Here is a 57,671-nt window from a genome sequence, read left to right as displayed (position 1 = left end):
TAATTTTTTCTCTTGTCTTCTGGAATTAATAAATCCCGTAACAAAAGGAAATAAAATGGCTGATGTGATCACTATTGTCTGTATAATAAGTTCTTTGTTCATAATTTTTATAACGCCTTTGAATTTAAAATGTTCGGGTAAAATACATTTTATAAATTTAAAACTCAATCTTCAAATTATGGAGTCTGTCATATAGCTCTACTTTTCCTCCCTTAATTTTATTTCCATCATAAATTATGGTCTTGGCTTCAGGGAAGTCAAAAATTATTTTCCAGTTATGTAACTGAGAAATACGGAATTCCAATATATTACCTACTCTTTTGGCTGATATATCTAGCTTGTTATTACCTATTTTTATATTTTCAAGGCTTATGTCTGTCCATTCGGTAGGTAAATTTGGCCTTATTAAAATCTCATTTTTCCAAGCTTTAGGTTGAATGCCAAAAAACTCTTCTACCACTGGAACAGCCACAGCATAAATATTCCAAGCTTGTGTCATCATGCCAAAATCAGGGCTTACCTCATACATAGAGCCAGGTAGAGCGTAACTAAATGAGTTTTGTAATTTTTTTAAATAGGCCAGTGCTTTATCCGGATTACCATATTTTGCCTCCGCCAAGGCCTGCACCCCCGTTGGCAGTGTCATAACAGCGCCCACATAGCTAAAAGATTTCCATTTAGAGGCTTTTTCTTGTTGTTCGTCCCGGTCTATACCTGTAACAAACATCCCAAATCTATTTTGGTACTTTTCTGCGGTTAATAAGGCTTTTGCTGCTTTATCTTGATCTGCTGCCCCAACTTCCATAGGTGTATTGACAATCCAATTATGATGGACTACAAAAGGGGCTGTCCCCTTTATTTCTTGTGATCTAATAGTGTCTAAAGTGTTGTTTAATTCAGTCACAGACCAAGGCTTTTCAATGCTGTCAGCTCTTATGATGGCATCTTCGGTCAATTTTAAGGCTTGTGATTTAGGAGATCGAAAATCTGCATAGGAATTGAATTCTTCCACCCACCAATCACTATTGATTTTCATTTTAAGATTTTCGGCTTTTTTATGGTATTCATCGGCCAAAACCTTATCACCTTTTACTTTTGCAAAGTTTTCAGCTGCCAAATACATTTCATATTGATAAACTACTACATCTATCATTTCACTATCAAGCCCATGGATTTCCATCATGCCAGCCCCATCAGGATATCCATTCCCATCTTTATCTTGAGATTCAATCCAATCAACTGATTTATGAACCAAATCATAATAGTCCAATAGTTTTTGATCTCCTGTCCAGGCATAAGCCTTCCAAAGCATGCTTATAAATTTTGGAGTAGTATTTAAATTTCCAGGGTTAAAAACTACACCATTTGTGGAGGCTTCGTGCATTATTCTTCCATTCTTTCCATTCGCTTTTTCAGATAAATCAACTACCAAATCAATCGTTTTTAATGCCTGCTCATGCATGCCCGCAACCAACAAACCTTGAAGTGCATAGCTATTATCAGTTCCGAACCACCAAGGATAATCTGGACTTCCCGCAGTTAGGCCTGTTCCTATTCCAGGAACTTCTTGCATTAACCATTCTGAATTATATTTCAACCACCTGAACATTTGGTCGAAATTTTTGTCTCGGGTTTTTAAACTATTGGTTTCGCTTATTTTTTGGTATGCTTTGATTTTTTCACGTAGTAATATATCGTGGTTTTTGGATAAATACTGTGCGGTATTGATGGCTTCTTTTTCACTTTCTGAAGAGCCACTAATGATAAAATAAATAGTCCTTTTTTCATTTGCTTTTAGATTTATCGTCTGTCCTAACGCTTGGTCAAAACCCATTCCTTTTCTTTTGGTCTTGCAAGAATTCTCAGCATTAGATGGTTTGAAATTTTTTCCACTAATAGCCGTAAACCAGTTGTTTTTAGTATCCTTTGCCAAAAAAATATTATTTCTTTTATTCCATTGACCTTCGTCTTTACCGTCACTAATATCCATAGAATCAGCCAGCCAAACGGGGCGTAAGTCTATTGCTGTGTTAAAAGTAAAGTTAAATTGATTTTCTGAAGGGAGTGTGTTTTCTAATTGATAGGCTACAATTAATCCGTTTTCATTTTCGGGTACAAAATGGAATTGGGAAACTTTTAAGCCTAAATCGTTGAAATCAAAAATTTGCTCAGCCCCTATGGGGTAATTAATAAATTGATTGGCTTCTGTTAAGCATAAATGGTCTTTATTTTTTTTGATTTCAGCATGATATCCATCCAACAATTTAATAGGATGAAGCCATACTCCTCCCATTTCACCCTCAACATGCCAGCCCAAATCTGGGAAAGTACCGTTTTGGTGACCCACTACATAAAGCCTTTTTCCTGCACTTAAGAACGGGCTTTCTTTATAATCTGAGTTTCCTTTTATTTTTTCTAAATTGTTAACCTGAGTAAAAAAATCTAACGACTTATCATTTTGACAACTTATTAAAAAAATGGTCAGGAGTAATGTGATATATCTCATAATATGTATATTGACTTAAATTCTGAATAGTTTAAATGTAATTCTTTGTAACAGGAAAAATTAAGATTATTGTAAAATTAAAAGATAAAAAGTGGTTTTAAACGAAATAATTGTCTTTAGATGTAAGGTTTTTTCATAAATGTTTAACTTTTTTATGTGATTTTCATCTAAATAATTAACTTTCCTTTGAATTGAATTAAAATTGGTGAATAAATAAGAATATGGCGAAACTTAAGAATATAATCATGCAACTTTCAGACGCGGATTTTCTTGCGGTTCATGAGAGTTTATCAACAGGTGGTGCAGAAAAATCTGCTTATTTGCTAAAATCCATGCGTGAGAGTTCTTCTAGTGATCATGCCATCATGGAAGAGCTAGAGGTGAATACCAATGCATATTATACTTTAAGGTCAAGGCTAAATCAAAAAATAGAAGAATACCTTTTACAACAAATGGAAAATCCGAGAACGGATATTCTAAAGAAAGTGGCCAACATCAATGAAATAATTTTTACCAAGAAGAAAGCCATTGCCATTGCCACATTAAAAAAGCTTGAGAAAGAATTAATTGATTATGACCTCTCCAACGAACTCACCATCGTTTATAAGGCGCTAAAAAAATTACACCAGAACACGGAGGAATATTTTGGTTATAGCCAATTATATAACCGTCATGTTGCCTATATGTTGGCGGTTGATAAGGCAGAAGATTTACTGAGCAGTTATTTCATTAAGTTCGGTAATTATTCCCTTACTGGTGATGAAACTAATAAATTGGAATTGGTACTCTTAAACAAGGAGATGCTAAACACATGCCAAATATATGATTCACACCGACTTTTTATTTATAAAAACTGCTTAAATATCTTTCATAGGCTGTTTGTGGAAGAGGATGAAAATAATGTTGACTTAGATCCTATTGAAGATGTATTGGCAAAAGCGGATGGGATTTTTGAGTTGTATAGTTTGGATTCAATATATTTCCATTTAAAATTGGTATATGAATTTTTAAAACTAGAATATTATAATCATTATAGGTTATATAGAAAGGCTGAAAATTATTTTGAGGAAGTAAACGAATCTTGTGCCGCATTTCTATCTAATTTCAACTTATTTACTTATCCGGCTCAATTTTTAATTACAAAACTCCAAAGGGCGAAAAGAATGCCGGAAAAGATTATGTTGTCTGAAGAAAATGTAGCCTTATTTCAGGATTTTGAGCCGGACAAGGATGATGTTCCTCAATATATCACTTATGCAACTTATCGCTCATTGAGTTGTCACTTTGACCAAAAGCACGAAGAGGCGGCTAAGTGGTTAAATAATTTATTAAATGATGTTAGCCTGAAGAAATATCAAAATGCCCAGTTGGAAATAAAGACATTATTGGCACTTGAATATTGCTTAATGAAAGACTATGAATTGTTTAATCAGCTAATCAATAGTATTCAAAGGCAAATACGGATTATCGGAAAGGAGAATTGCATGAATATTCAAGTTTTGAATAAAATCATGAAAATTTCCTTAAGTGAATCGAAAAGAAATAAAGAGGAAAAAATAAAAGAGTTGGTTAAGAAATTCAAATCATTAGAACCCATACAACATTTCGCGCCAAGCTTATTACTTGAATTTGATGACGAGCTTATCAAAAAATTGGTGGTTTGAAATTAAAAAAAGGTCAAAAAAAAAGCCCATTTGATAAATTTTCAAATGGGCTTTTTTTTATTTAATTTTTTTTTAAATGGATAACTCTGTTAAGCTCTCTTGGGAAAGCGGTTTGTTAAGGTATTTTTTAACAGCATCATATTTCTTTGATTTGCTTACATCTTGAGGATTGATGGAAGAAGTCAACATAACAATTTTGCATTTCTCTTTGGTGCTATCTTTTAACTTATTGAATTCCTCCAAAAATTGGAACCCATCCATTAAAGGCATATCAATATCTAAGAAAATAATATCAGGCAAGACACTGGAAACTATGTCATTTTCTAATTGCTCAATATTTTTTAAAAACTCTATAGCACTTTTCGCACCTGTATGTGTATAGATATACTTTGACAAGCCTGCAGCTTCAACCATTTTCTGGTTTATCAAATTATCGATTTCGTTATCATCGATTAGCATGACGGATTGATACTTACTCATATTGAACAATTTTTAATTTGGGAACAAGTTAATAAAATCAATATTGTTTAAAAACAATTCAATATAGAAAATGCACACGAATAATCGTGTGCATTTCATCGAAAATATTAAATATCAAACTTAATTCCTTGTGCTAAAGGTAAAGAATTTCCATAATTCAAAGTATTGGTCTGCCTTCTCATATAAGCTTTCCAAGCATCAGAGCCAGATTCTCTTCCCCCACCAGTTTCCTTTTCACCACCAAATGCTCCTCCAATTTCAGCACCGGATGTTCCAATATTAACATTGGCAATACCACAATCTGATCCTCTAGAGGATAAGAATCTATGAGCCTCTTGCATATTATTGGTCATAATAGCAGAAGACAAGCCTTGCTTTACCCCATTCTGAAGTGCAATGGCATTTTCAATATCGCCACTATATTTCATGACATATAAAATAGGCGCAAATGTTTCTTCTTGGACTATTTCAAAATCATTTTGAGCTTCAATGATTACAGGTTTTACATAACACCCACTTTCATATCCTTCTCCTTCCAATACTCCACCTTCAACAATTACTTTTCCGCCTTCAGCCTTAGCTTTTTCTATAGCTTTCAAATAATTATTGACTGAATCTTTATCGATTACCGGGCCAACATGGTTTTTTTCGTCCAATGGATTCCCAATGCTTAGTTGCGCATAAGCATCTTTCATTTTACCGATCAAATCATCATAAATGTCTTCGTGAATAATTAACCTACGAGTTGAAGTACATCGCTGTCCTGCGGTACCCACAGCCCCAAAAACAGCTCCTATTAAGGTCATTTTTAAATCTGCCTCTTTTGAGATGATCATAGCATTGTTTCCGCCTAATTCTAGGATGGATTTCCCTAATCTTGACGCCACTTCCTGCCCCACAATTTTACCCATCCTGATCGAGCCTGTAGCAGATACTAAAGGAACTCTTGCGTCCTTAGTCATCATTTCACCTACTTTGTAATCTCCATTGATTAAGCAAGAAATACCTTCTGGCATGTCATTTTCTTTCAATACTTCTGCTATGATATTTTGGCAAGCAACGCCTGTTAAAGGAGCTTTTTCCGATGGCTTCCAAACGGTAACATTACCACAAACCCAAGCTAATGCTGTATTCCAACTCCAAACGGCCACTGGGAAATTAAAAGCTGAAATGATGCCCGTAATTCCTAAAGGGTGCCATTGTTCTTGCATTGAATGATCAGGTCGCTCAGACTTTATGGTTAATCCGTATAATTGGCGAGATAATCCAACACCAAAATCACAGATATCAATCATCTCCTGAACTTCACCCCAACCTTCTTGCAAGGATTTTCCCATTTCATAAGAAACTAATCTACCTAATGGATCTTTCAGTTCTCTTAATCTGTTTCCGAATTGGCGAACAATTTCCCCTCTTGCCGGAGCCGGCATATTACTCCAAGTTTTGAAAGCATCTTCAGCAGTTTGGATAGTTTTCTCAAAATCCTCAGCTGTTGTTACTCCTACTGAAGCGATTTCTTTTCCATCTACTGGAGAAATAGAACTGATTTTTCCACTTCCTTCCATCCAGTTACTTCCTGTTGAAGTCCCTCCGTTGTGATTTTTTACTCCTAATTTTTGTAAGGCCTCTTCTAAGCCATAAGTTTTCTTAATATCCATAGTATTCAATTAATTACAAAAAATATGATTTTATAGGTTTAAATAGTTTAAAGTATGTTTTTAGCTGATACCCAATTAATTCAGCTGATATAGTTGATTTTTAATGGCACAAAATTGGCTTTTTTTGAATGATAACAAAAGAAAAAGGCACCCGTATTTGAGTGCCTTTGAAAATTAATTACTAAAGTTAGGGTTTATTGCCAACCCATTCCATAGTATGCTTTTGTACCGTCAGGATATACACCTTCTATCAAAACTCCGCCTCTTTTGCCTTCTAATGTAGCAATTAAGTCTTCAGTGTCTTCAATTGCTCCTTTATCAACTGCCGTAATTATAAAGCCTTCTTTAATTCCAATATCCTTCCATTTTCCATCTTGAAGTTCCGCTACTTTTGAACCACCAGAGATGTTTAATGCTTCCATTTCATCTTCGCTTATATCTTCAAAAATAGCTCCTCCCAGCATTCTTGATGTACTTGCTTTTACTATTTCAGTAGTATTTTCTAAACTCTTGAGTTCAACTTTGGTGCTCTTTTCTTTTCCGTCTCTCAAATAAGTTACTTTGACTTCCTCGCCAGGACTATATCTTGCGATTTGCTCCTGCAATTCAGCCACATTTTTGACATCTTTATCATCAATTTTTATAATGATGTCATCTTTTTTCATGCCTGCTTCTTCTGCAGCGCTGCCGGGTGTAGTGCCATCAACATAGACTCCTGCCGTAGTAGGAAAATTCTTATCATCTAACGTTGGAGCATTTAAATCAGCTATTTGAACTCCAAGTACGGCTCTTTGTACCACGCCATACTCTTTCAAATCATTCACTACTTTTTGAACCAATATAGAAGGAACCGCAAATGAATAGCCTGCATAACTTCCAGTTGGTGTTGCTATAGCGGTGTTGACTCCAATTAATTTTCCAGATAAGTTGACTAATGCACCTCCGCTGTTTCCAGGGTTTACCGCAGCATCAGTTTGGATAAATGACTCGATACCGTATCTGTTTTGTCTATTTAATATGTTGATATTTCTAGCTTTAGCACTAACGATTCCAGCTGTTACAGTAGAGGTTAAATTAAATGGATTTCCCACTGCCAATACCCACTCACCAATTTTTGCATTATCGGAATTACCGAATTCTACAAAGTTTAAGTCTTTTTCATCAATTTTTAAAAGAGCAATATCTGTATTGGGGTCAGTGCCAATTACCTTGGCTTGGTAACTTCTGTTATCGTGCAATACCACTTCTAATTTCGAAGCATTTTCAACCACATGATTATTAGTAACAATATAACCATCGGGTGAGATGATCACGCCCGAACCAGATGATTGTCCTTTTCTCGGTTGTGGACTCTTATCACCGTAATAATCTCTAAAGAATTCTTCAAAAGGAGACCTACCCCTTGGAATATCTCTTTCAACCTCAGCTTTAATGTGAACTACCCCTTTGGTTACTTGTTCGGCAGCATAGATAAAATTAATGCCTTCTGGGACGTTGTATTCTGTTTCATCCAAAAAACTAGAAAAGCGCGTGTTATTGGATTGAATTTCTTCAAAACTTTTGTTGTCCGTTGCCGATGGGCTAGGATTGAAATAAATATAGCCCCCCACTGAAATCAATGCACTCAAGATTGAGGCAAAAATAATTCCTAAAAAAAACTGTCTCTTTTCCATCTCTTACTATTTTTTAAATCTACATTACAAACGCAGAATTAACGTTTCTGTTCTTTTACATATTGTCGAAAATCAAAAAAGGGGACAAAAGCCCCCTTTTTGATTTTAAAAGGACAGATTACTTGATTTGAATTGTTCTTTTCAATTCTTTTTGCTCATCCTTAGGAATCACGATATTCAATATTCCATCTTGATAAGAAGCCTCTATTTTATCTTCTTTTATGTTATCTGGCAAATGGAATGTTCTTGAAAAAGAACCATATTGTGTTTCCACAGAATGAAAATTCTTCTCCTCTTTTTTCTCCTCAAATTTTCTTTCACCGGAAATAGTGATTGATTCATCGCTCATGTCGATGTTGAAATCAGATTTTTTCATGCCCGGTGCCGCTACTGAAATTTCGAATGCTTTTTTGCTTTCGGCAATATCAACTTGAGGGGCAAAGTGTTGCATCTCTTTACCGATTCCATTGAAGGACTCGTTAAAGAATCTGTCTAATAAACTTGAAAAACTTCTGTTTTCAGTATTAGGTAAACTTGGATTATACTTTATAAGTGTCATAGCTTTTATTGTTTTTAAGGTTTAACATCTAACTTGTTAATACCATAGAAAAATCTATACCAATTGATTTTGGTTCAAAAAATAAGCCATATTGGCATATAGTTGTAATTCAGCATTAATTAAACATGTCAATATGGCTGTTTGTTAAAAAAAGACGTATTAAAAACTGCCAGAATTCTTATTGAAAAATAATTTTCAATTTTTTAAAAGAAGTATTTGGAAATAATAAAAGAGCCATGCATATTTGCATTCCCAAAAGGGAAAATTCCTCTTTAGCTCAGCTGGTTAGAGCATTTGACTGTTAATCAAAGGGTCCTTGGTTCGAGTCCAAGAAGAGGAGCAAAGCCTTGCAGAGATGCAGGGCTTTTTTTATGCCTTTTTCACAACAAATTCAAAATATACTTCTTTTTCAGGATGTTGATATAGTGGATGACTTATTAAAGATAATAAGGAGGGAATAAAAACAGGCTTACTATAAAAAACAGGCAGGCCCGCACTAGTTAATGCTCACAAAAGTTTAAGTTTTGTTGAGATCTGTTTTAGAAATTCCCTACTAGCACTACTTTTCAACCATTTTTCATGATCTCTTGCATTCTTTCTATTGGAAAATTCCTTTGTGTAAATAATCTTAAAGGGCCTGTAATGAGCTGTGGTTTTTTCTCTTCCTTCATTATGTCTTTTAAATCTATCTTTAAGATTTGATGTAAACCCCTTATAGATGTAGTTTTTATGAATACTTTGAAGAGCATAAGCCGTAAACATAAAAGCAAAATAATGGATGCCTGCTAAAAAACAAAAAGCTTCCCATTACTGAGAAGCTTTTGTGCCAGGAGCGGGACTTGAACCCGCACGAGCTAATGCTCACAAGATTTTAAGTCTTGCGTGTCTACCAATTTCACCATCCCGGCTAAGAAGGTGGTATGTGCCAAAAAAATAAGTGAGCCTTATGCTCACTTATCAATGATTTGAGCGGGAGACGAGGTTCGAACTCGCGACCTCAACCTTGGCAAGGTTGCGCTCTACCAGCTGAGCTACTCTCGCTTTTCCCCCAATGGGATTGCAAATTTAATAGGCTGTTTTTAAAATACAATAGCAATTCATAAAATTTTTTAATTTTTTATGCTACTTGTTTTTTAAACTGTTCTTTCAACTCTTTTGCCTCTTGTTTATTTCTTGATTTTTTGATGTGTTTTGGAACTGGTTTCAGATCCCAGATCAATCCTAACATTGACATAAATTTCAAGCCATAATAGGTAAAATCAATCTCCCACCAGAAAAATCCTTGTCTAGCAGAGGTTTCATAATAATGATGATTGTTGTGCCATCCTTCTCCTAAGGTTAATAATGCTAACCAAACGCTATTTTTGGACTCATCCCCAGTTTCATAACGTTGCTTTCCAAACTTGTGCATGATGCTGTTAATAGAAAAAGTAGCATGATACAGAATAATAGTACTTAAAAAGAAGCCTATAAATAAAGTAGAAAAACCTGCAGATGTAAACATGGCCATAATACTTCCACCATTGACTATTCCGCCTAATGCCATTACAGTTATAGCTAAAATAAAAGGAGGTACTAAATAATTCTTATTGAGCCATCTTAACTCAGGATATTTACTGTAATCAGAAATCACCTTGAAATCAGTATGTTTAAAATCAGAACCAATAATCCAACCTACATGTGAATACCAAAATCCAAAATGCAACATGCTATGCGGATCTTTTAATGTATCGCTGTTTCTGTGATGATGACGGTGATGCGATGCCCACCATAATGCCCCTTTTTGGGCTGAGGTTTGCGCAAAAAAAGCAATCAAAAATTGAAACCAACGCGAAGTATTATAACTCCTGTGGGCAAAATATCTATGGTAGCCACCAGTGACCCAAAACATTCGCCAAACATATAAGAAAGCACAGACAGTCCAATCGAACCAAGTGGCACCAGTCCAAATTGCGCCTAATGGCAATAAATGGACGATGGCAAAACTAACTTCCTTTTTCCAAGTGCCTTTTTTTCTAATTTTTAGGTTTTCTTTTACTGCAACTGCCATTTTAAATAATGTGTAATTAAATATATGTTGATACAAAGATAGGACTATTCCTTTTTTAATCTTGAAAATTGACAACGATTTGATTTAAAAAATAGTTCTGGATCAACAGAAAGTAATTGAATTTTATTCTTTATTATCATTTAGGGGAACTATACGCCAATAAAAATTAAGAGAAAAGAATGTGTTTTGCTGCTTCATGGTGTTACCAAACCCTAAATAGGCTTCCGACATGAGGTCTTTATTAAAATAGTAGCCAACCCCAATATTTCCATAATTATTCCATGTTAATTCTCCGTATTGCCCATAAAACTCTAAAATAATATCTAATGGGTATGGAATCGTAAACGTTAGCCCAGATAAGTACATGAGGTTAGCTTGTGGTTGGCCACTGTTCCAATTTAGTCCCAAATTGTTTTCCCAGCCTAAAAAACTATCAATGGTATGTTCTGATATTGCGAATATTTGCGCGCCTCCTTCTAACTCCCCAAATTCATTTTTCGAAAAACCAATATTTGATTTTAATGAGTAGTTTTTGCTCAATTTATTCTTAATTCCAACAGCTAAGTTAGTTAAGCCATTGGACCGCCTCAGTTGGTCAGAAACAAAGATTTTCACCTTTGCATAGTTATAACTGATGGAGAAATCTGTATTATCATTAATCCCATATTTTATTAGCGCATATTGTGAGATTTGTTGGTTAGTGCGGCTAATATTCAATTTTTGCCTTTCAAAATTAAGCCCATACTCTACTTGCGTTACATCTTCCCCCACAAAATTCTTTCCTCCCGAAAAAACCAAGGCCGGAATTTCCTGCGCTTTTAATGGAGCCACAAGAAAGCAAAGAAGAATAATTGTTAAACTGGATTTTTTCATCCTTTCCCATTCGGGCTTTAATTTTCTGACCTAAAACCGGTGATAATCCTGTAGGAAACCCCTGCCGTAATAAAATAGCTTTTATAAGGATAGTTTTTCCCCCAACCAGCATTTAGGTCAATCAACAAATCTTTATTGATATTATAGCCTAAACCAACATCGAAATAATTATTGATTTTAGACCGCACAAAGTCTCCATAACTTTCAGCAACAAGAGATAAGTCTTTGGTGAGCGCATAGGAAAAACTAAACACATAAAATCCTGTAGGCTTACTATCATTTCCGTTCCAGAAGCCCCCGATATTTGTCGTTAGGTTCGCATTTTTACCAAGTGAGGTATTGTACATTAATCTAAATCTTGGTGCGAAATAACGAATTTGATAATCCTTGCCTCTCAACTTAGTGCGGATACCGACTTGAAAAGCCATGTTCTTATTTATTTTAGCTCTTGCTCTTAGCAAGCTAGTATTGACACCATTCCGATAGATCTTAGCAGTATCTTCGTTAATAAATTCTGTCGAGTTTATATGGTTTATTACTGCACTCACCTCAAGTCGTTCTTGAATTCCAAAGCGGACAACAAGGTTTTCAGAAATATTATTGATATGCCATTGCGATGAATCTCTTGTGTCTTGAACATTATCAAATTGAATCCCGCTTTGAAATTGCAAAATTCCTTTTCCTACAGTTCCTGCTCCATTGGCAACGCCCGGACGAGCTGTGGCTATTGTTTCGCTGTATTGGCCATAAGCAGAGAGACTAAAGCCTCCTAAAAGGATAATAATTATAATTTTTTTCATTGCAAAGATTGCTTCTTTAACGTATTGCTATTTTATAGAAATTGTAAAGTTCTTATGCTATTCTGAACTGAATAAGTCATGTAATCAATTTCCTTCGAACCGTATTCTTCCCAAAAAGTTCATTTAATAACCATCAAATATATCAAATTATTTTTACTGCTTTTTAAATTCACATGCTTATTCCAAAAATTAAGAAACGCAGATGTTCAACCATCAGAACGTCCGATTATTTGAAAGCTGGGAAAGTCTACAAAGTAAAAATATTACTTCAATTTACTTTTTAGCTCATTCAGTTTTAGCAAGGCTTCTACTGGTGACATGGAGTTGATATCTAGTTTATCCAGTAGTTCTTTTATTTCTGATAACACAGGATACGCTTCGAACATATTGAGTTGATAATTATTTTTAGGAGTCTCATGCTTTTTGAGGTTGACCTTGTCCCGGATTTTATCTTTTTCCAGATGATGCATGATTTCATTTGCTCTCATCACCACTGGATTGGGCATTCCAGCTAAATGTGCTACATGAATACCAAAACTATGCTCGCTTCCTCCGAACACATAATTCGGATCTTATCTAATTTTTGAGCATAAATTTGAATTGAACACAGTAATAGTAGGGGGAGTAAAAATATGTTTTTTATTTTTAAATTTGTTTTTTTAGGCAGATTTGTTAGTATCTGCATTAGTTAAATAAGTATTTTCAGACACCTTATGAATTATTTTTTCAAGTGATTAAGGATTATTTTGCTGTCCTCACTTACTGATTCGAAATCCAATAAATTAAGCAACCCTAAGATGGAAGCTAACGGAGCCCTTACTTCATGGGCATTGATAAAAGCTATATCATCTAATTTTTTCTCTGAAACTCTAATCCTTCTTTCTAAATTTACCTCTGCTGTAATATCAGAGGAATTTAATATTACACCCATTATAGTTCCGGTAGAGTTAGATACTGGCTTTAATTCCATCTCCATCACTTTTTCATATCCACTTAGATTTTTAAAGGTTCTACAGAATTTTTGCTTATATCCTTTTTTAGCTTTTTGAAAAAGTGCTTCAAAAGTATTGGAAAAACTACCACTAAAATAATGAGTCATCGTTTCATTAAGTCTCAGTTCTTTATGCGTGTACCAAGACATAAACTCATAGGCCGTGGCATTAAATTCAATTACATTTCCATCTAACCCAATTAAGACATTGCCTTCGTCAGCATCATTGAATATTGCTTTCATCCAGCTTTCTGTAGTCTCCTTCTCGGTAATCATGCTTTGCTGAGACTTTCCGATCGTAGCTAGCAAATTAAAGCCGATGTAGGTGCCATTTTCATCTCTTGAAGGAATTATATTGGTATGAAACCAAGAAGATTTTCCTGCTACATTTGGAAAGGCAAAATTGCCATTCCAAGATTTTTGTTGCCTCAATAAATAACTTAATTCATCCTGAATATAATCTGGAAGTTTATCACATAGATGTTCGAAAAAATTTAATTGGTCTAAATTTTCTCTAGTTATCCCTGTTACTTTAAGGAAAGTCTCGTTTGCAGAAAGCACATCGAAGCTTTCATTCAGAGACAATAGCACAACATTTTCCGACAAGTAATCGATAGGATCTTTTTTTGCCTTTTGCGCTTGTTGAATGTTTATTACTTTTTCCATAAGAATTATTAAACAGGATAAATAAAAAAATGTTTATTTGTTTTTCACTATAAACTCTACGTAATTATGCTTACCTCAGATTTAGGTAAAATAAAGTAACGCAAAGATAAGATAATAGTTGTTGGAAATGAACCGTAAAACAAACTTATATTTTGTTTTACAATAAATATTATTTGTTTTTCAGAATAATATTCTAAATAAAGCCTATAGGTCAGAAGATTTATTTTATTGATAGACTAATACATTCATTTCATCGAAAACTAAAGGAATTAAGAATATTGATTGGAATTATTACTTCAATTTACTTTTCATCTCATTCAGTTTCAATAGTGCTTCAACTGGAGACATCGAATTGATATCTAATTTATCCAATAAATCTTTTATTTCAGAAAGTACAGGATCAGCTTCGAACATATTGAGTTGATAATTATTTTTAGGGACTTCATTCATTTTGCGGTTGGCTTTATCCCTGATTTTATCCTTTTCTAAATGGTGCATAATTTCATTGGCTCTCAATACCACTGGATTAGGCATACCGGCCAAATGTGCAACATGAATACCAAAACTATGCTCACTTCCTCCTTTTTTAAGCTTCCGTAAAAAGATAATTTCCCCATCTATCTCCTTCACTGAAACATTATAATTCTTGATTCTTGGAAAATCATGAGCCAATTGATTCAATTCATGATAGTGCGTGGCAAAAAGCGTTTTGGCTTTTGATTTCGGGTGATTATGTAAAAATTCGACTATACTCCAGGCAATGGAAACTCCATCATAAGTACTGGTGCCACGACCAATTTCATCCATCAGCACCAAACTTCTATCGGAAAGATTATTCAAGATGCTGGCGGTTTCTGTCATCTCCACCATAAAGGTTGATTCTCCTTTTGAAAGGTTGTCGGAGGCCCCCACTCTAGTAAAAACTTTATCTACTAAACCAATTTCAGCGGATTTAGCCGGAACATAACAGCCCATTTGAGCCATTAAAACAATCAATGCAGTTTGCCTCAATAAAGCGGATTTACCCGCCATATTGGGGCCGGTAATAATCATGATTTGTTGACTCTCATTATCCAAAAAAACATCATTCGGAATATATTCTTCCCCATGTGGTAGCTGTTGTTCGATCACAGGATGGCGACCTGATTTTATATCTAATGCAGTATTTTCAGTAATGGCGGGTTTAACATAATTATTGGCCCTGGCGATTTCAGCAAAGCTAAGCAAGCAATCCACTTGGGCTATAATTTTGGCATTTTGCTGAATAGGGCTCACAAAATCCATAGCATTTTGCAATAGCGTTTGAAAAATTCTCTGCTCAATCACCACCATTTTATCCTCTGCTCCTAATATTTTTTCCTCATATTCCTTCAGTTCTTCTGTGATGTATCTTTCTGCATTGACCAAAGTTTGTTTTCGAATCCATTCCTGAGGCACTTTATCTTTATGAGAATTGGTCACTTCCAAATAGTAGCCAAAGACTTTATTGTAGGCTACTTTCAGAGAGGTAATGCCGGTTTTTTCCATTTCCCGCTTTTGCAACTGAAGCAGATAATCTTTACCCGAAAAGGCTATTTTCTTTAACTCATCCAATTCATGGTCCACTCCTTCTTTTATTAGATTTCCTTGATTGGTATGCAAAGGAGCATCTTCCATTAATTGAGTATCAATCAATTTATATAAATATTCGCATGGATTGATTTGATTGGAAAGTTTTTTCAAGGCTTGCTCTCCGGATTCATCTAAAGCTTTTTTCAATGGAACCATTAAGCCCAAAGCTTTTTTCAATTGATTTAGCTCTCGTGGGTTCACTCTGCCTACCGCTACTTTGGAGATTAATCTTTCCACATCGCCCATGGATTTTAAAGAGGCGCTCAACTGTTCAGTTAAATCCTGATTGTTATGAAAGGCTTCCACAATTTGCAATCGTTCTTCAATGACCGCTTTGTCTTTCACGGGCAACACCATCCATTTTTTGATCTGGCGAGAACCCATTGGGGTTAAGGTTTTATCCAAAATCTGGATAAGTGGGATTCCGCCCTCTTGTTGTGGATAAACCAATTCCAGGTTTCGGATGGTAAACTTATCCATCCAAACATATTTTTCCTCCTCAATTCTGGAAATAGACGCAATATGCTCTATTTTCTTATGCTCGGTTTCTTCCAAATAATGAAGAATGGCCCCCGCTGCAATGATTCCCTCCTCTAATGATTCTATACCAAAGCCTTTCAAGGAGTTGGTTTTAAATTGCTTGGTTAGTTTTTCGTAGGCAAAATCGAAAGCATAAATCCAATCTTCTAAATGATGGACATTGTAATCATCTGAAAATTTTTGTGAGAAGTGTTCCCTTGCTGATTTTGAATATATGATTTCAGATGGCTGAAAGCCCTGCAATAATTTATCAATATACGAGGGATTTCCGGAGGCCGTCATAAACTCACCGGTGGAAATATCAAGGAAAGCAATTCCTAAAGCATTTTTTGAAAAATGAATGGAAGCCAAGTAATTATTTCTGCCTTGTTCTAAAACATTGTCATCAAAACTTACGCCTGGGGTGACCAATTCTGTCACCCCTCTTTTTACAATTCCCTTTACGGATTTCGGGTCTTCCAGCTGGTCACATATAGCTACTCTATGTCCGGCACGAACCAATTTTGGCAAGTAGTTATCCATCGCATGATGCGGGAAGCCAGCCAATTCAATGTGGGAGGCGGAACCATTTGCCCTTTTGGTCAAAATTATATTCAGGACTTTGCTTGCCTTCACGGCATCCTCCCCAAAAGTCTCATAAAAGTCGCCCACACGGAATAATAATAAAGCCCCTGGATATTTGGACTTTATCTGATTATACTGCTTCATTAAAGGAGTTTCCTTTGCTTCTTGAGTCTTCGCCATGCTTTTAGGGAAATGTTCTTAGTTTTGCACTTCAAAGATGATAAAATATGAGGAAATTAGCCAATGAAGAATTAAATCGATTGGAAATTGATGAGTTCAAAAGGGTAAAGAAAAATCCGGTTGTTGTTGTGCTAGACAATGTCAGAAGCATGAATAATGTAGGTTCTGCCTTCAGAACGGGGGATGCATTTCTAATTGAAAAAATTTATTTGTGCGGTATCACAGCTCAGCCCCCTCATAGGGAAATCAACAAAACGGCTTTGGGAGCTACCGAAACCGTAGAATGGGAGCATTGTGAAAACACTTTGGATGCTATTGCTAAACTGAAAAAAGAAGGCTACAAAATCATGAGCGTGGAGCAAGCTGAAAATAGTTTGAGCTTAAAGAAATTCACTCCCGAACCGAATGAAAAATATGCTTATGTTTTCGGAAATGAGGTATATGGTGTTGAGCAGGAAGTGGTAGATCAAAGCGACCATTGTCTTGAAATACCTCAGTTTGGTACTAAACATTCATTGAATATTTCGGTGAGTATCGGGGTTGTGCTTTGGCATACTGTGTTGAAAAGCCCTCTGGCCCCCTAACCCCCAATGGGGAAAAAAGCACGGAATAACCTTTGCTTTCTATTTGGTAAAGTGCCAGAGGTACCAGTAATCATCACCAGCGAGACGCTGGCGACAGCGTGAGGACTGCATTAGCTAGAAATTTAAAATTTTAAATCTAAAGTCACATAAAAATTCCTGCCAGCTGAAGGGATGATGCCCGGGCCTGGATAGCCTACAGCCCTTCTTGTGAAGTAGTAATTATTAGTTAAGTTGTTGATTCCTGCTTCAAGTTGAGCAAATTTGTATTTGTATTTAGCGCTCAAATCCAAAACATGAAATGAAGGGATAATACCGTCCACACCAGTTGCGGTTCTTTTAGCATTGGTGGCTTCTGTATATTGCTCACTCAAATAAGTGAATTGTAATGTGGAAGAGAAGTTTTTCCAACTGTAATTAATACCAGTTTTAATATTCAAATCTGGAACTAATTCCACTTTATTCCCGGCAATAGAGCTTTCCATATTATCTTCTGCATACTTTCCTCTAATGAAAGCGGCATTTAAAAAAGTCGAGAACTCATGAATGGGTTGAGGGTTCAAAAATCTGCTCCAGTTCATTTCAGTGTAAGATTCAACCCCCGCAATGGCTGCATTGCCCACATTAGTTCTGTATCGGTATATTCTAGGGAATCCATCAATAGCATCATCATAGCGCAACAAAGCTCCTAATCGGTCATTATAGGCCAAATAAAATAAACTCCAATCAAAATTTAAAAAGTCGCTATAATTACCTCTGAAACCTAAATCAGCATTGTAACCACTTTCATCTTTCAAATTTGGATCTACCAAAATATTAGTGTTATTGACTCTTAGGTCATTAAAGTTTATTCCTCTATAATTCATGGAAATATTGCCATATACTTCCAAATCTGCATTTGTTTTATAGCTTATGCCCAGACCGCCCAGCATAAAAGAACGATCTAAATTTTTAGATTCATAAATAGTAGTATCAAAAATAACATCACCTGCCAGATTTTCCACCATATTTCGATAATACCCTGTGCTGTTGGTGCTGATATATTCCCACCTTAAGCCAGGTGTAATGCTAAGTCTGCTATTAAGGTTGATAATGTTTTCAGCAAAAAGCGCAATGTTTTCTGATGGGTAACGGAATGATAAATCTTCTAAGTTGTTAGGGTTGTTGTATTGAAAATCGGCCTCATAGCCTGCCGGGCCCAGGCCTTGCCGTTGCTGAGTATTGCCTCTAAAATACCTAGCACCCACAGCAAGCGCTTGGATTTGCCCCATAAAATCATAGCGGTGCAAAAATCTTAGTTCAGAACCAAAGTTTTCATAATCATCCCAAAGAAGATTACGTTCTTCTTCAGGGAAATCTGCTTGTGTTACTCTTTCTAGATTACCCAATGCTTTTCTAGAGCCAACTAAACCAAAGGTTTTCCAGTTGAGCTTTGTTCTATCATTGATTCTGTAGTCCAGAATGATAGCGGGAATATTCCATTCAATACCGAACCAGTTTCGCTCTCTTACCGATTGCCTTGGATCTTGCTCAAAAAGGTTATCTGTCAATCCACCGGCTTGTTGAGCTAAGTAGTCCATGTGCGTGAATTCAAAGCAGAGATATAATTTATCCCCAATATCAAAGTTGACATCAGCAAATAAGGTATTGGATTCAAATGATTCATTATCTCGAAATCCATCCCCTTGCTTTCTTTGATAGAAAACAAAATAGTCCATTTTTTCGGTATTGCCCGATAGACTATTATAAGAACTGAACAAACCAAAAGATCCGGCAGTGTTTCTGGTATGAAATTGAATTGGCGTTTCTTCAGGGGCTTTTTTGAACAAAAAGTTAATCATTCCACCAAACTGAGAACCATATTGAAGAGAAGCCGCTCCTCTTACCACTTCAATTTTGGATAGGGCTTCAACTGGTGGAGTATAATAGCTTTCAGGATAGCCTAATGGATCAGCTGAGATATCATATCCATTTTGTCTGGTATTGAAATTAGAAGTTCTGTTTGGATTAAGACCTCTACCACCTATTCCTAATTGAAGTCCACCCCCATCACTTTCCCAAATATTTAATCCAGGTACTTTGGCAAATACTTGACGAGCATTATTGGTGGCCAAATTACCATTGATTTGATCAATTGAAATCACCTCATTTTTCTTTGCTTCATAAATCAGTGTACCTTCTACTGGATTAAGCCTGGTTATATTGAATACCTCAGATTTTTTACCAATGGTTTTAACTTCTTCTAAAGTTTTCAATAAAGGAGTTAGCGTAAAATTGATGTTTTCCCAACTTTCGTTTACTTCAATTTCTTTGATTTCACTTTGTCTCCCTAAGTAAAAGGCCGCAATTTTATAGTCCCCCTTAGGCAAATCTAATTTATAGTTACCTTTAGCATCGGTAACGGCTTTGTATTTACTGTCTAATACAAAAATTTCTGCCAGTTCAATTCCTTTTTCGCTTTCGGAATCTTTCACCACACCTTTAATACCTTGCGCATGTAATGCATTAGTAAATGCAATCATCAAGAATAAAACAATATGGACGCTAAGTTTTCTCATTGATTGTAAGGCAGTACCCAATTTTTATGTTGATAACTATTTTTAATGGTGGCTAAATTAACTTCAGGATTAATGAAAGGCCGGCTACCTTTGCCGTTTATGGTCGCATAACTTTCCACAAATACCTCCACCTCTGCATTATATTCAGCTTGATATTGATCCCTTAAAAAATGGGCAAATTGCAATATCATATCAGGTTGGGTATTCATCATTTTTTCCTGTACCGGGGTTAAATATTGGCTCGGTAATACTTCAAATGCTTTTTTCTTTTCAGGAAGGTTAACAGTGAATTGCGTATAACCCACTTTTTCCATCAACATTACTCGCCACGAAAACCGATAGCCTTGTTCAGTCCAAAAAAGCTTGCCCGGATATAGTGCATACCTGAAAGGCAATAGAATTTGTAAGCTGAAATAAATTATTAGGAAATATTTTAACACAGCAGAATTATTCATGCTCGGTGCTGTCGAAATTGTTTTTTCTTTAGTAGGGGAAAGTTTACCCCATATTTTTTTATGAAAATCTTCTGAGAAAAATATTAAAGTACTGACCACCATAATGTAGGGGAACATTCCGATCTGAAATAGTGCAGCAGTCATAAAATGAAAAGCAATGACGGTGAGATAGGCAAAAAACCTTGTTTTTCTCCACAATAGGAAAAAAGGAATGCTTAAATCATAAAAAGCACCAAACCAACTGAAAAGGTAGGCGGTTACTTTATAATCTAATAAGGGTCCAATGATAGGCGTATCGGCTCTTGAGGGGAGCCATATTTTTAAAGGTAAAGCTTCCAATAACCAGTCAGGCTGGAGTTTGGCCAAGCCGGCAAAAAAATACACCAAACTTAGTTGCAGTATGATAATATGAATGCTCCAAGCAGGAACATAAAACTCTTGTTTTTTTCTGCGCCAGGCATCAAAAGAGTAAGCTTTATTAGCTGGAACTAAAATCAGTAAAAAGGCAATTATGCTTACGAAATAATAATGATTGAGGTAATTGGTTTTATCTATAAGCTCTACATAAGTAAAGCTTAGAAAAAAGAGCGTAGCACTCCATCTGTAAAATGCTCCTAGGGCAATTCCAATTGCGGCAATACCCATAATGGCAAAAAGGATGTACATGCCAGGATCTCCCCATGTTTTGATCCATTCAAATCCTAAATAGGGGAAATAAAATTCGGGTTCAATGTATTGTTTAGCTATCCAACCATTAGCCCAAAAGCGAATAATGGAGGCTAGCATCATAACACCAAAAGCTACCCGAAAGGTAGCTAATGGTGCAATGTGTTTTGCTTGATGGGGTCGATATGTGGATAAGCCACTAGTCACCGTCATTATCTTGGAAGGTGATAGAAACAGACATGGCTGATGTCATATCCACTTTTATTAATGGGATGACTCCTTGTAGTGCATTATAAACATTAACCAATTGACTTCCTTCTGTGGAGGCTACTTCGCTATAAGGCTGTGTAATTTTCTCCATTTCTTCTAATGCCAATAGTTTTTGGTCTATAATAGCAGTGCTTAAGTCTAAATCATCACGAGTTTTTGCGTCCAAGGCCAATAAATAATCATCCAAACCGAGACCATCTTCACCCGAATTAAAATTTTCGCCCTTAAATACTTGAATAGAAGATTGAACAGCTTTTTCTGCTAAATCACCAGACCAACGAGAATAATATCCTTCTACATTTTCAGGTGATAGCACTCCACCAGTTCTAGGATTTCCCCCAGATGGAAAACCGATTTTAGCATTTTTGATTCTGATGTCAAACTGGAAATTATACTCATTGACCAAAAGACTAGTACCACTTCCAACATCAGTGCCTGTATTTCCAATGAAAGTTGATCTGTAATCAGGCCAGCCTTCTAAGATTAGGTTAGATGTTGTTTGTATATCTTCAACTACATCTGATAGATATTGTATGCGGTTTTCTCCTAAATTAGGGTCTCCAAAATATGCTATGATTTCCTCTTCATCATTTCCTGTTCCAAATAATAAGTAATCCAATGCTGGAAATCCTTTGGCCGCCACATTTGAAGCAGCACCCAAAACATAGCTTTGTGAATTTATATTTTCTTCTATCACATCAGTTTTGGGAGGAAAAATATTGACCCTATCCCTTAAATTGACACTTGAAACGGGCCCAACATGCACAAAAGCCAAGTGTTGATAGCTTAACCAAGCTTCTTTCAATTCAGCTCTCAAAACCTCTAAACTTTCAATTGAAATATTTTCATTAAAGGAGTTAGTAGCAACTGAAAGCCCCTCAGCTTCTGAGGCAAAATTTTCGATAGAAGGCTCGATAACATTATCAGCCATATTGATCAGAAATGCCTCTCTGTCAAAATCTACTTTTTCACTGCCTGATTCATTATCACAGGCAGTGAAAAAAATAGATACTACTAATATGAAGAAAGAAAATCTTAAATTTACCATTATATATTATAATTCATTTTGAACATCTTCAAATCCGTAAGCTTCTACTAAAATTGCTTTTGCGGCATTGATGTTATCAGTTGTGATTTCATAGAAATTGTCTCCTAACTCGTCTAAGACTGCAGTAACTTCGGCATTGCTTAATTTTTTGTTCGGATTATATTTTAAAGCATGAATGAAAGCCCATGCCTCAGATAAAGTATGGTTTCTTACCGCATCATCTGCAAAAGCTGCGTTAGCTTCGTTTAAGTAATGAACAGCTGTTCCGGCAGATACTTTTTCCCACTCATTTCTAATGATTTCAATTTGTTCATCTCTAGTATCTAAATCTTTATTGGAAATAGCAGCTCTACCTGTAATGAAAGCATTCATAATGGCTTCATTTGTTCCTAATAAAGCATCTCTTCCATTTGAATACTTACCCCAGAATCTTGCTCCATCAGTATTGGCAGGGAAATCAGTGGCAACACCTAAATAACCAAAAGCTTCATCCCAGTGGTGCTCCATTGCGGTTCCTTTTCCTTCTTCTATTTCATCATTATCCACATCCATTTTACCAGATCCTAAATAGATAGAGGTTCCTTGGAAGTAAAAACAAGAACCCATTAGTCCTTTTTCGATTAATTGAATGTGCTCAAATCCATTGGCATCGAAGAAATATTTTTTAGAGGCATCATTTGGAGAAGTTACTACTCCAGGAGTACCATTGCTTCCAACACCACCATCTGCTTCAACTGTTGCTGCAGCAAACTCTCTAATAAATCCTTTGAACATGTCAATGTCAGCTTCAACTGTTTTGTTTTCCAATTCTTTGGTATCCGCTTCATTTAATTCTGCATTATCAAATGCATTATTTTCATTGGCATACATATCCAACATTACTTGAGCATCTAAAACTTCGCCATTGTTAGCTGTTTTCATATAAACAGTCAATTCATCCAACATATCCAATCTTTGGATTTGTCCTGTATAGCTTACATTTTCAAAATCATAAGTAGATGGGATTTCATAATTACCATCATTTTCTCCTTCTGTGTTTTCATCGTCACAGGCAGTAAAGGCAAATACTGCCAAAAGCGCTAATCCTAATAATCTCAACTTGTTCATTTTTTGCAAATTTAATATTTGTATTTAGATTGATTCTAATGATGACGCAAAATTAATTTTATTTAGATTGCTTACAAATAAAAAACTGATTTTAATTAGATTATTTATAAATAATTGTAAAAATGTGCCTTTAAACTGGTGTTTGAAATGATTTGTTCCTGTAGGTAATTCGTAAATCCGGAGCAAATTTCAAATTTTTTACTGTTTCCAAATGGAAAAGTCCATAAATTGCTGGGATGATTGATAAAGTGAATGTCAATAAACTACTGAATCTACTATGATCCAGATACAAATATTTTACACAGGAAATGGTATAAGAAGTTAAAGATTTACCTTTAAATTATAGGAAATAGTGATGTGATCATTTTACGGGAAAACCGCATAGCTTGTGGATACCTTAGAAATGTCCTGTAAAGATGACATTACCTTTTTTCCACCTTCTTTTAATTGATGACAATAGCTCACTGATAATACGCAGACAAATATCATAAGTAAACTTATCATCAGCCTTCTGTATAGGTTGTTCATTAAAGCCTTTAATTTGATGTGGTGCAAAAATATTGGAATTTTCTATCATTTGCTAAAAAATTATGAATTATTTAATATTCTATTTGATTATTATAATTTGTTAGTGTGTTGATTTTAGCAGTTTATCATAGCAATTCATTTGATTAGTTGTAATTTTACGCTATTAATCGAAAAATACATTTGGAAATGGAATATAGGATTGAAAAAGACACAATGGGCGATGTGAAAGTGCCCGCTGATAAGTATTGGGGAGCCCAAACTGAAAGAAGTAGAAACAATTTTAAAATAGGTGCTGAAGCCAGTATGCCTTTGGAAATTGTCCATGGATTTGCTTACCTTAAGAAAGCTGCCGCACATACCAACCATGAGTTAGGTGTTTTAAGCCAAGAAAAGAGAGATTTAATCTCCAAAGTTTGTGATGAGATTTTAGACAATCAACATAATGATCAATTTCCATTGGTTGTTTGGCAGACTGGTTCCGGTACTCAATCCAATATGAATGTAAATGAAGTTGTATCGAACAGGGCACAAATCTTGGCTGGTAAAACTTATGATGATGAAAAATTGGTACATCCTAATGATGACGTAAATAAATCCCAATCATCAAACGATACTTTCCCTACAGGAATGCATATTGCTTGCTATAAAATGGTGATCGAAACGACCATTCCTGGAATTGAGAAATTACGTGATACTTTAAAGGAAAAATCCAAAGCTTTCGAAAAAGTGGTGAAAATTGGAAGAACGCATTTAATGGATGCGACTCCTCTAACCATTGGCCAAGAATTTTCAGGATATGTTTCACAATTAGATCATGGCTTGAAAGCTTTGAGAAACACCTTAGATCACCTTTCAGAAATAGCCTTAGGTGGAACTGCTGTTGGAACTGGCATTAACACCCCTGATGGATATGCTGAATTGGTGGCTAAAAAAATTGCTGAATTTTCTGGATTACCATTTAGAACTGCAGAAAATAAATTTGAGGCATTAGCGGCTCATGATGCAATAGTGGAATCTCACGGTGCACTAAAGCAGATAGCCGTATCTTTAAATAAAATTGGGAACGATATTAGATTATTGGCTTCTGGACCAAGGTCCGGAATCGGAGAAATCATTATTCCAGCTAACGAACCAGGTTCTTCAATTATGCCGGGCAAGGTTAATCCTACTCAAGCGGAAGCCTTAACCATGGTTTGTGCTCAAGTAATGGGAAATGATGTGGCCATTACAGTAGGTGGAACACAAGGGCATTATGAGTTGAACGTTTTCAAACCAGTGATGGCGGCTAACTTTCTTCAATCAGCAAGGTTAATAGGAGATGCTTGTGTATCATTTAATGATAACTGTGCTGTTGGAATCGAGCCTAATTACGAGAGAATAAAAGAACATTTAGATAATTCCTTGATGTTGGTAACGGCATTAAACACAAAAATCGGTTATGAGAAAGCGGCCAAGATAGCGAAAACTGCACATGAAAATGGCACTAGGCTTAAAGATGAGGCTGTTAATCTAGGTTTTTTGACTGCTGAGGAGTTTGACGAATGGGTGAAACCAGAAGATATGATTGGCAGTTTGAAAAAACAATAAATAGTATTATTTGTCTTTATAATAGTTATTTACTTACTTTAGTTGTACAAAATTGAATTAACCGAATTGATGATATGAAAAGCAAGATAAGTTTAATTGCCATACTGATGATTTTTTGCATGGCATTTTCCGTTTCCGCACAAATGAGCAGGAAAGAAAAAAAGGAAATGAAGAAGATGGCCAAAGAGCTTAAGCGAAACCCTGAGCAAATGAAAGCTATGGTGGAAGAAAATGAAAGTTTGAAGAGTTCAGTGGCCAGCTTGACTGCGGAAGTGGAGAATTTAAAAGGGCAGTTGAGCACTAAGAATGCTGAAATTGCAACCGCTAGACAAGAAGCTCAGGAAGCCAAAGCAATGGCTGAAGCCCAAAGGCAAAGAGCTAATGAAATGGCTAGAAAAGCAAAAGAGGCTCAGAATAGTGAGCCAAATGCATTAGATGAAAGTGGCACTTGGTTTAAAGTGCAAGTTGGGGCTTTTGAAAATATCGATATGTCAGAATATTTCAAAAATAATCCTAATTTCAGTGGAGAAGAAACCGAAGAAGGTTTGCAGAGAATTACTTTGGGTCGATTTAGGGATTATTGGGAAGCCGACAGATTCAAAAAGACATTACGAAAAATGGGCGTTAAAGAAGCTTGGATCGTACCTTATAAAGAGGGTGTAAGAGTGCCGTTAAAAGAGGTTTTAGAAAATCTTTCCGCTAAACCGGAAAATGCTGGAGAATAAATAATTCAAAGCTTGTTTAAAAGTTAGTTCCATTTATAGTAATTGGAAATTTTGCAATTAGTATTGCATTTAACTTTTGGGCAAGCTTTTTTAATATTTATTGTGAACCATTCATTTTATATCATAATTTGAAAATTAACTTTTCTTTTCTACCCACTATTCTCAATGGAGATCTTCATCAGCTCCAAAAAGATAATGCTATTGAGAATATTTACATTGATAGTAGAAATATCGTCACAAATCCTAAAAACTTATTTATTGCCATAAATGGAGAGCGCCATAATGGTCATCATTTTATAGATGAGCTCTATAATAAAGGAATACAAAACTTTATTATTGACCAAGACATTAGTCTTCAAAACTATCCAAAGGCCAATTTTTTTAAAGCATATAATAGCGTGGAGGCTTTGCAGGCATTGGCAGGTCATAAAAGAAAGGGCTTTAAAGGGAAGTTAATTAGCATCACGGGAAGTAACGGAAAAACAATTGTAAAAGAATGGCTGGGGAAATTAATTGAATCCGTTTATGCGGTTTACAGAAGTCCAAGAAGTTATAATTCTCAGGTGGGGGTGCCTTTATCATTATGGCATTTGAATAATTATCAAGATTATGCCATCATTGAAGCAGGTATTTCCAAGATGGGTGAAATGGAAAAATTGGAGGCCATTATCAAACCTGAATTAGGGATTTATACCAACTTGGGCACGGCCCATGATGAAGGTTTCCCGAGTTTGGAGGAAAAAGCCCATCAAAAAGCACTGTTATTTAAAGATGCGACCACTATCATCTTTTGTAAGGACTTCCCTGAGATTTCCAATGCGCTTCACAATCTGCCAAAACTTGAAGAAAAGGAATTTATAGGCTGGTCTTTTGAGGACAATACTTCCAACTATTTTGTGGAAACAGAGGAGCGCGGAAATGGAACTGCTATTCGGATTCCTTTTGATGATCAGTTTCATATTTTTTATGTGCCTTTTCAAGATTACGCCTCACTGGAAAATATTACTCATTGTTTATTACTCTTACTGCATGAAGGCCTGCCAATCAAAATCATCCAAAATACACTAAATGATATTAGGCCGCTCAATATGAGGCTTGAAACAAAGAAAGGGAAGAATAACACCTATTTAGTGGATGATTCCTATAATAATGATTTAGTAGGCCTTGATACTGCACTTCAGTTTTTCGTACAGCAAAAGCAATATAAAAAGAGAATCCTCATTTTATCGGATTTATTGGAAACAGGCCTTAGCTCCGAAGTATTGTATAAACAACTTGCAGAAAGAATGGCCTCTGAAAATCTGAGCTTGATAATCGGGATCGGTAATGACATCACCTTGCTTGAAAATCATTACGATGGGGAGCTTATTTTTTTTAAGGATACCGCCTCATTTTTAGAGTATGAAAAAGACCATCCATTTCAAGAGGCAGTAATTCTCATTAAGGGAGCAAGAAAATTTGGATTTGAGTCAATTGTCCAGCGATTGGAGCAAAAAATCCATGGAACCGTATTGGAGATTGACCTCAATAAAATAACCCATAATTTAAATCATTACCGAGCCAGGTTAAAGCCTAATGTAAAAACCATGGTGATGGTAAAAGCCTTTGCTTATGGCAGTAGCAGCCATGAAATTGCCAATTGGCTAGAATTTCAAAATGTAGATTATTTGGCGGTTGCCTATGCTGATGAAGGAGTGGTTCTACGTCAGCACGGAATTAAATTACCCATTATGGTGATGAACCCAGATCCAAGGTCATTTGAACTTTTGCATCAATACGATTTAGAACCAGAACTCTACAGCCAAGAGGTTTTTAAAGATTACGCAAGCTATACCCGTAATCAGAAAAAGCAATTCAAAATCCATTTAAAATTGGATACAGGGATGCATAGATTGGGTTTTGAAACCTATGAAATTGATCATTTGAAGTCATTATTGAAGCAAAATCCACAGTTGAAAGTAACCTCTGTATTCAGTCATTTGGCGGGTTCTGATGAGGCTTTGCATAATGGGTTTTCAGCTCAGCAAGCCATGTCCTTTAAAAAATCAGCGGATGAAATAATTGATGCAATAGGCTATAAACCGATATTACATTTATTAAACAGCCCAGGCATAAGCCGATTTCCTGATTACCAATTTGATATGGTCAGGCTTGGCATTGGTTTATATGGAGTTGACCCAACAGGCCTACACAGCGGACAGTTGAAATCGGTCTCAACATTGAAAACAGTCATTTCACAGGTAAAAAACATTAAAAAAGGCGAGACCATAGGTTATTCCAGAATGGGTATTGCTCATGAGGAAATGAAAACGGCCACTATTTCCATAGGTTATGCTGATGGCTTCAATAGAAAATTCAGTAAAGGGGTTGGAAAAGTCATGATCAACGGAAAATTGGCTCCAGTTATTGGCAATGTTTGCATGGACATGACCATGGTGGATGTCACCAATATTGAGTGTCGGGCTGGAGATGAAGTGATTGTATTTGGTGAGAATCCCCATATTTCCGATATGGCAGAATCTATTGGCACCATACCCTACGAAATCCTAACCAATATAAGTGAAAGGGTAAAAAGAGTTTTTTATACGGAGTAATCGCCCTTCATTTGATTTAAAATTACTTTTCCAAATAAATACCCATTTTTGGGTATTGCCAATCTAAGGATAACCATCGAAATTTGATAAAAAACTTAGGGGATGAAGTTTTTCTTAGTTATATCAATTATTGCCTTGTGGTGGGTTCCCATGAACTCACCAGGCAATATTGGTATGCCTACTTTTAAGCTTTCTACAGAACTATCAATATCTTCTGATACCTCCTATCAGATATTAGGTAGTCAAAATACTTTTTCTACAAAAAGAAAAATGGATCACTTTGGGTTTCAGTCAAGAAGGTATTTAATAAAGAATGAAATCGATTAAGATGGAAGTGAATTATCATAATATAATGGAGGAAATCCAAGGAAAATGGATTTGCACCAAGGCTTTTAATAAAATAAAGGAAGAGTTGTTAAGTTTGCAATTTTCCCTTCTCATATCAGAAAATCTAATTTCCAGAACGGGAGGAGGCGGTGATCAATATTGGCCCAATATTTCAAATTTTGAACTTGTAGGTTCTAATAAGGATGGATATTTTTACCGAGAAGACGGATGTTTCATGCAAGTAAAGTCTATTAGCAACCAAGAGTTAGTAATAGAACTTCATCAAAAAGATTCAGATGGTGAATTAAATACTGTTGCTTTTACTTTTGAGAAGATAATGGAATAGTGATTCAGCATTTTAAGCTAAGTTAATTTTAAATCTTTGCTAAAAGTCTTCAAAGCATCATCTCGGATTAAATGAAGTAAACTGACCAAAAGCATCATACCACCAAGTATGTAATTAAAATTTGGATGATTCCAATCAATAGTCTTTTTGGATGTTTTGCTTGACGGTAGCTAAAAATTAACAAGCAAAGCTTTAAATAGGAATTAATTTACTTTACGGAAAGCCAATAATAATCTTCCAAGATTTGACCTTGGAAGATTACGTTATATCAAAGTTAACTATTGGTTTTTACCCATTTCAATAAAGTTTTATAATTCACTTTGGTGCCATGCATTAAAATTCCAATTCTGTAAATTCTGCCCGCCATCCAAATTGTGAAAATAAAGCCTAGCACCATCAGTCCCATACTTAAAGCAAGCTCCCAAGCAGGAACGCCAAAAGCAACACGAGCCATCATGGCAACTGGAGCTGTAAATGGAATGATAGAAAGCCAGAAACTCACATTACCATCAGGTTCAGGCATCACAAACATGAATGTTCCTAAAAATCCGATGATCATAGGCATGGTGATCGGCATGGTAAATTGTTGAGCATCGGAGATATTATCAACAGCTGATCCAACAGCAGCGAATAGAGCACCATACAATAAATAGCCACTAATAAAGAAAAAGGCAAAAACAGATATATAATAAGCATAAGGAATATCATAAACGATATTAAGGATCTCGCCTACCTTAGAATTCTCCATCATTTCTTGTGTTTCACTATTGCCATTTATGCCTGACATGCTTTGTTGGGCAGACTGCATATCGGCTGGGTTTAAATCAAACATGCTGAAAACAGCGGATGAAAGCACAAAAATCAATACTACCCAAATGACAAACTGCAATAAACCGACCGAGGCTACTCCAACTACTTTCCCTATCATAAGCTGGAATGGCTTAACTGAAGAGACAATAATTTCTACTATTTTACTGGATTTCTCTTCAATAACTCCTTGCATAATTTGACTTCCATAAATCAATACAAACATGTAAACCAGGAAACTAAATGCATACGCTATGCCGTAAGCTACACCTGCACTACTTGCTTTTTCCTCTCCAGAATCGGATACATTGATAGTACTTAAGCTTATATTTGTTTTAAGGCTTTCTAGTTCTGCTTCATTTATACCACTTGCTTTTAATTTTTGATCTCGAATTTGAGATTCTATTTGATTTTCAAAATATGAACTGGCTTGTAAGCTTGGGTTCTTTTTGGCATACATGGTAATGCCTTGAGGATTAGAAAGTTCAATTTTTGGCAAGTATAGAAGTGCATAAGCCTCACTTTCCGTAAATATAGTTTTGGCTTCCTCTAAGTTTATATTTAATTCTTCAAAAGCATATTTTTGATCATTCTCGAAATTGAAGGTTCCTGCTTCATCCAACACATAAACTTTTTGTTGTTCCGCATTTTTGGATTCTTCTATAGCGAAATAAAGCATTCCGCCTATAATTGCAGGAAAAAGTAAAGGCACTAAAATAGTAGCCAATAGAAAGCTTTTCTTTTTTACTCTGCTGTCGAATTCCCTTTTAATTATTAAGCCTATCTTACTCATCTGATGGTTATTTTAAGGTTATGATGTTGGAATGTTTTGTTTGTCTCCTTTTACCAATTGGATAAAAATGTCGTTGATGGATGGAATTTCCTCTTGAAAAGAAACTATGTCCACATTTTGATTGATCAATTCTTGCAATACTTGGTTAGAGGATGTCCCGGATACAAGTTTTAATGTTGATTGGTTGAGTCCATCGCCCAATTCAACTTTACTTTCCAGGTTGAAAGTGTCATTGGTGGAAATGCCATTGCCTCTGTGCACCAAAGTGTATTGATTGGATTTAAAATCATTCTTGATTTTGGATTTCTCCCCGTCTAATATTTTTTCCGATTTATTGATTAGTGCGATATAATCGCACATTTCCTCAACAGATTCCATGCGGTGAGTACTGAAAATAATCGTGCTACCCTTTTCCCTGAGGCTCAATATTTCATCCTTTATCAAATTGGCATTGATGGGATCAAAACCTGAAAAAGGCTCATCCAAAATAATCAATTCGGGTTCATGCATTACCGTTGAGATGAACTGCACTTTTTGTTGCATCCCTTTAGAAAGGTCTTCTATTTTCTTGTTCAACCAATCGGAAGCTTCGAATCTTTCTAACCAGGCTTTAATTTTTTGAACGGCCTCTTTTTTGGAAAGGCCTTTTAATTGTGCCAAATACAGAAGCTGGTCGCCTACTTTCATCTTTTTGTATAAGCCCCTTTCTTCAGGAAGGTAACCTATAGTTCCGATGTGCTTGGGGGCTAACTTCTCTCCATTGATCTGAATCTGACCTGAATCGGCATTGATTATTTGATTCACGATTCTAATGAAAGTACTTTTTCCTGCTCCATTGGGTCCCAACAATCCAAATATTGATTGCTTTGGGATTTCCAGTTCCACATCATGGAGCGCTACATTTTTATGAAATGTTTTGTTGAGGTTCTTTGCGGTAAGTATATGCACGTTGATAATTATTTTTTTACAAATGTATTCCAATAATTATTAGCTGCAATAAATAGATTTATAATTGCACTATTTTACTGATGAGTGGTTTCATCATTCATTTTGTAATTTTTTGATTAATTCCTCTTTTTGTTCCAATTGGCGCTCTAAGCTTTCCTTGTCTTTTTGAACTTCATTTAATTCCGCACGCAACTCTCTTTCCAGTCGCTCTTGTTGTTCTTGGGTGGCCTGTAATTCTTCCATATTTTGCCTCATTTCCTCCTCCTGAGAATGTAGCTGTTGCGATTGTTCCTGCATTTCAACTAAAAGCTGTTTTGTTTTTTCGTTATTTTTCAAACTATTGAGTTGCATGGCAATGTTTTCTCCCATTTCAAGCATGAAATCTATTTGATATTGTTCGAAGGTCTTGAAGGAGGCTATTTCGAAAATTCCATAAACTTCCTCATTAACAATCATAGGCGTTATCAAAATTGCCCTGGGATTGGCATCGCCCAATCCGCTGGTAATGGTGATATAATTTTCAGGAACTTCCGTTAAATAGATATAATTTTTTTCCAAGTAGCATTGGCCAACCAAACCTTCCCCAGGCTTCATTTTTCTGTCCAAATGCTTTTTGCGGTTAAAAGCGTATGCAGATTTCAAATTAAGCTGTAAATCTTCATCACTTTCATTCTCCAATAGAAACAAGGCGCCTTGATTGGCCTCCAAATACTTTACCACGAAAGTGATAATCTTATCAGTCAAAACTTTTAAATCCTCTTCTCCTCTTAAGATAGAACCAATTTCTGCCAAACCTTTCGTTGCCCAAGCCCTTTTCTTTTCTTCTATCTGGGCTTTTTCCAATTTTTCCAAAGACTCCCCTAACTCTTTCTCCTTCTCTGTAGCCCTTTTATTTTCTTCAGCAAACTGATTGGTTAATTCTTGGGCTTTATTGAATTCCTTTTGATTAAGCCTTTGCAAAAAGATAAATAAAAAGCCACCGAGGAAAAAGGCTCCAAATAAGACTGTAATCCTAATCCAGGCTTGTTGGAAAGTGGAATTATCGAAAGTAATTCCAAAGTAGTTATTCAAGTCATAGATATAAAGGATCGGTAATATGGCAATTATGAAAGCGGGTAACCATAACTGAACTCTTTTATAATCAAATAAACTAAATGCGATTAAAGACCCAACAATTTGAAATGCATAAATTTCTTTAAAAACCATATCCTCTTGTTGCATAATAACTGCATGCAACATCCCTATAACTAGTGCTGGCATAATTGACATTAAAAACCTACTGAGGATATTCAAACCAAAATAAGAGGTGCCTAATATAATTGTATAGGCAATTAATCCATATAAGCAATAAGGCAATACTTCAGGGATGACTAAGCCAGAAATGAGGGCATAAAAGCTGATAATGATGATTAATGCTAGATTTAGAATATTACCTAACCTTATCTTGGTTTTGATAGAATCAGACAAATCATCCTTTATTCCGAAATCTACAACTTTTGAAAAAAGACTCATATATGAAATGATTAATGGTAGTTTGCTAGCAACGCTTGGTAAAAATATAATAATCCAAGGATTAATTTTATTTTTTAAATACTTTTTTAAAATGATAATTGAATCATAAGCAAGCATTTAGAGTTAATTAAACCCAAAAACAGCCTTTAAACGACTTCAGGGCGTTAAATCATACTTTTCCATGACCTAGGTCATGGTTTCCCTAACATTTACCTGCCACCTTTATATCATAATTAAAAAGTCAAAAGCTATGAGAAATTTAATGATCATAATGATGCTGTTTTTTGCACCCTTGGTGCACGCACAGCAATTAACGGTAAACGAAAGCAATACTAAACTAAGCATTGATGGAACTTCAACAGTTCATGATTGGACAATTGAAGCTGAGGAGTTCGATGGAAAAGCAGATGTGGAAATTAAAGGCGATGCTTTACAAAGTATTAAAAGCTTAAGTTTTAATGTGCCGGTGAAAAGTTTGAAAAGTGGAAAATCTGCAATGGATGATAACACTTATGAAGCTTTGAAAGCTAAAAGTCATCCGGTTATCAAATATGAATTCCGCTCAATGGATAATGTAAAAGTGGATGGAAATAAGACCACTATGAGTACAAAAGGCTTACTAACTATTGGAGGAGTGAGTAAAATAGTCAATATGAATGTAACAGCAGATGCAAGTAATGGCATAGCATTCAGCGGAGATATCACCTTCAAAATGTCTGTATTCGAAATTGACCCACCTACTGCGGTATTTGGAACAATCAAAACAGGCGATCAAGTAACCATAAAATTTAATGCACAATATAAATAAATCAAAGACAACAATTTAAATAAGAAAATCATGAAAACGTTTTTTAGATTCACAATGATAGCCCTCTTAATGGGCTTTGCGCAAGTGCTTTTCGCACAGGACGGTAGAAACCTACAGTTTTTCAGACCAGTAGGGCAACCAGGATTAAATGTATTTGAACCTTCAAAAGCTGATACAGTAGAGTATGAAGGAGTTAAAGTAAGAGTAGGTGGTGATTTTGCCATGCAATTTCAAGGCTTAAGTCAAAGTAATGATGCTGCAGCTGGTTCAGGTTTAGAATTGAAAGAGTTAAATAGCAATATGAACTTACCCACTGCAAACTTCAATTTAGATGTTCAAATGTATGATGGAGTAAGATTACACTTACGTACCTATCTTTCTGCTCGCCACCATGCTGAAGCATGGGTAAAAGGTGGACACATGCAAATAGATAAATTAGATTTCATAAGCGAAGGGTTTATGGAAGGCATTATGAAATATACTACCGTGACCATAGGTTTGGATGAGTTTAATTATGGTGATGCACACTTCAGAAGAACTGATAATGCAAGAGCCATTTACAACCCTTTTGTCGGTAACTTTATCATGGATGCATTTTCTACTGAAGCTTTTGGTGAAGTAACAGTTCAAAACAATGGATTATTGGCAGTCGTTGGTGTAACAAACGGTAAATTAAACCAAAGCGTAACTTCTGGAACTGATAATAAAGCATCTTTCTATACCAAATTAGGATTCGATAAGCAAATTAGTGATGATTTCAGAGCCCGTTTAACTGGTAGTTGGTATGTAAATACTGGAACAAGTACTGGAACTTGGTTATACGGTGGTGACCGTGGAGGTTCTAGATATTACCAAGTATTGCATACAGTAGGTAACGATGCTGCTGGCGTGCCTTCTCAGGGTAGTGATTTCGATGGAAGATTTAATGCAAGATTTACTAAGATATCTGCTGTACAAATCAACCCATTCATTAAGGCAGGAGGATTTGAATTCTTCGGTATCTATGAAGTAGCTAGTGGGTTGAATGAAGGTGACGGAGCCATGACTCAAATTGCCGGTGAAGCCCTTTACAGATTTGGTGCTAATGACAGATACTACATTGGTGGACGTTACAACACCGTAAACGGTAAAATGGCTGAAGCTGCAACAGAGGACATGAACATTAGCCGATTGAACTTCGGTGGTGGTTGGTTCTTAACCGATAACATCATTACTAAAGTAGAGTATGTAAATCAACAGTATAATGGTGATGCGTGGGCAGGACGATTTGCAGGAGCAGAATTCAAGGGTGTGATGATTGAAGCTGCAATTAGTTTCTAATTTGAAGCATCTTGTTTAGGGAAAGGCGGTGGAGCAATGCTTCATCGCTTTTTTTAATTGCAGTAATTAATTTTTCCAAAATTTGTTCTAGAAAAGTTATTGGTCCAATTATGATATATTTGATGCTTCAGCCCAAACCTGTCAGTTTTCCAGAAATTAGAAAACTGAAATGAAAGCGTTCTTCATCATTAATATCAAGGACAAACCTGACAAGTTTCCTTTTTATTTTAAGCTTGACTAAGTAGAATTATTACATTTATTTAAATTACTATCTATTTAACATAAAAATGAAGGTTCTTTTTTTACATATATTATTCATTTCAATTACTGGGCTTTTTTCTGCCTTTGGGCAGGGAGATAAAAAGCTGGTAAAAATCAATACCTCCAATTCTTATGTAGAAATTCATGGAACCACTAATGTGAATAGTTTTAACTGTAGTTACAATGCAAAACTTCCTGAAAATGAATTTGAATTGTCACTTATTAAGAAGGGAAATGTTATTGAAATTGAGCATGAAGCACTATTCCTAAAAGTACTCAATTTCAAATGCCCTAACTCACAGATGACTCATGACTTGCATGATCTTTTAGAATATGAGGATTATCCCTTCATCATTTTTCAGCTCAAAAGAATTACCCATAATAAGACCGCTCATATTATGATTGAAATGACCGGTGAAAAGCAATTCTATACGGTCAACCTCAACAATAACCTCAATAATGATAAACTGATTTCTAATGCCACCATGGAATTATGCATTACAGATTTTGGTCTGATAGCGCCAGAAAAATTCTTTGGAATGGTGAAGGTAAATGAAAATATAGAAGTGGAATTTAAAATTGATTTGAATATTTACGATAAATAATTATTGTTTATCAATAATATTATATAGTTTTACGATTATAAAATCCTAAAGCTATGAAAAGTAATATCATCCTTTCTATTAGTACAGCTTTAATGCAAGTGGCAAGAGTAGCTATTGCATTACTTGCTGGAGTTCTGGTCGTTTTGGTTGTTGGATCTTTTGTTAACGATTCTTTAACGCTATCTGATCTTTCATTTCAAGTTTCATTTTTAGATTCAGAATCAGCTCATACCATTTACACCGTAGCGGAGGATAATTTTTGGATTTCAATAATTGTGATTATCCAGAAACTGTCAGTACTGATTATTTGGTTTCAAATACTTGGTTACGGTAAAGACATAGTAGCTAATATCAAAAGTATTAAAACCTTTGCAAAAGATAATGTAAAAGCATTTAGTAATCTAAGCAGATTATCTATCATACTTTTATTGATTCATATCCCTACTTTAAGTTCAGGTAAGATAGGAATCAGATTAGAATTTAATTATCTATTCTTAGCATTTGCTGCCATTATTTTGACGCAAGTATTCAAGGAAGGTCAAAATTTAATGGAAGAAAATGAGTTAACCGTATAAGCCATGCCTATTGTTGTAAATGTAGATGTCATGTTGGCCAGAAGGAAAATGCAATCCAAAGAATTGGCTGAGATCATAGGCGTAACGGTGGCTAATTTGTCTATTTTAAAAACAGGCAAAGCCAAAGCCATTCGTTTCTCAACGCTGGAGGCCATCTGTAAAGCATTGGATTGCCAACCTGGGGATCTATTGGAATACCGGGAGGAATAGCATTATGGTCAAATTGCCCATGCAAGCTGTTTCAAATTCTTAGGATTATTTTCGAGATCAATCTTCTAACTCCAAACTTCCAACTTCCAACTTCCATCTTCCATCTTCCAACTTCTAACTTCCATCTTCCTACTTCTGCCTTCCAACTTCTAACTCTTTCCCCTATATTTGTAAATTAATTGAAAACCCGGAATATCATTCCCAAGCAGCATGGAAAAACTAGTAGTGGACTCATCCAAACCCAAATGGCACATCAATTTGAAAGAATTGTGGGCTTATAGGGATTTGTTCTACATTTTGGCTTACCGTGATTTAAGAGTGCGATATGCACAAACTTTTCTGGGCTTAGCTTGGGCCTTTATTCAGCCATTGGCTACGCTAGTGATTTTTACAGTAGTATTCGGAAGAGTTGCACAAGTTGACACGGGTGGAATTCCATACCCGCTCTTTGCTGTATGCGGAATGGCTTCCTGGTCCTATTTTTCTTTCGTATTGAATCAATCAGGTAATTCTATTATTGGTGCCCAGGAAATGGTGAAGAAAATCTATTTTCCTCGGTTGGTAATTCCCTTATCAAAAGCATTAGTGGGCTTTGTAGATTTTGCCATAGCCTTAGTATTTGTCGTGATTTTGATGATCTATTATGGATTTATTCCATCAGCTAATATTATTTATCTCCCCATATTTATCATATTAACCATTATTTCAGCCTTGGCAGTGGGTATTTGGCTAAGCGCTTTGACTATTCGCTACCGGGATTTTCAGCACGTAGTCCCCTTTTTAGTACAGTTTGGTTTATATGCGACCCCTGTAGGTTATCAAGCAAAAGATGTTTTCAATAGAATTCCTGAATGGGCTTCCTTTGTCTATTATGCAAATCCGATGGCGGGTGTGGTAGAGGGTTTCAGATGGAGTTTGCTAGGCGGTGACCCACCGAGTATTTTTGCCTATTTTTCTTTCAGTATTGTCATTTTGTTATTCATCACGGGACTGCTTTACTTCAAAAGAGTAGAAAAAGTAATGGCGGATATTGTTTGAGGAGATTCAAGAAAAAAGATTCTAGATTCAAGACGTCTTTCTTTTTTGGTCTTTGGTTATCTATTTGTATCAATGAGCTAGAAAACTCTTCCATACTTCGATCTTCCAACTTCTGAACTTCCGCCACCCCAGTTCCCCCATCAGTGCTATTAAGTTAAGATTTGAAGCCCTATATTTTAATACACTCCTTGAAAAATAACCTTAGTTATTTTACTTTGTGTTCTGCTGTTTCTTTTGTGGTAAAAACTTGCTAAGCTTTGAACAGATTAAAATAGATTTTTTTAACCACAATAGGTACAAAAGAAAACAAAAGGTTTTTCGCTAAAGCGAAAAACTGAAATCTTCTTAACTTAATTGTATTGGTTCCGCCATTGGGGGGTAGGGGGCTTCCATCTTCCATCTTCCAATCTTTATCGAAATCACGAAAATTCCTTTTTATAAAGTGTGAGAAGCATTAATTTTGGATAATATATTAAAATTTATGGAATATTGGTTTGCCATTTACACGAAATCCAGAATGGAGAAAAAAGTTGCGGATAGGCTTACCGAACAACGGATAGAAGTCTATTGCCCTACCCAAACGGTGCTAAGGCAATGGTCCGATAGAAAAAAGAAAGTAAAAGTTGCTGTTTTCCCTTCTTATGTATTTGTTAAGTTTCAAGATGATCATGAGCGATTGAAGATATTGCAAACTCCTGGAGTAGTGAATTTCGTACGTCATTTAGGAGCAGATGCCAAAATTCGACCCAAGGAAATTGAGGCCATACAAAATTTGTTAGGAGAATATGAGGAAGTGAGCGTAGAGCCAATTGAAAAAGGTGATATGGTGCAAATACAGCACGGAGGTATGAAAGGACAGGAAGGTAAAGTAATATTAGAGCAGAAAGACAAAGTAATTGTATATATTGAAAGCCTGGGCTTAAGCTTAAAAGCAGAAGTAAGCAAAGCCAAGGTGAAGAAAGTAGGAAAGGATGAGGAAGAAAAGAGCGGAAAGTATCATTTTTAATGGAGAGCCTAGATGCTAGAATCTAGATTCAAGATAAAAAACACCGCTAGTGCGGTTTGACGGTTGAAACCGTCTAATCGCTAAAGTAGAAAAGTAATTAGGGATTTTCTGCTTATAATTAGGTGAGGTGCCCAGAGTTACTTGAAAGAGATAGTTCCTAGCGGACGCTTGAAACAGCTGCCAAGACTATGTTTGGAGACTTCAATACCTCCAAACTTCAGCACTTTACAACTTGCAAGCTAAGTTCCAGCAATGGGACTGAAAGGGCGGAGCCGTAGATAATTAGTATTTAATAATTTTAGAATTAAGAATTAGGAAGACAAATACTCGGTCGTATTTCTAGTTAGCGTCCAACTTCAATCTAATTAGGGCTAAACATTGAAAACCAAGAAGCCTAAAAAGTTGGCCTATCATAACGTAGGGTGAAGCCCTAGGGAAGGAGTCTAGGTGTCAATTAGCCCTGAAAAGGCGTAATATAATGGCCTTCAAGAATGATTGTATTATGTAAAGCACTCAATCAGAAAAAAATAGTCATTCCTTTGAAGAAAGGAATCTTGTCAAGATTGTTAAAGTAGTTGGTTTCAATATTGAGATGTAATTTGAATTGAGTAAATTAGAAAAATAAATAATTATTATCATGGACATTCAAACAAAAAAGCTATCACTTATTAATAGAATTATACAGCATAAGGATGAAAGTATCTTAGATAAAATTGCCTTGATATTTGAAGAAGAGAAGTTACAAGACTTAACTGAGGAGGATATTATTCAACGCTCTGAAAAAGCCGAAAAAGATTATAAAGAAGGTAAAATCTTTACAACCGAAGAACTTCTAAAAATTTCCGAAAGCTGGTAAAATGAAGATTCTTTGGTCTGAGCAATCTGTTCAAGCACTGGAAAAATTAGTCAAATTTTATAAAAGAATTGCTGGGGAGGATGTTGGCATTAAAATCCAAACTGAAATTGTAAATGCTACTGTCAAACTTGAGGGCCATCCTAAAATTGGAAGAATAGAACTTTTATTATCTTTTAAGAATTTAGGGCATAGATACATAATTAGTGGTCATTGCAAAATCATTTACTTTATAATAGATGATGACATTTTGATTACAGACGTTTTTGATACACGCCAAGAACCAAATAAGATCAAAAAAGACATTTAACATTGCGTAAAACTCTGCGTCTCCGCGGCTCCGCGAGAAAATTCAAAGCGCTAGCGACCAGAAGAATCATTTCCAAGAGAGATTAAATAGCAAGAAAACCAAAACCCAAAGATAAAATGACCGAGAACGACATCACCCAAAAAATACTCGATTGTAGTTTCAACATCCACAGTAAGCTGGGTCCAGGATTATTCGAATCAGTATATGAAGAAGTTCTTAGCTATGAACTCGAAAAAGAGGGGCTTGAAGTAAAAAGACAACCCATTATTGCAGTAAATTGGGATAATCATCAAATGGATTTAGGCTTTAAAGCCGACTTGATAGTTGAAGACACAGTAATTATAGAACTAAAATCAGTAGAGTCATTACAAGCAGTTCATAAAAAGCAATTATTGACTTATTTAAAGTTAAGTGGGATCAAGTTAGGTTTGCTCATGAATTTCAATGAAAACATGTTAAAAGACGGCATCAAAAGAATAGTCAACGGTTTATGATTTCACGCAACCAGTTTTATTCGGCTTAAGCCGAAGGGCAACTCTCGCAGCCGCAAAGACGCAGAGGCCTCGCAGAGAATATTTTAATTTTAACGTTGCGTAAAACTCTGCGTCTCCGCGGCTCAGCGAGAAAATAAAAAGCCTTAGGCTTTCACCCTTTTTCGGCTAAGCCGAAAAAAAATACAAATGCAAGCCAACCTGTCCCGTTTTCATCGGGAAGGCTTGAGGCAACTCTCGCCAAGCCGCTGAGTTCGCAGAGGCCTCGCGGAGATAAATATAAAATAGCCTGATAAATAAAAGATTAGCTTTAATATTTTTAGGAAATAAAATTTCTGAAATCAAAAATTAACGTTGCGTAAAACTCTGCGTCTCCGCGGCTCTGCGAGAGAATTTTGGAGCGCAAGCGACCAATAAACCTTAACTTAGCGAGAAACCAAACAAAATATGACCAACACCGCCATCAGCGTACAAGGCTTAGGCAAGAACTACATCATCGGCCATAAAAAGGAAGGGGACTTTCGACATGCTATAGGGAATAAACTGAAAAATATTTTCAGGCCCGAAGCTAGCGAGAAAGAAGTCTTTTTGATGGTAACAAAGAGTCAATTTTTACTTAAGTATAATTTGCGAAATTATTGGTAAAATTAAAATTATTACAAAATGAGATAAAAGCAATCTTAAGTAGTTTTAAGACTAAAGGCTCTTTTACTAGAAACTTTTCATATTTCCTTTCTTCTAGAGTTATCATTATTGTTATAGGTTTTTTATTGACACCAATCATTACACGAATATATGATCCCCAAGCGTATGGATTTTTTGCAGTTTTAAATGCCTTTGCTATAAATTTTGCAACAATAAGTTGTCTTTCTTATGAATCAGTATTGATAATAGTTAAAGATGAATCTAAATTTTACAACTTATACACATTATGTATTTTATTGATTACATTACTTTCAGGAGTACTTTTAGTTGGTTTAATCGGATTTAAAGAAATTTTAAACTACTCCTCGATATTAGACATAGAATTAGTATATCGAAATATCTTTTTGCTCACTTTTTGTTCCCTCATTTACTCCTTAAATCAAATACAACCAAAATGGAACGTAAGAAGAAGACAATTTAAATACAGCGCTGTGGTAGGATTGATTGGACAATCTTCAAGTAAATTATTCACTTTAGGGCTTGGAATGTTTAGTACATTTCACAGTTATGGAATTATTTTAGGGGAGGTAACAGGGAAAATATTCTCCTTTTTATTAAATTTCAATAAAACATTTATAAAAGAGAGGTTTATTATTTATAAAAAAATCAATTGGGTAAAGATTAAATCTTCAATGAAAGAATTTGATGCTTATCCTAAGTTTGTATTACCGTCTAGATACTTGGGAGTACTAGTTTCACAAGCACCAATTTTCGCACTAACAATATTTTTTAACCCAGAGTTAGTAGGAAGTTTTGCTTTAGCAACTTCAATGTTTAATCTACCAATTATTTTATTGCGAAATACCCTTAGTCCTCTTATTTTAGAAAAACTTAGTGGATTTAATGATGAGTTTAATAGGTCAAGTTTCGTCAAAAGAATTATTAATTTATTAATCTTTGGATCCCTTATAGTTTTTATACCCTTAATAATTTACATAGACATATTATTCCCCATTATATTTGGCCCAAAGTGGGAAATTGCTGGAATTATTTGCGTTGTTCTATTGGGAAATGGAGTGTTTGAAATAATAAAGTTATTTGAAGGCCCTATATTGCAAATTTTAAGAAAGGAGACACGAATCTTTAAATTTAATTTAATAACTCTTATTGTTTCAGTAATAGGACTTCTGCCAGGAATTATTTTAAAGGATTATTTTATAATGATTATAGGGTTAACTTTTTCAAACTTTCTTTTCAATTGGTTTAAAATTTCATTTGCATTAAAATTAATTAATTTAAACTTCACAAAGCAATTCGTTTTAACATCAACCATCATATCTTTAAGCTATATAATTAAATATATATTTCAAGTTATTTTAATATGAGTGGTGGAGTAGAAAAATTTTACGATGATTTTGTACAAAGACAAATAAATAATGGAGTCAACCATAGACATCTCTCAATCCAAAGGATTTTAGAGGAATATGGATTAAATCCAAATTCTAAAATTCTTGAAATAGGTGCGGGCATAGGTACCCAAACTGAATTAACAGCCCTATTTTTAAAAAGAGATTCCAAAATAGTGGCAAATGATATATCTTCTAAAAGTATTGAAGTTGCTAAATCAAGATTAGAAAAATTTAAGAACATCCATTATGTAACGGGTGATATAATTGATATAGATTTAGAAGAGAAATTTAATTGTATTTTGTTACCAGATGTTTTAGAACATATACCGTTTGAAACGCATGAAAATCTTTTTAAAAAATTAGATAATCTGCTTTTAGATGATGGTTTTATGCTTATTCATATTCCGGATCCAAATTATTTAAATTGGGTTAGAAAAAATCATCCTGAACAATTACAAATCATTGATCAATCATTATATCCTTCGTGGATTCATCAATGTTGTAAGGATACATCACTATACATATCATCATTTAAAGCATACTCTATTTATAAAATACCCGAAGATTATAATTTTTATATTTTAAAAAAGAAATCTACCGATTATAGTAGCAACTCTAAGGTTCCTGAAGATGGGTTTCTAAGACGTTTGAACAGAGCAATAAAAAAAATATTTAGAAAATAATTGAATAAATTAGTATTATTTACTTTAAATTTTCCCTTTGGAAAAGGGGAAGCATTTTTAGAACCAGAATTACCAATACTATCGAAAGTTTTTGACAAAGTATTTATTTTACCTAATCAAAAAGTAAAAGGCATTAGAAAGCTTCCACAAAATGTAACGGTTGTTGATATTTTTTCAGACAGAGATAAAAGAATAAATACATTAAATATCTCCAAATATTTTAATAGTTTATTAAAAATCTTTATTTATTCATTTATACATTCTAAGCGTAGATATTATTACTTAAAATATTGGAAAAGCTTGGTTGGTTTTGCGATTGAGGATTTAAGTAAAAAAGAATTACTTAAAGATTTCATTATCGAGAATAAACTCTTTAATGCAATTTATTACGATTACTGGTTTGTGAATTCTACTATTTCAATATCACGTTTAAAAAAATCAAATTATTTGAAGTTTGCAGTTGCAAGATGTCATCGATTTGACTTGTATGATGAAGAGTTATATGAAAAAGTAGTTCCTTTTCGAGAATATAAGTTGAGGCATCTTAATTATTTAAATCCCATCAGTAATCATGGAAAAAAATATTTATTATCTGAAATAAGCAAAAAATATCACAGCAAAATAAAGCTCCACTATCTAGGTATAGACATTGTAAAGATTGAAGATAAAGTTAAAACTAATTCAAATGTTATTGTCTCATGCTCCAGAGTTGTGAAACATAAAAAAGTACTGCAGATTGTAGATATACTTAAACAAATTAATATTGATATCAAATGGATCCATTTTGGAGAAGGACCTTTAATGAGTAACTTAATTGAAAAGTGTCAAGATTTACCTTCAAACATCAAATTTGAATTGAAAGGTGAAACTGATAATCAGAAGATCCTAGAATTCTATTCGCAAGTCCAAGTAGATTTATTTGTTTCACTAAGCGAATCAGAAGGACTGCCAGTTTCAATAATGGAGGCTATGATGTTTGGTATTCCAATTTATGCCAAGGAGGTATCTGGTATTCCTGAAATTGTAGATAGATATTCTGGGATACTCATTCCTAAAAATAGCAATGACCTTTATATTAGAAATAATTTATTAAGAGGATTAAAAACTAATTTTGATTCAACCTATATATCGAATAGAATTAAAGAAAGATTTAATTCAAATATTAACCATACCAAATACTCACAATTTTTAATTGATGAATTTAAAAAGTTAGATGATAAAGTACAAAGAAGGTAGAAATCATTCTGGCAAAGATAGAATAAAACCAAAAGTCTATAATTCTAGGTTTATACATTTAAAACTATTAAGAGATGGCATTACTAATTCCTTTAAAAAGTATCAAAAGAGTGCACAAGAATTAACAATTGTAGATTTAGGATGTGGAGAAAAGCCCTACAAGGAAATTTTTTCAAATGAATTCACAAAATACATTGGAGTAGATATTCCCGGCAATAAAAATGCTGATTACGAAATTGACTTGGAAACTGGTAAAAGTAAATTAGAAGAAAACTTTGCAGATGTTGTAATCTCTATTCAAGTTCTTGAGCACGTTCAGCATGTCCAAAAGTATTTAAAAGAATGCAGAAGGATATTAAAGCCTAATGGAAACTTAGTGCTTTCTACCCATGGGTATTGGATTTTTCACCCTGATCCTGGAGATTATTGGAGATGGACGGTTCAAGGCTTAACAGATGAATTAACAAGAGCCGGATTTAAGGTCATAAAAATTAATGGAATTATGGGTTTACTATCAACATCCATTCAATTGTTTCAAGATGCAGTTTTACTTTCTTTTCCATTAAAACGGTATTGGGGTAAATGTTTCATAATTATAATGCAGTTTTTTATATATGTTGCAAATAGTCTTGAAAATAAGTCCAAGTCACTTAAATCTTATAGAAATAGAGATGCCTGTGTTTTTTTAGTTGAGGCCGAAAAGATTTAATGCAAATTATGATAATATTTAATCATATTCCCAAAACAGCAGGTGCATCATTTAGGTATATTTTAAATAGGCAATATAGAAACGCAATTTATAATATATCGGATACTAATTTATCAAGGGATATAAAACGATTTAATGAAATGAATGCTGATTTTCAAAATTCTTTCGAAATAATCAGTGGTCATTGTGCTCAATTTCTTGAAAGAAAATCCTTTAATAATAAAAAGATTGTTTTTTTAAGGAATCCCACAGAACAATTACTTTCCACCTATTATCAAATTAGAAAAAACCCAAATAATAAATGGCATGAAGTTTCAAGAAAATGTTCCAGTGCTCTAGAAGTGGCAGAATTTCTTGATGAATATGGATTATCAAATTTACAGACTAGATTTTTAGCATCTAATGAAGATCTGGTAAATGGCTTAGAGACCGAAAAAAATCAATTTAAAAAAATTAATGAAAATGATTACTTAAGAGCCGTTAAAAATCTAAGTGAGTACTCATTTATTGGTCTTACCGAGGAATTTGATAAATCAATATTAATTTTCAAAAAACAACTTTTCTGGAAAACCCCTTATTACCTGATTGGGAATAAAACTAGTGATTCGGAAAAAGTAATTCTTAATGCTGAAGAATTAAATAGTATTAAAAAAATCCAGTATTATGATCATAAATTGTATGAAGAGGGAATATTAAAGTTTAGGAAAATTGAAGATGGAATACCTATAAGTGCTAATGAGTTAAAAGCATTTCAATTTAAAAATTTTATCTTTAATAAACTTAAAAGATTATTTTAAGTGGAATTGAAGTATAAAAACATTCTAATTATTTCTCCTGAGCCATGGAATCATATTTTTGTTTCAAAACATCATTATGCAACTCATCTAGCAAAAAGAGGAAATAAAGTATTTTTCTTAAACCCTCCTTCAGATGTAAATGAATATACATTAACAGATTTTGAAAATTTATATTCTGTTAATTATACAGGTTTTATAAAAGGGCTAAGGGTTCTCCCAAATTTTATTCAAAAGAGATTAATAGCAAGAAAATTCCAAAAAATTCAAAAGCTTTGTCAAGTTCAATTTGATATAGTTTGGTCATTTGATAATTCAGTATTTTTTGATTTATCTCTTCTGCCAAAATCTGTTTATCGAATTTCTCATATAGTAGATTGGAATCAAGATTTTGAATTTCAAAATGCTTCTATAACAGCAGATTTATGTTTTGCGTCTTCATTCAACATAGTTGAAATGCAGAGGAAATTTAATTCTAATAGTTATAATATAGGCCATGGTTATAATAAGATAGTTGACAAAGTAAAGCCACTTAAATTAAAAGGTAATAGTATAATAAATTTTGGCTATACAGGTAATCTAGACATTCAGTATATTGATTGGGAATTGATTGACAAATTAATCAGGGTTTTTCCTAATGTAGATTTTCATTTTGCTGGTCAATGGAAGTCAAAAGCCAGTTTTCCAAATATTTATAACAGTCAAAACTTTTATTATTATGGTAAATTACCAGCTAATGATTTACCATCCTTTTATGAAAGTATGGATTTATTGATGATATTATATCAATATGAAAAATTTCCTGAACAATTAGCTAATCCACATAAAATGATGGAATACCTGGGTTCGGGAAAAATGATAGTATCAAGTTGGACAGAAGAATATTCTAAATTATCAGCAAAAGGTTTGATTAAAATGATTCAAAATAAAAAAGAGTTTATATCAGAATTAGATGAAGTTAAGAGCAATTTAGAATATTGGAATAAGAATGATTTAAGAAATTCGAGAATAGATTTTGCCAACCAAAACACATATAACAAACTAATAAATAAAATAGAAAAACTATTAATAAATGGGGGTTGAAAAAAGCGAGTCTTTTTATGATCAGAAGTTCAGTTCTGAATTAGATTATCAAAATCATTACAAAAATTCATGGTATTATGTTCATTGGACACAAATTATTAAATACCTTAAAAAGTTTGATAAACCAAAACTTCTTGAAGTTGGCTGTGGCACTGGTCAATTAGCTGAATATCTCTCTGATGAAGGATATCAATACTATTGTGGTTTTGATTTCAGTGCAAAAGCAATAGAAATTGCAAAGAACAGAATAGATCTCGATTTTTTTGTTGGAAATGCACTTGAGAAGAAATCTTTTGAGAAAGAATATAATTTTATTATTTGTACTGAGGTTTTAGAACATATTAAAGATGATTATAAAGTCTTAAATAATATTAAAGCTGGATCTAATATTATTTTTAGTGTTCCAAATTTTGATGAAGAAAGTCACGTCAGATGGTTTTTAACGGAGAGGCAAATTAAAAAAAGATACTTTCGATATATTGATATAAAAGATATTACAAGGGTAGGAAATATATATATTGTTTTAGGTATTAGGTCTAATTTTAATCCAAATATACTACAGACTTTCTTTGCTACGAGAGAAAATATTTCAATAAATAGTTTTACAGTAAGACTTAAACATAGGATTAAAAATTTATTAAAAATAAAAAGAATATAGTTGGCTAAGAAGAAAGTACTACTCATTTCCTATCATGCACTTCCTATGGATGTGGTAGCTTCTTATCGTGCTAAAGCATATTGTGATTATTTTTTCGAAAGTGACATCTACCCAACTTTAATTACGCACAGATGGGAACTGGATAATGAAGACGGATGGATTTATCATAATGTAGATGAAGAGGTACTAGTTGAAGATTATAAACACTACAAGGTTATTCGTTTGCCAAGACCTCAAGAAAATAATTCACCATCTACACTAACCACATTTTCTCATTGGTTATCTGGTGATTTTGAAATGCATTTATTGAATAGTTATAAAATGTTTAAGACATTTCTTTTGAATCATTTAAAATTTAATCAATATGATTGTATTTTGTCTATTTTTAATCCTCATTATCACATTAAACTATCGTATGAATTAAATAAACAGTTTAATATTCCCTATATATTAGACTTTAGAGATTTATGGGATAATCAAATGATAACTACATCTTATAAACCAAGTTTTAAGAAAAAATTTCAGGATAATCTCATTAAATTTTATTGGAAAAAATGGATGAAACCTTGTCTTTTCTTTTCTACAACTAGTAATGTGTGGATAGATTATTTATCTAAATTATCAGGTAAAAATGGTGTAAAAGTAACTAATGGTCATGAAATAGATAGTGTTTTTGAGCCAATATCAACAAAGAAATTTACTTTAGCATATTTTGGCAGAATGTACCCTTACCAAAATTTTGAAGTAATTTTAAAAGGGATACAAAATTTTCTTAATTGCCACAAGGGGATAAACGATTTTGAGTTACTTTTGATAGGGATTAAAAAAGTAAATGACTTTAATGGAATTGACATATTTCAGTCAAAATTAGACAACCGTTATATCAAAGTTATAAACTACATGCCTAAGAAAAAGCTTATTCAGTACGTTCATGAAAACGCAAGTTTATTTATTCTTCCAAATTTGATTGAGGATAATGGAAGTTTTTTTGTGAAACTTTTTGATTACATAGCTTTAAATAAACCAATTATTTTAGCCCCAAGTAATAATTCAGAAAATGATGAAGTAGCTAAAAGGTTAAATGCTGGGTTAGTAACAGCATCTTCTGATGATGTAACAAATTTTCTAAATAAATCATATATTGAATTTGTTAAAACTGGCAAGGTAAAAAATGGTGTAAAAAAGAATCAGGTTAATTATTTTCATCGCTCCAACCAAGTAGCACTTTTGGCAAATGAAATTAATAATCATATAAATTGATATCTATAATTACTCCTTTTTTTCAATCAGAGAAATATATTGAAGCTTCTATTTACTCTGTTTTGAAACAAAGTTTTGATGATTGGGAGTTACTTTTAATCAACGATGGAAGTTATGATCAATCAAAAGATATTGCTTTAAGTTTTAAAGACCCCCGTATACGCTATTTGGAACAAAATAATAAAGGGGTAAGTGCAGCAAGAAATTTTGGATTATCCAAAATGAAAGGACAATTTTTCTGTTTTCTTGATTCAGATGATATTTTAACACCAAATAGTCTAAAAAGCAGAATCACTATATTCAATAATAATCCAAAAATTCATTTTGTCGATGGAAAAGTATTTAAAATGAATGAAAGCCTCAATACCATTAATCAAGAGTGGTTGCCAAAGTTTAACGGGAATCCTATGAGGGATTTAGTAAGTTTGAGTGGTAATAGCTTTTTAGGATTGACATGGATGGTAAAAAGGATAACTGGGAAAAACTATCAGTTTGAAACTCAATTAACACACAGTGAAGATTTATATTTTTATTTACAATTAGCAAGAGAAGGTGGCGAATATGCATATACAAAGGACCCTGTTCTATATTATAGAGACACTCCTAATTCTGCAATGAGTAAACTGAAAGAATTAGAGAACAGTTATCGGTTTATAGAAAAAAGAATTAAAAATTGGGATGAAATTGACATTGAATTAATCAATACCTACCAATACCGTTATAAAAGAGCAATGTTTTTAGCTTATTTGAGGAACATACAGCCAATTAATGCCATTAAAAGCATTTTCTGAATTTTGAAAAGTACAATATTTGTTTTTGCTTATTATAGTTTTAAAGATCCTGTTTTTCAATCGGCTGTATTACCTTACCTAAAGGCAGTTCAAGATGAAAACCTTAAATATGTATTGCTTACCTGGGAACAAAAGCAATTTCCACTTTCAAAAAATCAGATTAAAAAAATCGAAGATGATTTAGTAAATTATCATATTAGCTGGAGAAGGACTACTTGGCACTCGGGCTCTTTTAAACCGATTAAGAAAATTTTTGATTTTACTTTTGGCTTAATTTATTGCTTAAATCTAATTAGTAAATTTAAAGCAACTAAGATTTTTTCCGAAGGGTTTCCCGGAGCAGTAATTGGCCACTATTTAAGCAAATTATCAAATAAGCCTCACATCATCCATACTTTTGAACCTCATGCAGATTATATGTTAGAATCAGGTGTTTGGCAAAAATCAAGTTGGGAATATCGGTTTTTAAAAAAGATGGAAATCCCAATTGCAAAACATGCTCAACATATTATTACTGCTACTTCAGCTTATAAAAATTTACTGAATCAAAATGGTATAGAAAATCATATTCATACAATTCCCTCATGTATTAATATGGAAGAGTACAATTTTAACGAAGAATCGCGAACTCAAATAAGGTCAGAATTAAAAATAAAAAATGACCAAATTGTTATTGTTTATCTAGGAAAAATTGGAGGGATGTATATGGAAGAAGAACTTTTTAATTTTTTCAAACATTGTCTAATGCTTGATTCAAATAAATTTCATTTTTTTTTATTCACTAATCATCCTCAAGAGTTGATAAAACATAAGCTAAATCAATTTAATATCTCACAGCAAAAAGTATATTCTAACTACTTAGAAAAAGAAGAAGTAAGTAAATATTTATCTGCAGCTGATATTGGTTTTTGTGGTATTAGACCAATTCAAAGTAGAAGGTTCTCATCCCCTATCAAAAATGGAGAATATTGGGCTTGTGGATTACCAACATTGATTCCATTTGGGATATCAGATGATTATATTTTAGCTGAGGAAGAAAATATTGGAGGTGTTTTTAATACCATTGAGGAGATAACATTGAGTAAAATTGAGAATCTTTCTACTATTTCAAGAACCAAAATAAGGACAATTGGATTAAGAGAAAGAAATATCAATAGTTATATTAATGAATGGATTACAATTTTTAAAAGTTAAATGCGCTATTTCTTAGTATTTTTATTTTTTCTACTAGTCAATAAATTAACTGCTCAAGTTAATGCTGATTTTAATATGCCTGCCGAAGTCTGTTTAGAGGAGCAATTTTTATTGGAAAATACTTCAACAAATGCTGTAAGCTACGAATGGGATTTTTGTTCTTATGATAATTTGGATTTGGCTCCTCAAGCCCAAGGTTTAGAGTCGAATAATTATGGTTCTCCTTTCCATGTAAAAATGCTTGAAAATAGTGGCTTATTTTATGGTTTTGTAGCTGGTCGTACTACCAACAAAATATACAGATTGGATTTTGGTGAAAATCCCAAAAATACTCCTATTTACAATGACTTAGGCGGAACTTCAATTCTAAATAATCCATCTGGTATAGATATTAAAAAAATAGGTGAGAATTGGTATGGGCTCGTAACAGGTTATGGCAGTAATAAACTTTACTTACTAGAATTTGGTAATTCGTTGGAGTCAACTCCTAACATAACTGATATTTCTAATTCATTAAATCTTAATTTACCTATGGATGTTAAAATCGTGGTTGATTCAGATAATATTTTTGCTTTTATCATTAATAATGCAAACGGAGAATATCCTTATTTAAGATTAAATTTTGGTACTGATATAACATCTGCACCATTAATAGATGAATTTGTTGTTTCGGGCGCAAATACTCTGACATCTATAGATATCAAAAAAGAAAATAACGATTGGTATGGCTTTTTGGTATCAAGAAGTAACCAAAGATTATATAGAGTGAATTTTGGAACAAGTATTTCAAATTCACCAACTTATTCTGATGTAAGCACTCCTGCAGGCATTAGTATGAATGATCCTGGAGGACTAAAAATTGTGAAAGAATTAGATAGCGCTTACGTATTCGTCCAATCAAGAAATGGTCCTTTGTATAAATTTCATTTCGGAAATGATTATAGTAATCCTGCCTCAGCATTGGATTTCGGAAATATTTATTCTGATAATAGAAACTGGGGTCTAGATTTTGTTAAAGTTAATTCTCAGTGGGTTGGTTTTAACGCAAATTTTGGTAATAAAATTTATCGAATTGATTTCCCAAGTGATTGCAATTTAGAGAACCCAGTTTCATCTTTAGAGAGCCCTTTATTATCAATTAGTCAATCTGGACAAACATTTATATCATTAACAGCGCTAAATTCAGACGGGAACTATTCAAACATTACAAAAGAATTAACAATTTCTTCCAATGAAGCTCCTTTGGGGGAAATATTTCTTGAACCTGCTTATTGTATAGCAGACAATATAACTTTCAGCTTCAATACCACAGATGACATTTCAAGCTACAACTGGGATTTTGGAGATAGCAACTCAAGTACTGATATTTCACCCACGCATCAATATGCCACTGATGGAGAATTTTTTATCAATTTGGAAATTGAAAGTGCAGCAGGCTGTCCCAATATTTTTTATGATACTATAGCTATTTTACCTGAGCCCCAGCCTGAGTTTACAACTACTAGTACTGAATACTGTACTTTTGAGGCTATTGATTTCAACAATATCACCCCTTTTGATTATGGAGAAAATATACAGTGGTCTTGGGATTTTAATGGGGAGGGCAGCAGTACAGTCGAAAACCCCAGCTTTACTTTTGAAAGTTCCGGAACCAAGACCATTACGCTAGAGGCCAATGTTTTAGGTTGTGTTGAGACTTATCAATTCACATTGGATATCATAAACGGCCCACAACCGAATTTTGAATATGATAAAAATTGTTTAGGTCAGGCTATTCAATTTACCAATTTAAGTACAGGTGCTAATATCACGGGTTACCAATGGGATTTTGGGAATGGGGAGAGCAGTACTGAAGAAAACCCACAAGTTACTTATAATAATGCTGGAGATTTTACAGTGGAACTAAGTGTAAGCAATGCCAGTGGCTGTGAAAACACAACTACCCAAAACATTCAAATTTTTGAACAAGTGGTGGACAGTATTCACTTAACTGAAGCAATTGAAAACTTACCTTTTGATTTAGGAATTGATTGGAACAATGATTTTGACAGTACCCAAAACCTTAACTATAGTTGGAATATTGATGGAGATATTCAAACTACAGATACGACTACTTATACTTTAACCCAAGGGAGCTATACTGTCAATTTAGAGATTACAACTGACAATAATTGTCTTTTTAATGCGCAAAGATCAATAGAGGTCAAAGCATCAGAATCACCTACGTCTGATTTCAATTTACCTTCTGAAATTTGTTTAGAGGAGCAATTTAAATTAGAAAACAAATCTGTAAATATAGCTAGTGTTGAATGGGACTTTTGTACCAATGACTTAAAAGAATTACCCAAAAATGGAGTAGAACTATTAGGTTTTGATTTTAATAATACTATTGCATTCCGATTAATAAGGAGTGGTAATAATTATTTTGGCTTTACATTTGACAGGATTAGTGATGAATTTTATCGTTTAGAATTTGGAGATAATCCTTCTTCAATACCAACTATAAGCAATCTTGGTAACATTGATGGGCTATTTAATGGTCCAGTAGCCATTGATTTTATTAAAGAGAATGATGATTGGTTTGGGTTAGTTGCCAATACTGATTCGAATGATATCATTAAATTATCATTTGGGAGTTCGCTTTCAAATACACCGACTGTTGCAAGTCTCACTAATTTTGGTACCATTAATAATCCTGAAGGAATAATGATAAGCCAGCATTCCGATACGATTTTAGGATTTGTAATGAATGGCACTAAAATTACTAGGCTTAATTTTGGAAGTTCTATTAACAATATTGCAACAGCAACCAATATTAGCGTTCCAAACAGTAATAGGCTATGGGGTCTCGATATAATAAAAGATAATGGTGATTATGTTGGAGTTTTATCGTCTTTTGGAAATAGTAATGTTTATTATTTAGAATTTGGTGCGGATCTTTTATCACCTCCTAATATCCAACAATTTGACGTGTCTTCATTAAATCTAATATCACCTGCAGGCCTTCAATTAATCAAATCAGATGAAAATTTTTATTCATTTATCCAATATAGATCTGGTGATTTGATAAGATTTAGTTTTGGTGAAAATGTGAGTCTTATGCCTTTAATGGAAAATTTGGGAACCGTAGATGTTATTCCAACAACAGATAATTCCAATGTTCAATTAGTAAAGGACAATTCTAAATGGATTGGCTTTACAATGAATTTTGGTCAATCCAAGTTACTTAAATATGAATTTGGAAATATTTGTTCAGCCTCTCGTTCTTTTTCTAATATTTTATCACCAATATTAAATTTCTCCCAACCCGGCACCTACCCCATCACCCTAACCGCCTACCACCCCAACGGAAATTCAGCCTCCATCACCAAAGAAATTACTGTAACAGAAAATCAAGCACCTGACATCACTTTTACCACAGGTGCTAATTTATGTATTGCTAATGCCATTCAATTTGAAAGTCAAAGCACAGCCGAGCTTAACAACTATCAATGGGACTTTGGGGATGGTGAGACAAGCACGGAGGCTAATCCCAATCATACTTTTGCTTCTGCAGGAACCTATGCTGTTAAATTAAGCGTGACAGATACCAGTGGCTGTAACAATCTTTTTATGGATTCAATTAGAGTGTTTGAAGAACCAATTCCCGATTTTCAGGCCAGTGCTCAAGGCAGTGTTTGTTCACAAAAGCCTATAGTATTTGAAAATTTGGCCAACCTTCCAACGGAAGCAACTTTTTCCTGGGATTTTGGCGATGGTAACACTAGCACGGAAGAAAACCCAGAGCATATTTACCAGGAAGCAGGCGAATATATTGTAACACAAAGCATTAATATGGCCGGTTGTAAAGTGGAGAAAACCGATACGATTTCAGTCAATCCGGGACCAATAGTGGCTTTTCAGGTAGCCAATAATTGCTTGGGCGAAATCCTCCAGTTTGAAAATACTAGTCAAGGCGACTTTCTGGAAAGTTTCCAATGGGATTTTGGGGATGGCACGCAGTCAACCCAAACAAATCCAAGCCATCTTTACGATACGGCCGGTACCTATAATGTACAATTAACCGCCCTTACCTCCAACGGATGTGACTTTACCATCTCGCAGGATGTCAACATTCAACCTTTAGCATCAGTGGCTTTTGAGGCGGAAGTGGCATGTGCCAACCAGCCCGTTCAATTTAGCGAACAGGTGAATATCGCAGTTTCCAATATCACCGATTATTTCTGGGATTTTGGCGTTTCCGGCACCCAAACGGATGTTTCCACGGAGGCCAATCCTACTTTTGCTTTCCCTGCTTCCGGCTCTTATAATGTCCGATTGCAAGTCACCACCTCTGATGGCTGTACCACCGATACCACCCAAACCATCATGGTCAATGCATTGCCAGAACCCGATTTCGAATTTGAAAACAGCTGCATCAACGAAACCCGATTGTTCACCCCTCAAAATACGGCCAATATCACTGCTCATTTTTGGGAATTGCAAAATGCCCAAGGAGATATTTTGCAGAGCAGCCAAAGCGAGAATTTCTCATATTTATTCAATGAGGCCGGTAACTATCAGCTGACTTACCGACAAGAGAATGAGAATCTTTGCAGCAATGCCATTACGAAAAGCTTCACCATCAACGAATTGCCCGAACCGGATTTTGCTTGGGGAACAGCCTGTGCTGGGGAAGCCGTGGAGTTTGAAAATTTAACGGATTTAAAAGGGAATAATTTGAAAAAATATAACTGGAGTATTGATGGGGAAGTGATATCCACCGATGCCCGGCCGCAGTACATTTTTGAGGATAGTGGAGACTATCTCCTCAGCCTTCAAGTAGAAACCCAAGGCGGTTGTATGCAAAGCATAAGCAAGGAAATCAGTATTTCCCCTGCACCAACAGCCTTCTTCGAACTCACCCAAAACATCGGAGCCTACCCCTTTATCCTCAGCCTCAACGCACAATCAGTAGGTCAGACGACAGTCAGACCGGCCAGTGAAACTACCGAAACAAGGTCAGACGATAGTCAGACCGGCTCATCATACGTATGGTTGTTAGACAACGACACTATCTCCACCAGCCCAGAACTAAACTATACCATCCAACAACCCGGCACCTATCTCCTAGGTCTCATACTCACCAACGAAGCCGGCTGTAGCGATGAACATTACGAGCAAATCAGGGTTAGAGAGCCCAATTTAGATGTCGCATTAAGCAATTTAAGAATCAATAAAGATGATGAATTCACCACTTTTGTTTTAAACGTCAGCAATAGAGGCTCATTGGTACCCGAAAGAATTGATTTGTCTGTTGATTTAGGAAGCTATTCGGTTACCGAAAGTTTGGAAACTGCACTTTATCCCGAAAGTAACCGAAACTTTTCATTGAGCTTAAAACTAACGGAGGAGCAAATTAGGGGCTTGTCAAAAATTTGCATCAGTGCATCCCCAAAAAGCGGTGAATATGTAGATAGTAATCAACAAAACAACAGGATTTGCACCAATTTGGAAAGCGGCTTTAAGGTAATGGATATTTATCCAAATCCAGCGCTTACTCAATTTACCATTCCAGTGATCACGCCTAATACTGATCAACTGATCATCAGTATGGAAGACAGCAACGGCAGACAAGTCAAAATATTCAATTATGATTTAGAGGCTGGTTACAACGAAATCCAAATCCAAAGAGAAAGCCTAAGTCCTGGCATTTATTTCTTGCGTTTCCGTCACCAAGGCCAAGAAAAAGTCAAAAAGATCATCTTTCAATAAAGACCTACGCTACACTGGTACAAGCGTCTCGCTTGGACCAAGCACAAATTCCCTTGTATGAGCCAAGCAAAGTCTAAGCGAGACGCTTAGACTAGGGAGGGGTTTCTAACAAGCCAAAGGCTTGAGGCAACTCTCGCAGAGGCCACGCAAAGGAAATTTTTGAGTTACTTTAATGTTGCATGACCTGGACTTGCAACAAAAAACTGGACAAATAATTAAGCGCATTTTGAATAATTATTTTCATTAAATTGTTCAGGTGATAAATATCCTAAATAGCTGTGTTTTCTTCTTCTGTTATACCATATTTCGAT

The 57,671-nt window shown here is 34.5% G+C and carries 49 protein-coding genes and 3 tRNA genes (1 of these 52 running past the window's edge); 29 read left to right on the top strand and 23 right to left on the bottom strand.

Annotated features, from left to right (window positions below; translation table 11 throughout):
- Together ACFE0M_RS05520 and ACFE0M_RS05515 are read right to left on the bottom strand one after the other, a co-directional pair.
- Positions 1-102 carry the 5' portion of a hypothetical protein gene (locus tag ACFE0M_RS05520; RefSeq protein WP_434544747.1) on the bottom strand. 27 nt of this gene lie to the left of the window's left edge, so only the first 102 of its 129 coding nucleotides appear in the window; the start codon lies at positions 100-102; its stop codon lies beyond the left edge, outside the window.
- Positions 103-157: 55 nt separating this feature from the next.
- Positions 158-2,506: a glycogen debranching protein gene (locus ACFE0M_RS05515; RefSeq protein ID WP_434544746.1), complete on the bottom strand. Its 2,349-nt coding sequence runs from the start codon at positions 2,504-2,506 to the stop codon at positions 158-160.
- Positions 2,507-2,727: 221 nt separating this feature from the next.
- Here ACFE0M_RS05515 and ACFE0M_RS05510 point away from each other — a divergent pair, with 221 nt between their 5' ends.
- Positions 2,728-4,170, top strand: coding sequence for a hypothetical protein (locus tag ACFE0M_RS05510; protein ID WP_434544745.1), 1,443 nt, complete (start codon positions 2,728-2,730; stop codon positions 4,168-4,170).
- A gap of 72 nt (positions 4,171-4,242) precedes the next feature.
- Here the strand turns inward: ACFE0M_RS05510 and ACFE0M_RS05505 are convergent, their stop codons facing one another.
- From ACFE0M_RS05505 to ACFE0M_RS05490, 4 genes are all read right to left on the bottom strand, one after another.
- On the bottom strand, positions 4,243-4,650 hold the full coding sequence (locus ACFE0M_RS05505) for a response regulator (RefSeq protein WP_434544744.1): 408 nt from the start codon (positions 4,648-4,650) through the stop codon (positions 4,243-4,245).
- A 107-nt stretch (positions 4,651-4,757) separates the two neighbouring features.
- Complete coding sequence (gene amaB / locus ACFE0M_RS05500; protein ID WP_434544743.1) at positions 4,758-6,308, bottom strand: L-piperidine-6-carboxylate dehydrogenase; 1,551 nt, start codon at positions 6,306-6,308, stop codon at positions 4,758-4,760.
- Between the two features lie 194 nt (positions 6,309-6,502).
- Positions 6,503-7,981, bottom strand: coding sequence for a Do family serine endopeptidase (locus ACFE0M_RS05495; RefSeq protein ID WP_434544742.1), 1,479 nt, complete (start codon positions 7,979-7,981; stop codon positions 6,503-6,505).
- A gap of 118 nt (positions 7,982-8,099) precedes the next feature.
- A complete protein-coding gene (locus ACFE0M_RS05490; protein ID WP_434544741.1) occupies positions 8,100-8,540 on the bottom strand; it encodes an Hsp20/alpha crystallin family protein in 441 nt (146 codons plus the stop codon).
- A gap of 266 nt (positions 8,541-8,806) precedes the next feature.
- Here ACFE0M_RS05490 and ACFE0M_RS05485 point away from each other — a divergent pair.
- Positions 8,807-8,880 (top strand) — tRNA-Asn (locus tag ACFE0M_RS05485).
- 167 nt (positions 8,881-9,047) lie between these two features.
- On the opposite strand, the gene ACFE0M_RS05480 is transcribed toward ACFE0M_RS05485, so the two are convergent.
- The 9 genes from ACFE0M_RS05480 to mutS all read right to left on the bottom strand — a co-directional run bounded on the left by ACFE0M_RS05480 (position 9,048) and on the right by mutS (position 16,815).
- The gene (locus ACFE0M_RS05480; protein ID WP_434544740.1) at positions 9,048-9,302 is read right to left on the bottom strand and encodes a GIY-YIG nuclease family protein; all 255 of its coding nucleotides are present in this window, start codon (positions 9,300-9,302) and stop codon (positions 9,048-9,050) included.
- 62 nt (positions 9,303-9,364) lie between these two features.
- Positions 9,365-9,448: transfer RNA gene (locus ACFE0M_RS05475), tRNA-Leu, on the bottom strand.
- A 60-nt stretch (positions 9,449-9,508) separates the two neighbouring features.
- Positions 9,509-9,581: transfer RNA gene (locus ACFE0M_RS05470), tRNA-Gly, on the bottom strand.
- A gap of 76 nt (positions 9,582-9,657) precedes the next feature.
- On the bottom strand, positions 9,658-10,590 hold the full coding sequence (locus ACFE0M_RS05465) for an acyl-CoA desaturase (RefSeq protein ID WP_434544739.1): 933 nt from the start codon (positions 10,588-10,590) through the stop codon (positions 9,658-9,660).
- Between the two features lie 123 nt (positions 10,591-10,713).
- Positions 10,714-11,463, bottom strand: a complete 750-nt coding sequence (locus ACFE0M_RS05460) for a hypothetical protein (RefSeq protein WP_434544738.1) — start codon at positions 11,461-11,463, stop codon at positions 10,714-10,716.
- 17 nt (positions 11,464-11,480) lie between these two features.
- Positions 11,481-12,263, bottom strand: a complete 783-nt coding sequence (locus ACFE0M_RS05455) for a transporter (RefSeq protein ID WP_434544737.1) — start codon at positions 12,261-12,263, stop codon at positions 11,481-11,483.
- A 263-nt stretch (positions 12,264-12,526) separates the two neighbouring features.
- Positions 12,527-12,823: a hypothetical protein gene (locus tag ACFE0M_RS05450; RefSeq protein ID WP_434544736.1), complete on the bottom strand. Its 297-nt coding sequence runs from the start codon at positions 12,821-12,823 to the stop codon at positions 12,527-12,529.
- Positions 12,824-12,981: 158 nt separating this feature from the next.
- Positions 12,982-13,920: a PAS domain-containing protein gene (locus ACFE0M_RS05445; protein ID WP_434544735.1), complete on the bottom strand. Its 939-nt coding sequence runs from the start codon at positions 13,918-13,920 to the stop codon at positions 12,982-12,984.
- A 291-nt stretch (positions 13,921-14,211) separates the two neighbouring features.
- Positions 14,212-16,815, bottom strand: coding sequence for a DNA mismatch repair protein MutS (gene mutS / locus ACFE0M_RS05440; RefSeq protein WP_434544734.1), 2,604 nt, complete (start codon positions 16,813-16,815; stop codon positions 14,212-14,214).
- 47 nt (positions 16,816-16,862) lie between these two features.
- On the opposite strand from mutS, the gene ACFE0M_RS05435 reads away from it, so the two are divergent.
- Positions 16,863-17,399 carry an RNA methyltransferase gene (locus ACFE0M_RS05435; protein WP_434544733.1) on the top strand — a complete coding sequence of 179 codons (537 nt, stop codon included), beginning with the start codon at positions 16,863-16,865 and terminating at the stop codon, positions 17,397-17,399.
- Positions 17,400-17,521: 122 nt separating this feature from the next.
- On the opposite strand, the gene ACFE0M_RS05430 is transcribed toward ACFE0M_RS05435, so the two are convergent.
- The 4 genes from ACFE0M_RS05430 to ACFE0M_RS05415 are packed head-to-tail and all read right to left on the bottom strand — an operon-like array spanning position 17,522 to position 23,500.
- A complete protein-coding gene (locus ACFE0M_RS05430) occupies positions 17,522-19,954 on the bottom strand; it encodes a TonB-dependent receptor domain-containing protein (RefSeq protein ID WP_434544732.1) in 2,433 nt (810 codons plus the stop codon).
- A complete protein-coding gene (locus ACFE0M_RS05425; RefSeq protein WP_434544731.1) occupies positions 19,951-21,288 on the bottom strand; it encodes an HTTM domain-containing protein in 1,338 nt (445 codons plus the stop codon). The genes ACFE0M_RS05430 and ACFE0M_RS05425 overlap by 4 nt, the downstream gene beginning before the upstream one ends.
- Positions 21,275-22,393: an imelysin family protein gene (locus tag ACFE0M_RS05420; RefSeq protein ID WP_434544730.1), complete on the bottom strand. Its 1,119-nt coding sequence runs from the start codon at positions 22,391-22,393 to the stop codon at positions 21,275-21,277. Before ACFE0M_RS05420 ends, ACFE0M_RS05425 begins: the two co-directional genes overlap by 14 nt.
- Positions 22,394-22,399: 6 nt before the next feature.
- The gene (locus tag ACFE0M_RS05415) at positions 22,400-23,500 is read right to left on the bottom strand and encodes a DUF4856 domain-containing protein (RefSeq protein WP_434544729.1); all 1,101 of its coding nucleotides are present in this window, start codon (positions 23,498-23,500) and stop codon (positions 22,400-22,402) included.
- A gap of 714 nt (positions 23,501-24,214) precedes the next feature.
- Between ACFE0M_RS05415 and fumC the strand changes: the two genes are divergently transcribed.
- The 5 genes from fumC to ACFE0M_RS05390 all read left to right on the top strand — a co-directional run bounded on the left by fumC (position 24,215) and on the right by ACFE0M_RS05390 (position 29,607).
- Positions 24,215-25,615 carry a class II fumarate hydratase gene (fumC, locus tag ACFE0M_RS05410; RefSeq protein WP_434544728.1) on the top strand — a complete coding sequence of 467 codons (1,401 nt, stop codon included), beginning with the start codon at positions 24,215-24,217 and terminating at the stop codon, positions 25,613-25,615.
- 74 nt (positions 25,616-25,689) lie between these two features.
- On the top strand, positions 25,690-26,340 hold the full coding sequence (locus ACFE0M_RS05405) for an SPOR domain-containing protein (RefSeq protein WP_434544727.1): 651 nt from the start codon (positions 25,690-25,692) through the stop codon (positions 26,338-26,340).
- 128 nt (positions 26,341-26,468) lie between these two features.
- On the top strand, positions 26,469-28,934 hold the full coding sequence (locus ACFE0M_RS05400; protein ID WP_434544726.1) for a bifunctional UDP-N-acetylmuramoyl-tripeptide:D-alanyl-D-alanine ligase/alanine racemase: 2,466 nt from the start codon (positions 26,469-26,471) through the stop codon (positions 28,932-28,934).
- A gap of 102 nt (positions 28,935-29,036) precedes the next feature.
- Positions 29,037-29,261, top strand: coding sequence for a hypothetical protein (locus ACFE0M_RS05395; protein ID WP_434544725.1), 225 nt, complete (start codon positions 29,037-29,039; stop codon positions 29,259-29,261).
- Positions 29,248-29,607 (top strand): hypothetical protein, encoded by a 360-nt coding sequence (locus ACFE0M_RS05390; RefSeq protein WP_434544724.1) that lies wholly within the window; start codon positions 29,248-29,250, stop codon positions 29,605-29,607. Before ACFE0M_RS05395 ends, ACFE0M_RS05390 begins: the two co-directional genes overlap by 14 nt.
- A gap of 274 nt (positions 29,608-29,881) precedes the next feature.
- Here ACFE0M_RS05390 and ACFE0M_RS05385 read toward each other — a convergent pair whose 3' ends face one another.
- The 3 genes from ACFE0M_RS05385 to ACFE0M_RS05375 form a co-directional block, all read right to left on the bottom strand.
- Positions 29,882-31,207 (bottom strand): ABC transporter permease, encoded by a 1,326-nt coding sequence (locus tag ACFE0M_RS05385; RefSeq protein ID WP_434544723.1) that lies wholly within the window; start codon positions 31,205-31,207, stop codon positions 29,882-29,884.
- Positions 31,208-31,225: 18 nt separating this feature from the next.
- Positions 31,226-32,155 (bottom strand): ABC transporter ATP-binding protein, encoded by a 930-nt coding sequence (locus ACFE0M_RS05380; RefSeq protein ID WP_434544722.1) that lies wholly within the window; start codon positions 32,153-32,155, stop codon positions 31,226-31,228.
- Positions 32,156-32,248: 93 nt separating this feature from the next.
- Positions 32,249-33,667 carry a GAF domain-containing protein gene (locus tag ACFE0M_RS05375; RefSeq protein ID WP_434544721.1) on the bottom strand — a complete coding sequence of 473 codons (1,419 nt, stop codon included), beginning with the start codon at positions 33,665-33,667 and terminating at the stop codon, positions 32,249-32,251.
- A gap of 250 nt (positions 33,668-33,917) precedes the next feature.
- Between ACFE0M_RS05375 and ACFE0M_RS05370 the strand changes: the two genes are divergently transcribed.
- The 21 genes from ACFE0M_RS05370 (at position 33,918) to ACFE0M_RS05270 (ending at position 57,360) form a co-directional block, all read left to right on the top strand.
- Positions 33,918-34,475: a YceI family protein gene (locus tag ACFE0M_RS05370; RefSeq protein WP_434544720.1), complete on the top strand. Its 558-nt coding sequence runs from the start codon at positions 33,918-33,920 to the stop codon at positions 34,473-34,475.
- A 30-nt stretch (positions 34,476-34,505) separates the two neighbouring features.
- On the top strand, positions 34,506-35,795 hold the full coding sequence (locus ACFE0M_RS05365; protein WP_434544719.1) for a hypothetical protein: 1,290 nt from the start codon (positions 34,506-34,508) through the stop codon (positions 35,793-35,795).
- Positions 35,796-36,082: 287 nt separating this feature from the next.
- Positions 36,083-36,661 (top strand): YceI family protein, encoded by a 579-nt coding sequence (locus ACFE0M_RS05360; protein WP_434544718.1) that lies wholly within the window; start codon positions 36,083-36,085, stop codon positions 36,659-36,661.
- Between the two features lie 53 nt (positions 36,662-36,714).
- Positions 36,715-37,236, top strand: coding sequence for a hypothetical protein (locus tag ACFE0M_RS05355; protein WP_434544717.1), 522 nt, complete (start codon positions 36,715-36,717; stop codon positions 37,234-37,236).
- A gap of 3 nt (positions 37,237-37,239) precedes the next feature.
- Positions 37,240-37,446, top strand: a complete 207-nt coding sequence (locus tag ACFE0M_RS05350) for a helix-turn-helix domain-containing protein (protein ID WP_303271422.1) — start codon at positions 37,240-37,242, stop codon at positions 37,444-37,446.
- A gap of 210 nt (positions 37,447-37,656) precedes the next feature.
- Positions 37,657-38,484, top strand: coding sequence for an ABC transporter permease (locus ACFE0M_RS05345; RefSeq protein WP_434544716.1), 828 nt, complete (start codon positions 37,657-37,659; stop codon positions 38,482-38,484).
- Between the two features lie 460 nt (positions 38,485-38,944).
- Complete coding sequence (locus ACFE0M_RS05340; protein WP_434544715.1) at positions 38,945-39,490, top strand: UpxY family transcription antiterminator; 546 nt, start codon at positions 38,945-38,947, stop codon at positions 39,488-39,490.
- Positions 39,491-40,127: 637 nt separating this feature from the next.
- Positions 40,128-40,346, top strand: coding sequence for a hypothetical protein (locus tag ACFE0M_RS05335; protein ID WP_434544714.1), 219 nt, complete (start codon positions 40,128-40,130; stop codon positions 40,344-40,346).
- A gap of 1 nt (position 40,347) precedes the next feature.
- Positions 40,348-40,653 carry a type II toxin-antitoxin system RelE/ParE family toxin gene (locus ACFE0M_RS05330; protein ID WP_434544713.1) on the top strand — a complete coding sequence of 102 codons (306 nt, stop codon included), beginning with the start codon at positions 40,348-40,350 and terminating at the stop codon, positions 40,651-40,653.
- Between the two features lie 116 nt (positions 40,654-40,769).
- Positions 40,770-41,147, top strand: a complete 378-nt coding sequence (locus ACFE0M_RS05325; RefSeq protein WP_434544712.1) for a GxxExxY protein — start codon at positions 40,770-40,772, stop codon at positions 41,145-41,147.
- A gap of 635 nt (positions 41,148-41,782) precedes the next feature.
- Complete coding sequence (locus tag ACFE0M_RS05320; protein WP_434544711.1) at positions 41,783-43,174, top strand: lipopolysaccharide biosynthesis protein; 1,392 nt, start codon at positions 41,783-41,785, stop codon at positions 43,172-43,174.
- Entirely contained in the window at positions 43,171-43,881 is a 711-nt protein-coding gene (locus ACFE0M_RS05315; protein WP_434544710.1) for an SAM-dependent methyltransferase, read from the top strand. Before ACFE0M_RS05320 ends, ACFE0M_RS05315 begins: the two co-directional genes overlap by 4 nt.
- Positions 43,882-45,117, top strand: a complete 1,236-nt coding sequence (locus ACFE0M_RS05310) for a glycosyltransferase (RefSeq protein ID WP_434544709.1) — start codon at positions 43,882-43,884, stop codon at positions 45,115-45,117.
- A complete protein-coding gene (locus tag ACFE0M_RS05305) occupies positions 45,095-45,826 on the top strand; it encodes a class I SAM-dependent methyltransferase (RefSeq protein WP_434544708.1) in 732 nt (243 codons plus the stop codon). The genes ACFE0M_RS05310 and ACFE0M_RS05305 overlap by 23 nt, the downstream gene beginning before the upstream one ends.
- 8 nt (positions 45,827-45,834) lie before the next feature.
- On the top strand, positions 45,835-46,623 hold the full coding sequence (locus ACFE0M_RS05300; RefSeq protein WP_434544707.1) for a sulfotransferase family 2 domain-containing protein: 789 nt from the start codon (positions 45,835-45,837) through the stop codon (positions 46,621-46,623).
- On the top strand, positions 46,624-47,703 hold the full coding sequence (locus tag ACFE0M_RS05295; RefSeq protein WP_434544706.1) for a hypothetical protein: 1,080 nt from the start codon (positions 46,624-46,626) through the stop codon (positions 47,701-47,703).
- Positions 47,693-48,361: a class I SAM-dependent methyltransferase gene (locus ACFE0M_RS05290; RefSeq protein ID WP_434544705.1), complete on the top strand. Its 669-nt coding sequence runs from the start codon at positions 47,693-47,695 to the stop codon at positions 48,359-48,361. The genes ACFE0M_RS05295 and ACFE0M_RS05290 overlap by 11 nt, the downstream gene beginning before the upstream one ends.
- The gene (locus tag ACFE0M_RS05285; RefSeq protein ID WP_434544704.1) at positions 48,362-49,621 is read left to right on the top strand and encodes a hypothetical protein; all 1,260 of its coding nucleotides are present in this window, start codon (positions 48,362-48,364) and stop codon (positions 49,619-49,621) included.
- On the top strand, positions 49,618-50,412 hold the full coding sequence (locus ACFE0M_RS05280) for a glycosyltransferase family A protein (RefSeq protein WP_434544703.1): 795 nt from the start codon (positions 49,618-49,620) through the stop codon (positions 50,410-50,412). Before ACFE0M_RS05285 ends, ACFE0M_RS05280 begins: the two co-directional genes overlap by 4 nt.
- Before the next feature lie 3 nt (positions 50,413-50,415).
- Positions 50,416-51,606 carry a hypothetical protein gene (locus ACFE0M_RS05275; protein WP_434544702.1) on the top strand — a complete coding sequence of 397 codons (1,191 nt, stop codon included), beginning with the start codon at positions 50,416-50,418 and terminating at the stop codon, positions 51,604-51,606.
- Positions 51,607-57,360: a PKD domain-containing protein gene (locus ACFE0M_RS05270; protein ID WP_434544701.1), complete on the top strand. Its 5,754-nt coding sequence runs from the start codon at positions 51,607-51,609 to the stop codon at positions 57,358-57,360.
- Positions 57,361-57,575: 215 nt separating this feature from the next.
- On the opposite strand, the gene ACFE0M_RS05265 is transcribed toward ACFE0M_RS05270, so the two are convergent.
- The gene (locus ACFE0M_RS05265) at positions 57,576-57,665 is read right to left on the bottom strand and encodes an IS3 family transposase (RefSeq protein ID WP_434544788.1); all 90 of its coding nucleotides are present in this window, start codon (positions 57,663-57,665) and stop codon (positions 57,576-57,578) included.
- Positions 57,666-57,671: the final 6 nt, after the last annotated feature.

It is taken from the genome of Marivirga sp. (assembly GCF_051117495.1).
Taxonomy (GTDB): domain Bacteria; phylum Bacteroidota; class Bacteroidia; order Cytophagales; family Cyclobacteriaceae; genus Marivirga.
The sequence above is the reverse complement of the archived record's forward strand: the minus strand, read 5'-3'. Positions and strand labels throughout refer to the sequence as shown.

Coding starts and splice junctions, on each gene's coding strand:
- ACFE0M_RS05345 (WP_434544716.1), top strand. CDS start 37,657: ATGGAAAAACTAGTAGTGGACTCATCCAAACCCAAATGGCACATCAAT.
- ACFE0M_RS05415 (WP_434544729.1), bottom strand. CDS start 23,500: ATGAACAAGTTGAGATTATTAGGATTAGCGCTTTTGGCAGTATTTGCC.
- ACFE0M_RS05480 (WP_434544740.1), bottom strand. CDS start 9,302: ATGTTTACGGCTTATGCTCTTCAAAGTATTCATAAAAACTACATCTAT.
- ACFE0M_RS05290 (WP_434544705.1), top strand. CDS start 47,693: ATGGGGGTTGAAAAAAGCGAGTCTTTTTATGATCAGAAGTTCAGTTCT.
- ACFE0M_RS05315 (WP_434544710.1), top strand. CDS start 43,171: ATGAGTGGTGGAGTAGAAAAATTTTACGATGATTTTGTACAAAGACAA.
- ACFE0M_RS05305 (WP_434544708.1), top strand. CDS start 45,095: ATGATAAAGTACAAAGAAGGTAGAAATCATTCTGGCAAAGATAGAATA.
- fumC (WP_434544728.1), top strand. CDS start 24,215: ATGGAATATAGGATTGAAAAAGACACAATGGGCGATGTGAAAGTGCCC.
- ACFE0M_RS05465 (WP_434544739.1), bottom strand. CDS start 10,590: ATGGCAGTTGCAGTAAAAGAAAACCTAAAAATTAGAAAAAAAGGCACT.
- ACFE0M_RS05420 (WP_434544730.1), bottom strand. CDS start 22,393: ATGGTAAATTTAAGATTTTCTTTCTTCATATTAGTAGTATCTATTTTT.
- ACFE0M_RS05370 (WP_434544720.1), top strand. CDS start 33,918: ATGAGAAATTTAATGATCATAATGATGCTGTTTTTTGCACCCTTGGTG.
- ACFE0M_RS05360 (WP_434544718.1), top strand. CDS start 36,083: ATGAAGGTTCTTTTTTTACATATATTATTCATTTCAATTACTGGGCTT.
- ACFE0M_RS05425 (WP_434544731.1), bottom strand. CDS start 21,288: ATGACGGTGACTAGTGGCTTATCCACATATCGACCCCATCAAGCAAAA.
- ACFE0M_RS05385 (WP_434544723.1), bottom strand. CDS start 31,207: ATGAGTAAGATAGGCTTAATAATTAAAAGGGAATTCGACAGCAGAGTA.
- ACFE0M_RS05355 (WP_434544717.1), top strand. CDS start 36,715: ATGAAAAGTAATATCATCCTTTCTATTAGTACAGCTTTAATGCAAGTG.
- ACFE0M_RS05455 (WP_434544737.1), bottom strand. CDS start 12,263: ATGAAAAAAATTATAATTATTATCCTTTTAGGAGGCTTTAGTCTCTCT.
- ACFE0M_RS05330 (WP_434544713.1), top strand. CDS start 40,348: ATGAAGATTCTTTGGTCTGAGCAATCTGTTCAAGCACTGGAAAAATTA.
- amaB (WP_434544743.1), bottom strand. CDS start 6,308: ATGGATATTAAGAAAACTTATGGCTTAGAAGAGGCCTTACAAAAATTA.
- ACFE0M_RS05505 (WP_434544744.1), bottom strand. CDS start 4,650: ATGAGTAAGTATCAATCCGTCATGCTAATCGATGATAACGAAATCGAT.
- ACFE0M_RS05435 (WP_434544733.1), top strand. CDS start 16,863: ATGAGGAAATTAGCCAATGAAGAATTAAATCGATTGGAAATTGATGAG.
- ACFE0M_RS05405 (WP_434544727.1), top strand. CDS start 25,690: ATGAAAAGCAAGATAAGTTTAATTGCCATACTGATGATTTTTTGCATG.
- ACFE0M_RS05270 (WP_434544701.1), top strand. CDS start 51,607: ATGCGCTATTTCTTAGTATTTTTATTTTTTCTACTAGTCAATAAATTA.
- ACFE0M_RS05390 (WP_434544724.1), top strand. CDS start 29,248: ATGAAATCGATTAAGATGGAAGTGAATTATCATAATATAATGGAGGAA.
- ACFE0M_RS05375 (WP_434544721.1), bottom strand. CDS start 33,667: ATGAGTCTTTTTTCAAAAGTTGTAGATTTCGGAATAAAGGATGATTTG.
- ACFE0M_RS05510 (WP_434544745.1), top strand. CDS start 2,728: ATGGCGAAACTTAAGAATATAATCATGCAACTTTCAGACGCGGATTTT.
- mutS (WP_434544734.1), bottom strand. CDS start 16,815: ATGGCGAAGACTCAAGAAGCAAAGGAAACTCCTTTAATGAAGCAGTAT.
- ACFE0M_RS05395 (WP_434544725.1), top strand. CDS start 29,037: ATGAAGTTTTTCTTAGTTATATCAATTATTGCCTTGTGGTGGGTTCCC.
- ACFE0M_RS05350 (WP_303271422.1), top strand. CDS start 37,240: ATGCCTATTGTTGTAAATGTAGATGTCATGTTGGCCAGAAGGAAAATG.
- ACFE0M_RS05445 (WP_434544735.1), bottom strand. CDS start 13,920: ATGGAAAAAGTAATAAACATTCAACAAGCGCAAAAGGCAAAAAAAGAT.
- ACFE0M_RS05300 (WP_434544707.1), top strand. CDS start 45,835: ATGATAATATTTAATCATATTCCCAAAACAGCAGGTGCATCATTTAGG.
- ACFE0M_RS05490 (WP_434544741.1), bottom strand. CDS start 8,540: ATGACACTTATAAAGTATAATCCAAGTTTACCTAATACTGAAAACAGA.
- ACFE0M_RS05460 (WP_434544738.1), bottom strand. CDS start 11,463: ATGAAAAAATCCAGTTTAACAATTATTCTTCTTTGCTTTCTTGTGGCT.
- ACFE0M_RS05430 (WP_434544732.1), bottom strand. CDS start 19,954: ATGAGAAAACTTAGCGTCCATATTGTTTTATTCTTGATGATTGCATTT.
- ACFE0M_RS05365 (WP_434544719.1), top strand. CDS start 34,506: ATGAAAACGTTTTTTAGATTCACAATGATAGCCCTCTTAATGGGCTTT.
- ACFE0M_RS05495 (WP_434544742.1), bottom strand. CDS start 7,981: ATGGAAAAGAGACAGTTTTTTTTAGGAATTATTTTTGCCTCAATCTTG.
- ACFE0M_RS05515 (WP_434544746.1), bottom strand. CDS start 2,506: ATGAGATATATCACATTACTCCTGACCATTTTTTTAATAAGTTGTCAA.
- ACFE0M_RS05335 (WP_434544714.1), top strand. CDS start 40,128: ATGGACATTCAAACAAAAAAGCTATCACTTATTAATAGAATTATACAG.
- ACFE0M_RS05325 (WP_434544712.1), top strand. CDS start 40,770: ATGACCGAGAACGACATCACCCAAAAAATACTCGATTGTAGTTTCAAC.